The sequence below is a fragment of the Solidesulfovibrio fructosivorans JJ] genome, assembly GCF_000179555.1.
Lineage (GTDB): Bacteria > Desulfobacterota > Desulfovibrionia > Desulfovibrionales > Desulfovibrionaceae > Solidesulfovibrio > Solidesulfovibrio fructosivorans.
In genome coordinates this window covers 107180-161154 of record NZ_AECZ01000006.1, presented here as the reverse complement: position 1 = coordinate 161154, position 53975 = coordinate 107180, and the positions used below count along the sequence as shown (strand labels likewise).

At 64.8% G+C, this 53975-nt stretch carries 57 protein-coding genes (1 of these 57 cut by a window edge); 19 read left to right on the top strand and 38 right to left on the bottom strand.

The window, feature by feature from the left end; translation table 11 throughout:
• The 5 genes from DESFRDRAFT_RS06230 to DESFRDRAFT_RS06215 form a co-directional block, all read right to left on the bottom strand.
• Positions 1-968, bottom strand: the 5' portion of a protein-coding gene (locus DESFRDRAFT_RS06230) for a beta/alpha barrel domain-containing protein (protein WP_005992214.1). Its footprint begins 130 nt before the window's first position; 968 of the gene's 1098 nt are visible here — the first part of the coding sequence; the start codon lies at positions 966-968; its stop codon lies beyond the left edge, outside the window.
• 33 nt (positions 969-1001) lie between these two features.
• Positions 1002-1169 carry a hypothetical protein gene (locus DESFRDRAFT_RS22510; protein ID WP_005992213.1) on the bottom strand — a complete coding sequence of 56 codons (168 nt, stop codon included), beginning with the start codon at positions 1167-1169 and terminating at the stop codon, positions 1002-1004.
• A gap of 17 nt (positions 1170-1186) precedes the next feature.
• Entirely contained in the window at positions 1187-2473 is a 1287-nt protein-coding gene (locus tag DESFRDRAFT_RS06225) for a Y-family DNA polymerase (protein WP_005992212.1), read from the bottom strand.
• Positions 2474-2481: 8 nt separating this feature from the next.
• Positions 2482-2904 carry a LexA family protein gene (locus DESFRDRAFT_RS06220; RefSeq protein WP_005992211.1) on the bottom strand — a complete coding sequence of 141 codons (423 nt, stop codon included), beginning with the start codon at positions 2902-2904 and terminating at the stop codon, positions 2482-2484.
• Positions 2905-3289: 385 nt separating this feature from the next.
• Complete coding sequence (locus tag DESFRDRAFT_RS06215; RefSeq protein WP_005992209.1) at positions 3290-3907, bottom strand: SOS response-associated peptidase; 618 nt, start codon at positions 3905-3907, stop codon at positions 3290-3292.
• Between the two features lie 227 nt (positions 3908-4134).
• Between DESFRDRAFT_RS06215 and DESFRDRAFT_RS06210 the strand changes: the two genes are divergently transcribed.
• Together DESFRDRAFT_RS06210 and DESFRDRAFT_RS06205 are read left to right on the top strand one after the other, a co-directional pair.
• Positions 4135-5124: an HD-GYP domain-containing protein gene (locus DESFRDRAFT_RS06210; protein ID WP_005992207.1), complete on the top strand. Its 990-nt coding sequence runs from the start codon at positions 4135-4137 to the stop codon at positions 5122-5124.
• A 61-nt stretch (positions 5125-5185) separates the two neighbouring features.
• Positions 5186-5878, top strand: coding sequence for a potassium channel family protein (locus DESFRDRAFT_RS06205; RefSeq protein WP_005992205.1), 693 nt, complete (start codon positions 5186-5188; stop codon positions 5876-5878).
• Here DESFRDRAFT_RS06205 and DESFRDRAFT_RS06200 read toward each other — a convergent pair.
• Positions 5809-6435 (bottom strand): nucleotidyl transferase family protein, encoded by a 627-nt coding sequence (locus DESFRDRAFT_RS06200; RefSeq protein WP_005992202.1) that lies wholly within the window; start codon positions 6433-6435, stop codon positions 5809-5811. The genes DESFRDRAFT_RS06205 and DESFRDRAFT_RS06200 overlap by 70 nt on opposite strands.
• Positions 6432-7745 carry an alkaline phosphatase family protein gene (locus tag DESFRDRAFT_RS06195; RefSeq protein WP_005992200.1) on the bottom strand — a complete coding sequence of 438 codons (1314 nt, stop codon included), beginning with the start codon at positions 7743-7745 and terminating at the stop codon, positions 6432-6434. Before DESFRDRAFT_RS06195 ends, DESFRDRAFT_RS06200 begins: the two co-directional genes overlap by 4 nt.
• A 103-nt stretch (positions 7746-7848) precedes the next feature.
• On the opposite strand from DESFRDRAFT_RS06195, the gene DESFRDRAFT_RS06190 reads away from it, so the two are divergent.
• Both DESFRDRAFT_RS06190 and DESFRDRAFT_RS06185 read left to right on the top strand, forming a co-directional pair.
• Positions 7849-8508 carry a PHP domain-containing protein gene (locus tag DESFRDRAFT_RS06190; RefSeq protein ID WP_005992199.1) on the top strand — a complete coding sequence of 220 codons (660 nt, stop codon included), beginning with the start codon at positions 7849-7851 and terminating at the stop codon, positions 8506-8508.
• Between the two features lie 433 nt (positions 8509-8941).
• Positions 8942-9655: a hypothetical protein gene (locus DESFRDRAFT_RS06185; protein WP_005992198.1), complete on the top strand. Its 714-nt coding sequence runs from the start codon at positions 8942-8944 to the stop codon at positions 9653-9655.
• 90 nt (positions 9656-9745) lie between these two features.
• Here the strand turns inward: DESFRDRAFT_RS06185 and DESFRDRAFT_RS06180 are convergent, their stop codons facing one another.
• The 9 genes from DESFRDRAFT_RS06180 to cutA form a co-directional block, all read right to left on the bottom strand.
• Entirely contained in the window at positions 9746-10990 is a 1245-nt protein-coding gene (locus DESFRDRAFT_RS06180) for a NupC/NupG family nucleoside CNT transporter (protein WP_005992197.1), read from the bottom strand.
• Between the two features lie 210 nt (positions 10991-11200).
• Complete coding sequence (locus DESFRDRAFT_RS06175; protein WP_005992196.1) at positions 11201-12004, bottom strand: sulfite exporter TauE/SafE family protein; 804 nt, start codon at positions 12002-12004, stop codon at positions 11201-11203.
• 76 nt (positions 12005-12080) lie between these two features.
• Positions 12081-13427, bottom strand: a complete 1347-nt coding sequence (locus DESFRDRAFT_RS06170) for a YihY/virulence factor BrkB family protein (RefSeq protein ID WP_005992195.1) — start codon at positions 13425-13427, stop codon at positions 12081-12083.
• Positions 13428-13493: 66 nt separating this feature from the next.
• On the bottom strand, positions 13494-13757 hold the full coding sequence (locus DESFRDRAFT_RS06165; RefSeq protein ID WP_005992194.1) for a hypothetical protein: 264 nt from the start codon (positions 13755-13757) through the stop codon (positions 13494-13496).
• A 115-nt stretch (positions 13758-13872) separates the two neighbouring features.
• Complete coding sequence (tsaA, locus tag DESFRDRAFT_RS06160; protein WP_005992193.1) at positions 13873-14280, bottom strand: tRNA (N6-threonylcarbamoyladenosine(37)-N6)-methyltransferase TrmO; 408 nt, start codon at positions 14278-14280, stop codon at positions 13873-13875.
• A 13-nt stretch (positions 14281-14293) separates the two neighbouring features.
• A complete protein-coding gene (locus DESFRDRAFT_RS06155) occupies positions 14294-15154 on the bottom strand; it encodes a DMT family transporter (RefSeq protein WP_005992192.1) in 861 nt (286 codons plus the stop codon).
• A 3-nt stretch (positions 15155-15157) separates the two neighbouring features.
• Positions 15158-16120: a thiamine-phosphate kinase gene (gene thiL / locus DESFRDRAFT_RS06150; RefSeq protein WP_005992191.1), complete on the bottom strand. Its 963-nt coding sequence runs from the start codon at positions 16118-16120 to the stop codon at positions 15158-15160.
• A gap of 458 nt (positions 16121-16578) precedes the next feature.
• On the bottom strand, positions 16579-17514 hold the full coding sequence (locus DESFRDRAFT_RS06145; RefSeq protein WP_005992190.1) for a carbohydrate kinase family protein: 936 nt from the start codon (positions 17512-17514) through the stop codon (positions 16579-16581).
• A gap of 15 nt (positions 17515-17529) precedes the next feature.
• Positions 17530-17853 carry a divalent-cation tolerance protein CutA gene (cutA, locus tag DESFRDRAFT_RS06140; protein ID WP_005992189.1) on the bottom strand — a complete coding sequence of 108 codons (324 nt, stop codon included), beginning with the start codon at positions 17851-17853 and terminating at the stop codon, positions 17530-17532.
• Between the two features lie 158 nt (positions 17854-18011).
• Between cutA and DESFRDRAFT_RS06135 the strand changes: the two genes are divergently transcribed.
• From DESFRDRAFT_RS06135 to DESFRDRAFT_RS06120, 4 genes are all read left to right on the top strand, one after another.
• The gene (locus DESFRDRAFT_RS06135) at positions 18012-18662 is read left to right on the top strand and encodes an endonuclease III domain-containing protein (protein ID WP_005992187.1); all 651 of its coding nucleotides are present in this window, start codon (positions 18012-18014) and stop codon (positions 18660-18662) included.
• Complete coding sequence (locus DESFRDRAFT_RS06130) at positions 18659-19453, top strand: murein hydrolase activator EnvC family protein (RefSeq protein WP_043793995.1); 795 nt, start codon at positions 18659-18661, stop codon at positions 19451-19453. The genes DESFRDRAFT_RS06135 and DESFRDRAFT_RS06130 overlap by 4 nt, the downstream gene beginning before the upstream one ends.
• A 79-nt stretch (positions 19454-19532) precedes the next feature.
• A complete protein-coding gene (locus DESFRDRAFT_RS06125; RefSeq protein WP_005992183.1) occupies positions 19533-20816 on the top strand; it encodes a S41 family peptidase in 1284 nt (427 codons plus the stop codon).
• Positions 20817-20841: 25 nt separating this feature from the next.
• Entirely contained in the window at positions 20842-21966 is a 1125-nt protein-coding gene (locus tag DESFRDRAFT_RS06120; protein WP_005992181.1) for a divergent polysaccharide deacetylase family protein, read from the top strand.
• A 516-nt stretch (positions 21967-22482) separates the two neighbouring features.
• On the opposite strand, the gene DESFRDRAFT_RS06115 is transcribed toward DESFRDRAFT_RS06120, so the two are convergent.
• Genes DESFRDRAFT_RS06115 through DESFRDRAFT_RS06105 form a run of 3 tightly spaced genes read right to left on the bottom strand, consistent with a single transcriptional unit; the run spans position 22483 to position 24637 of the window.
• Complete coding sequence (locus DESFRDRAFT_RS06115) at positions 22483-23571, bottom strand: tetratricopeptide repeat protein (protein WP_005992177.1); 1089 nt, start codon at positions 23569-23571, stop codon at positions 22483-22485.
• 14 nt (positions 23572-23585) lie between these two features.
• Positions 23586-24377, bottom strand: coding sequence for an HD domain-containing protein (locus DESFRDRAFT_RS06110; protein WP_005992174.1), 792 nt, complete (start codon positions 24375-24377; stop codon positions 23586-23588).
• Positions 24374-24637 (bottom strand): hypothetical protein, encoded by a 264-nt coding sequence (locus tag DESFRDRAFT_RS06105; RefSeq protein ID WP_005992172.1) that lies wholly within the window; start codon positions 24635-24637, stop codon positions 24374-24376. Before DESFRDRAFT_RS06105 ends, DESFRDRAFT_RS06110 begins: the two co-directional genes overlap by 4 nt.
• A 247-nt stretch (positions 24638-24884) precedes the next feature.
• Here DESFRDRAFT_RS06105 and DESFRDRAFT_RS06100 point away from each other — a divergent pair, with 247 nt between their 5' ends.
• Entirely contained in the window at positions 24885-25283 is a 399-nt protein-coding gene (locus DESFRDRAFT_RS06100; protein WP_005992170.1) for a response regulator, read from the top strand.
• 210 nt (positions 25284-25493) lie between these two features.
• Here DESFRDRAFT_RS06100 and DESFRDRAFT_RS06095 read toward each other — a convergent pair whose 3' ends face one another.
• From DESFRDRAFT_RS06095 to DESFRDRAFT_RS23090, 6 genes are all read right to left on the bottom strand, one after another.
• Positions 25494-26204, bottom strand: coding sequence for a hypothetical protein (locus DESFRDRAFT_RS06095; RefSeq protein WP_005992169.1), 711 nt, complete (start codon positions 26202-26204; stop codon positions 25494-25496).
• Between the two features lie 2 nt (positions 26205-26206).
• Complete coding sequence (locus tag DESFRDRAFT_RS06090) at positions 26207-27469, bottom strand: sulfite exporter TauE/SafE family protein (protein WP_005992167.1); 1263 nt, start codon at positions 27467-27469, stop codon at positions 26207-26209.
• A gap of 87 nt (positions 27470-27556) precedes the next feature.
• A complete protein-coding gene (locus DESFRDRAFT_RS06085; RefSeq protein WP_005992165.1) occupies positions 27557-27946 on the bottom strand; it encodes a response regulator in 390 nt (129 codons plus the stop codon).
• A gap of 180 nt (positions 27947-28126) precedes the next feature.
• The gene (locus tag DESFRDRAFT_RS06080; RefSeq protein ID WP_005992163.1) at positions 28127-29563 is read right to left on the bottom strand and encodes a sigma-54-dependent transcriptional regulator; all 1437 of its coding nucleotides are present in this window, start codon (positions 29561-29563) and stop codon (positions 28127-28129) included.
• Entirely contained in the window at positions 29548-31065 is a 1518-nt protein-coding gene (locus DESFRDRAFT_RS06075; protein WP_005992160.1) for an ATP-binding protein, read from the bottom strand. The genes DESFRDRAFT_RS06080 and DESFRDRAFT_RS06075 overlap by 16 nt, the downstream gene beginning before the upstream one ends.
• Before the next feature lie 285 nt (positions 31066-31350).
• Positions 31351-33354, bottom strand: coding sequence for a methyl-accepting chemotaxis protein (locus DESFRDRAFT_RS23090; RefSeq protein ID WP_005992158.1), 2004 nt, complete (start codon positions 33352-33354; stop codon positions 31351-31353).
• Positions 33355-33680: 326 nt separating this feature from the next.
• On the opposite strand from DESFRDRAFT_RS23090, the gene DESFRDRAFT_RS06065 reads away from it, so the two are divergent.
• Positions 33681-34445 carry a Tim44 domain-containing protein gene (locus DESFRDRAFT_RS06065; RefSeq protein WP_144004946.1) on the top strand — a complete coding sequence of 255 codons (765 nt, stop codon included), beginning with the start codon at positions 33681-33683 and terminating at the stop codon, positions 34443-34445.
• 451 nt (positions 34446-34896) lie between these two features.
• On the opposite strand, the gene DESFRDRAFT_RS06060 is transcribed toward DESFRDRAFT_RS06065, so the two are convergent.
• The 10 genes from DESFRDRAFT_RS06060 to miaB all read right to left on the bottom strand — a co-directional run bounded on the left by DESFRDRAFT_RS06060 (position 34897) and on the right by miaB (position 42137).
• Positions 34897-35106 (bottom strand): TOBE domain-containing protein, encoded by a 210-nt coding sequence (locus tag DESFRDRAFT_RS06060; RefSeq protein WP_005992154.1) that lies wholly within the window; start codon positions 35104-35106, stop codon positions 34897-34899.
• Positions 35107-35148: 42 nt separating this feature from the next.
• A complete protein-coding gene (locus tag DESFRDRAFT_RS06055) occupies positions 35149-35358 on the bottom strand; it encodes a TOBE domain-containing protein (protein ID WP_005992153.1) in 210 nt (69 codons plus the stop codon).
• 461 nt (positions 35359-35819) lie between these two features.
• The gene (locus tag DESFRDRAFT_RS06050; protein ID WP_005992151.1) at positions 35820-36623 is read right to left on the bottom strand and encodes a family 1 encapsulin nanocompartment shell protein; all 804 of its coding nucleotides are present in this window, start codon (positions 36621-36623) and stop codon (positions 35820-35822) included.
• Between the two features lie 21 nt (positions 36624-36644).
• Positions 36645-37025, bottom strand: coding sequence for an encapsulin-associated ferritin-like protein (locus tag DESFRDRAFT_RS06045; protein WP_005992149.1), 381 nt, complete (start codon positions 37023-37025; stop codon positions 36645-36647).
• 122 nt (positions 37026-37147) lie between these two features.
• Complete coding sequence (locus tag DESFRDRAFT_RS06040; protein WP_005992147.1) at positions 37148-37780, bottom strand: hypothetical protein; 633 nt, start codon at positions 37778-37780, stop codon at positions 37148-37150.
• Positions 37781-37789: 9 nt separating this feature from the next.
• Positions 37790-38848 carry a TPM domain-containing protein gene (locus DESFRDRAFT_RS06035; protein ID WP_005992145.1) on the bottom strand — a complete coding sequence of 353 codons (1059 nt, stop codon included), beginning with the start codon at positions 38846-38848 and terminating at the stop codon, positions 37790-37792.
• 116 nt (positions 38849-38964) lie between these two features.
• Complete coding sequence (locus DESFRDRAFT_RS06030; protein WP_005992143.1) at positions 38965-39549, bottom strand: LemA family protein; 585 nt, start codon at positions 39547-39549, stop codon at positions 38965-38967.
• Between the two features lie 90 nt (positions 39550-39639).
• Complete coding sequence (locus tag DESFRDRAFT_RS06025) at positions 39640-40305, bottom strand: histidinol phosphate phosphatase domain-containing protein (RefSeq protein ID WP_005992141.1); 666 nt, start codon at positions 40303-40305, stop codon at positions 39640-39642.
• Positions 40306-40309: 4 nt separating this feature from the next.
• Positions 40310-40804, bottom strand: a complete 495-nt coding sequence (locus DESFRDRAFT_RS06020) for a bifunctional nuclease family protein (RefSeq protein ID WP_005992139.1) — start codon at positions 40802-40804, stop codon at positions 40310-40312.
• Positions 40797-42137: a tRNA (N6-isopentenyl adenosine(37)-C2)-methylthiotransferase MiaB gene (gene miaB, locus DESFRDRAFT_RS06015; protein WP_005992137.1), complete on the bottom strand. Its 1341-nt coding sequence runs from the start codon at positions 42135-42137 to the stop codon at positions 40797-40799. Before miaB ends, DESFRDRAFT_RS06020 begins: the two co-directional genes overlap by 8 nt.
• Before the next feature lie 199 nt (positions 42138-42336).
• Between miaB and DESFRDRAFT_RS20690 the strand changes: the two genes are divergently transcribed.
• From DESFRDRAFT_RS20690 to DESFRDRAFT_RS05980, 7 genes are all read left to right on the top strand, one after another.
• Positions 42337-42912, top strand: a complete 576-nt coding sequence (locus DESFRDRAFT_RS20690) for a cytochrome b (protein ID WP_005992135.1) — start codon at positions 42337-42339, stop codon at positions 42910-42912.
• 27 nt (positions 42913-42939) lie between these two features.
• The gene (locus DESFRDRAFT_RS06005) at positions 42940-43764 is read left to right on the top strand and encodes a sulfite exporter TauE/SafE family protein (protein ID WP_005992133.1); all 825 of its coding nucleotides are present in this window, start codon (positions 42940-42942) and stop codon (positions 43762-43764) included.
• 188 nt (positions 43765-43952) lie between these two features.
• Positions 43953-45353, top strand: coding sequence for a class II fumarate hydratase (locus tag DESFRDRAFT_RS06000; RefSeq protein ID WP_005992130.1), 1401 nt, complete (start codon positions 43953-43955; stop codon positions 45351-45353).
• On the top strand, positions 45350-47035 hold the full coding sequence (locus tag DESFRDRAFT_RS05995; protein WP_272913120.1) for an NAD-dependent malic enzyme: 1686 nt from the start codon (positions 45350-45352) through the stop codon (positions 47033-47035). Before DESFRDRAFT_RS06000 ends, DESFRDRAFT_RS05995 begins: the two co-directional genes overlap by 4 nt.
• 26 nt (positions 47036-47061) lie before the next feature.
• A complete protein-coding gene (locus DESFRDRAFT_RS05990) occupies positions 47062-47379 on the top strand; it encodes a hypothetical protein (protein ID WP_005992126.1) in 318 nt (105 codons plus the stop codon).
• Positions 47380-47457: 78 nt separating this feature from the next.
• The gene (locus tag DESFRDRAFT_RS05985; protein WP_005992124.1) at positions 47458-48717 is read left to right on the top strand and encodes a D-serine ammonia-lyase; all 1260 of its coding nucleotides are present in this window, start codon (positions 47458-47460) and stop codon (positions 48715-48717) included.
• Entirely contained in the window at positions 48714-49586 is an 873-nt protein-coding gene (locus DESFRDRAFT_RS05980; protein WP_005992121.1) for a DUF1848 domain-containing protein, read from the top strand. The genes DESFRDRAFT_RS05985 and DESFRDRAFT_RS05980 overlap by 4 nt, the downstream gene beginning before the upstream one ends.
• A gap of 426 nt (positions 49587-50012) precedes the next feature.
• On the opposite strand, the gene DESFRDRAFT_RS05975 is transcribed toward DESFRDRAFT_RS05980, so the two are convergent.
• On the bottom strand, positions 50013-50330 hold the full coding sequence (locus DESFRDRAFT_RS05975; RefSeq protein WP_005992119.1) for a hypothetical protein: 318 nt from the start codon (positions 50328-50330) through the stop codon (positions 50013-50015).
• Between the two features lie 88 nt (positions 50331-50418).
• Here DESFRDRAFT_RS05975 and DESFRDRAFT_RS05970 point away from each other — a divergent pair, with 88 nt between their 5' ends.
• The gene (locus DESFRDRAFT_RS05970) at positions 50419-50751 is read left to right on the top strand and encodes a tRNA-binding protein (RefSeq protein ID WP_005992117.1); all 333 of its coding nucleotides are present in this window, start codon (positions 50419-50421) and stop codon (positions 50749-50751) included.
• A gap of 26 nt (positions 50752-50777) precedes the next feature.
• The gene (locus DESFRDRAFT_RS20685) at positions 50778-51818 is read left to right on the top strand and encodes a class I SAM-dependent methyltransferase (protein WP_005992115.1); all 1041 of its coding nucleotides are present in this window, start codon (positions 50778-50780) and stop codon (positions 51816-51818) included.
• 67 nt (positions 51819-51885) lie between these two features.
• On the opposite strand, the gene DESFRDRAFT_RS05960 is transcribed toward DESFRDRAFT_RS20685, so the two are convergent.
• Both DESFRDRAFT_RS05960 and DESFRDRAFT_RS05955 read right to left on the bottom strand, forming a co-directional pair.
• A complete protein-coding gene (locus DESFRDRAFT_RS05960; protein ID WP_005992113.1) occupies positions 51886-52506 on the bottom strand; it encodes an adenylyl-sulfate kinase in 621 nt (206 codons plus the stop codon).
• Between the two features lie 2 nt (positions 52507-52508).
• On the bottom strand, positions 52509-53621 hold the full coding sequence (locus tag DESFRDRAFT_RS05955) for a phosphotransferase family protein (protein WP_005992111.1): 1113 nt from the start codon (positions 53619-53621) through the stop codon (positions 52509-52511).
• Between the last annotated feature and the right edge of the window lie 354 nt (positions 53622-53975).

The following is a 53975-nucleotide window of genomic DNA, read 5'->3' as shown; positions in this document are numbered from 1 at the left end:
GCGAAGAGCCTTGGGTGCTCGCGCCGGGCCGCCGCGAAGGCCGCCACCTTCTCCAGGTTTCCGAACCCGCTCGAAAGCACGATATCCACCTTGTCGTGGCCGGCCGCGTCGAGCGCCCGCCGCACGGCCAGGGCGCTGGCCACGGTCACGCCGGTGCCGGTCTGATATGTGCGCCCGTCGAAGGCCATGCCCCCCTGGCCGATGGATTCCCCGGCCGTGTCCAGGCGCACGGCGTCGAGGTGTCCGTCAAGGGCTTCGGCCGTGTCCAGCGAGTCGTCGATCTCGTGGTTGAAGGTGTCGACCAGGGCGATGCGCGGACAGGAGCGTTCGATGTGCCGGTCGAAGGCGATGGTGGCCTCGCGCGTGGCGTGCTCGCGGCCGACCCGGGAGGCAAAGGCCAGGACCAGCGCGTGGGGAATGGTGCCGACGCCCTGGGACAGGCCGGCGGCCCGGGCTCCGGCGTCCGTGGCGCAGGAATCGAACCCCGCCCCCACGGCGGCCTGGCAAAACGCTTCCTCCCGCGACCAGTGCCAGTGCCGCGCGCCGAAATACATCAGCGGCGTGTCCGGCAGCAGCTCGCGGATGGCGGCGGCCTTGGCCGCGACCTCCCGCGTCGTGGGCTCGGGCAGGCCGCAGGCAAGCGTTGTGGCGGCGCTGACGATGCCGAGATAGAGCGTTTCCAGCTCGATGAAATCCAAAAGCGGCCCGGTAATGTGCATGACCGGCTCGAGGGGCGAAAAATCCGCGCCCTCGGGCAGGGCGAGGATTTCCCCGCCATGGTCGGCCAGGGGCGAAAAGGCCCGAAACACGGCCACGGCTTCGTCTATGCCGGCGAACTTCCCCGGTCCGTCCCGGAAAAACACCTGCATGGTCGCGATGGGGTTGAGGCCTTCGGCCTCCAGGATCTGCCGGGAGCGGAGGAAGTATTTGTCCGCATAGGGCCGCGGATTTTCGGGCAGTTTGTACATAATTATTTATTTTATCCTTAAATCGCGGGAGGTTCAAGAGCGTAGCGACCGCTTTGGTCGCTTTTCTTTCTTTTCGTGACCAATGGAGCGTGGACGACGCCGGTCGCGGCCGCTTCTGAACCGGGGCAGCCAGCGCATGGCCACGAGCGCCGCCAAAAGCAGCAGCAGATAGAGGAGATGCGGCAGGTCAAAACGGTCCATGACGCCTCCGGGAACGGTCAGCCGGCGGTCACCACGGGCAGTTCGGCCCAGTCGGTGGTGTAGCGCGGGGAGCGCATGTTCTGGCGCATGGCCCAGGACTGCCCCGTGACCGAGGCTCCCTGGGCGGCGCAGCGCAGCGTGTCGCGGCCCCATTTGGCGTTTATGGCGTCCAGGGTGGCCATGAGCCGGGCATCGCGGGCCGCGTTTGCCGGCTCGGGATCGAGCAGGGAAAGCTGGCGGCCGGATTCGGGCTCGAGGCCGGTGAGGATCACCCCGGCCTTCTTGTAGCGCTGGCCGGGGCGGAAGATGCCGGCCAGGGCGGCTTGGGCCAGGGCGATGAGCGTTGCGGTGTGGGCCGTGGGCGATTGGGGCGCGGCGGCGGCGATGTCGGAAGAGGGCGGGCGTCCCGAGGCGTCGGCATAGGTTCGGACGTAGACTTCGAGCCCCCCGGCCACGAGCCGTTTCGCCCGCAGTCTGGCCGCCGCCCGGGCGATGTAGTCGGCCACGGCCTCAGAGAGCGGCTCCAGGGTCGTCACCGCCTTGCCGAAGGAGCGCGAGGACATGAGCGTGCGCGGCGGCGGCGGGGCCTTTTCCAGGTCGATGCAGGAAAAGCCGCGCAGTTCGAGCAGCGTGTGCACGCCCTGCACGGTCATGTGCCGGCGCACGAACACCTGGGGCAGGTCGCGGAACTGGAGGGCGTTGGCCACGCCGTATTTGGCCAGCTTTTCGCCGTGACGGCGGCCGATCCCCCAGACATCGGCAACCGGCACGCTTTCGAGCAGGGCCTCGGGATCGGGCAGGGCCGAAAAGTCGAGCACCCCGCCGCATGCCGGTCGTTTCTTGGCCGCCCGGTTGGCCAGCTTGGCCAGCGTCTTGGTGGGGCCGATGCCGACGGAAACCGGGATGCCCGTCCAACGGCCGACCGTCTCCTTGATGTGGCGGGCATGGGCGTCCGCGCCGCCGGGAAGCCCGGTCAGGTCCAGGAAGGCCTCGTCGATGGAATAGACCTCCAGGCGCGGGGCCATGCGGGTCAGCACGCTCATGACCCGGGCCGACATGTCGCCGTAAAGGGCGTAGTTCGAGGAAAAAACCGTCACTCCCCGGCGGGCGAAAAGGTCCCGGCACTTGAAGGCCGGCGCGCCCATGGGCACCCCCGCCGCCTTGGCCTCGGCCGAGCGGGCGATGACGCAGCCGTCGTTGTTGGAAAGCACCACGATGGGTTTGCCCTGGAGCGACGGTGCGAAGACCCGCTCGCAGGAGGCGTAGAAGTTGTTGCAGTCGACCAGGGCGAAAACCGTGGACATGGCGGGCGTTACGCCTTGTGGATGATGTAGGTGACCACGCCCCAGACCTCGAAGGACGCCTCGGGACCGACGGCCACCGGCGCATAGTCGGGGTTTTCGGGCACAAGCAGTACCTGGCCGTTTTTGCGCCGCAGCCGCTTGACCGTCAGCTCGCCGTCGAGGGCGGCGATGACGATATGCCCGTCGCGGGGTTCCACGGCCCGGTCCACCACCAGGATGTCGCCGGACGCCACCCCGGCGTCGCGCATGGAGTCGCCGTCCACGCGCACGAAAAAGGTGGCCGCCGGATGGCGCACCAGTTGCTCGTTGAGATCGAGCTTTTTGTCGATGTAGTCCTCGGCCGGCGACGGAAACCCCGCTTGGACCGTGGACAGGTAGAGCGGCAGCCCCAGTTCCGCGCGCCGCTCGAATCCGAATATTGCAAGTTTCACTTGTGTGCCTCCGGCGGCCAGGGGAGGCTCCGCCTCCCCTGGACCCCACCGCCGGGGTGCAACCATCCCCCCCGGATCCCCCATAAAGTTTTGAGAGGGGGGCTTGCCGTTTGCCACCCTAAAAGAGTGCTCATTTCCTGTCCATTCCCATCGCGGCGCTTCGCCGCTGGCGCGGTTGTCGCCGCAATCGTGTCCGGCGTCGAGGCGCGAAGCGTCTCGTGTCGCCGGGCCGATTGCGGCAACAAACATCCCTCGTCCCGTCATCTCCCGACTTCACCCCCGCCCACCATCCCAACCCGGTAAAAGGGGGTCCGGGGGACATCAAGTCCCCCGGCGGAGAGGTGCGGGAGAGGCAGAGCCTCTCCTGCCGGATCTTTCTCCCTCACTACCCCTCCACCAACCGCAACTCCGGGGGCGGCGTGGCCAGAAGCGGGGCCACGTCCTGGCGTTCGGTCAGGAGCGGATCGAGCCAGTCCCGGAAAATCTCCGGCGGCAGGATGAGCGGCATGCGGTCGTGGATGGCGGCCATGGCTGAGGCGGCGGGCCGGGTGAGGATGGCCACGGTGTCGCGGGCCTCTCCTTCCGGGGTGAGGGTGCGTTCGTAGATGCCGGCCAGGGCCATGACGGGCCTTTCGGGCAGGGTGACGAAAAAGCGGGTTTTGCCGCCGCCCGGGTCCTTGCGCCATTCGTAGAAGCCCTGGGCCGGCAGCAGGCAGCGACGGTAGCGGATGGCGCCCCGGAAGGAGGGCTTGTCCAGGGCGGTTTCGGCCCGGGCGTTGATCATGGGACGCAGGGGCCGCTCGGATGTGGCGAAGGAGGGGAGAAATCCCCAACGAAAGAGGCCAGCCATGTGCCGTCCGGTTTGCCGGGCGGCGAAGACGGCCTCGACGAGTTCGCCGGGGGAGATTTCCGGCCGGTCCGGGATGTTTTGGGGCATGTCCGGCACGCCCATGGCTTCGGCCACCAGGCGGCGCGGCACGGCCAGGGCGAATCTGCCGCACATGGCGTGTCCTCCTTATGCGTGGGGCGCGATCATGGCAGGCCGGCTCAGGGCTGGCAAGGCGGGGGAGGAAGCGATGAACCGGCCCGGCTTTTGCTAGGATTGGGCGGTAAAAACCGACCAATGAGCAGTGCAATGCGTCAACTCGCCGCAAATACGTATGATTTTCGGCTACCTGAACAGGTCGTCGGAATAGCGGAACGCCATTTTGTAACAAAGTCAAACGCCGCATGACCGCATTGCCCCCGCCGCCGCCGCTCGATCCGGGAAGCGAATTCCAGCCTATTCCGCTGACGCATCTTTTCGGCCACGCCGCCGGGGACTTCGAAATCTATCTGCGCCATGGCGACACCCACACCCTTTTCGCCCGCAGCGGCGAGACGATCACCCGGGAGCGGCGCGGGCTTCTGGCGGAATACGGCGTGTCGGTGGTCTATATCCACCAGGAGGAGCGGGCGCGTTACCGGGGCTATATGCGGCGGCACCTGGGCGAGGCGCTGTTGTCCCCGGAGATGGCCACCCGGCACAAGGCGGGGGTTTTCTATCACAACTGCTGCGACATTGTCCGGGATCTGCTGCACACGCGGCTGCCCCAGGGCCTTTCCGAACGGCACGGCCGGCTGTTCGGGGCCTATGTGCGCGATTGCGTGAATTTCCTGGCCACCGAGGCGGGGCTTGCCCGCATCGGGGCGCTCATGTCCCACGACTATGACGTCTACAGCCATGGGGTGCATGTCTTTGCCTACACCGTGTTCCTGCTCGGCTCCCTGGGCCTGCCCAAGCCGGCGCTGATCCAGGCCGGGGTGGGGGCGCTTTTGCACGACAGCGGCAAGGAAGGGGTGGATGTCTCCATCCTGCGCAAGCCCGGCCGCCTGACGCCCGAGGAATTCCTGGCCGTCCGGGAGCACCCCGCCCTCGGCGTGCGCTATTGCCGGCCGCTTTCCCTGTCGCGCCTGGCCCGGGAGTGCATCCTCATGCACCACGAGAAGATGGACGGCCGGGGCTATCCCGGCGGCCGTTCGGGCGAGGCCGTGCCGCTGCACGCCAGGGCCGTGTCCCTGGCCGACGTCTACGACGCGCTGACTTCCAGGCGCGTCTACGCCGATGCGGTGCGTCCGTTCGAGGCGCTTTCCATCATGCGCCACGAGATGACCGGCTCTTTCGACCTCGATCTCTACAAACGCTTCGTCATGTTGTTAAGCGGCGCGTCCTTGTTGTGACGGGGCGGGTGCTTGCGGCCGGGTCGGGGATCGCGTAGCCGGTGAGACAGGGAGGATTCGCATGGTCAATCCGCCGCTCAACGCCACCATCGCCTCGTCGCATTCGGACAATCGCTTCCATATCCTGCTGGCCGCCCTGTTGGCCCAGATTCTGGCTTCGCCGTTTCTGACGGGCGCGGGCACGGACGTGTTCCAGGATGTGTTCTTTCTGCTTCTGCTGATCGCCTCCGTTCATGGCGTACGCCATAGCCGGCTCTATCCCGTCATTTTCGCGCTAACGATCGCCAGCGTCTTGAGCGTGCTGGCAAAGCACCTCATCGGGGGCGTTTTTTGGGATGTGGCCTGCGACGCGTTGGGCGCGGCGGTGGTCCTTTTGGCGGGCGTGGCGCTGTCGCTGTATCTGGCCCGGCAGCGGCGGGTCAATCTGGACACCGTGCTGGGCGGGCTTTGCGTCTATCTTTTCATGGGAGCCATGTGGTTTCTGCTCTACGGCCTTGTGAACAGGCTCATTCCCGACGCGTTCGCCTTTACGGTGCACCACGGTCCGCTGACGCCGGAGATGACCGACCGCCTGCTTTTTTTCTTCAGCTACGTGACGCTGATGACCATCGGCTACGGCGACATCGTGCCGCTTTCCCCGGTGGCCCAGGTCATCGCGGTCCTGGAGGGGCTGCTCGGGCAGTTCTACCTGGTCTTTTTCATGGCCCGGCTGGTGGGCCTGCACGTGGCGGCCAAGCAGGGCGATCCCGAGTAGTTTTCGCGCGCCAGACGTTCGCACAGGCCGAAAGCGCGCACGAGCCCGGCCACGGCCGGCGGCACCAGGGCTTCCCATGGGTCTCCTTGGGCTATGAGCCGCCGCACGTCCGTGCCGGAAATGCCCTTGTCATTTTGGGCCACTTCCCACAGCACCTCGATGCGCAGTCCCCTTTCCTGAAAATAGGCGCGCTTGCGCCGTCCCCAATCGTCGTAGATGGTCAGGAAGAAGACCGCGTCGATGGGCACGTAGAAACGGTAGAGTTCCGGAAAGCTGACGGGGAAGGGCACCACCGTGAAATCGGCCGGGTTTGTGCCCGCCTCGGTCAGGGCGGCCCGGACCATGGCCTGGCGCTCGAAATAGGTCAGGGGGTTGGCGGCCGGGGACGAGCGTTTGGCGTCGGCGGCTTCGCTTCGGGTGTGGGACGGGTCGGGGTTGGTGATGCCGACCACCAGATGGCGGCAGCGCTCGCGTCCGGCGAGCAGGTAGCGCAGGTGGTCGTTGTGGAGCACCTGGAAACGGCCGTGAATGACGCCGACGGGATGGGGGGTGCTCATGGCTTCTCCAGGCGCATGGGGGTGACCGGCCCGGGATAGCAGGCCGGCGGCCGGGGCGTGTCGCGGATGCCGGCCAGTCGCGCCCGTTCCAGGCCGTTTAAAATCAGATAGGGCAGTTCGCGCCCGCGCACGCAGCCGAGGCAGCCGCCGGCGGCCGCGATCTCGTCGAAACGCGTCACCGCGTCCACCCGCTGCCCCTGGCCGTGAAATGTCAGCGGCACGGGCTCGCCGCCGTGGATGAGCGGGCCGCAGGAGGGCGTGGAATGGTCGGCCGTGACCACGAACAGGATGTCGGGGTCGCCAAGCAGCGGTCCGGCCGCCCGGCCGATGGCCGCGTCCAGGGCCTCGATGACCGCCCGCTTGGCCCGCGGGTCCTTGGTGTGCGCGGCCACGTCCGGGGCCTTGGTGTGGACGTGGATAAATCCGTAGTCCGCCGCCGCCCTGGCCGCCAGGGTGAGGCGCTTTTCCAGGTCGGCCCCGGGATCGGCGGTGTCGGGCGTGGCCAGGAAATCGAAGCCGATGGCCCGGGCCAGTCCGGCGAAAAGCGTGCCCGAGGTGATGGAAAGGGGGCGCAGGCCGAAACGTTCGGCAAAGGGTGGCAGGTCGCGCCTGCGTCCGGCCCGCTGGGTGACCAGGGCGTTTACGGGCGTCAGCCCGGCCGCCCGGCGCGCGCGGTTGACGGGATGGTCGCCGAGCACGCGCCAGGCATGGAGCAGATAGGCCTTCAGCGCCCGGGCGGTATGCGCCGCCGCCGCGTCCGCGCCGGCCATGGGCTCGGGCTCGGGCACGAACAGCCCGTCCACCATGGGGTTGGTGTCCGTCACCTCGGGGCTGACGTCGCCGTCCATGGTCAACACGCCGAAAAGCCCTCTGTCCCGGTGCAGGCGCACGGTAATCCCCTCGAAGGAAAATGCGGCCACGGCGGCGAACAGCGCGTCCGCCTCGTCCGGGGAAGGCTTTTCGGGCTTGTCGCGGAAAAGACGCAGGCAACCGTTTTCCGCCCGCGCGTTGCAGAAATGGGTCAGCAGGTAGACCGTGTCCGGCTCCGGAGAAAGCCCCAGGCCCAAAGCCTCCAGGTAGCCCCGGCCGGGGAATTCCTCGGGCGCATAGCCGAACATGGCGAAATGGGCGTTCTCGCTGGGCAGGGCCTGGCCGAGAAAGCCGGCGTGGTAGAGGCCGTTGGCCCCGGACGCGGCGATGCGGTCGAGATGCGGCGTGGCCGCCGCCTCGAGCGGGGTGCGGCCGCCAAGGACGGCATGGGAACGGTCGCCCAGGCCGTCGAGGACCACGAGCACGCAACAGCGGGGCATCAGCGGCCGCGCCTTCGGTCGTATCGGCGCATATGATGAAAAAGCGGTTTGTGCATCGGGATTACCACTTTGCCTTTTTCCGACCGGGGCCGCAAGGTAGGGTATGCTTTTCGACCTGCATGTGCACACCGACCTTTCGCCGTGCAGCCGGCTGCCGGTTGCGGCGATCCTGGCCAACGCCCGGCGGCGCGGCCTCGACGGGGTGTGTCTGACCGACCACGACACCATGGACGCCGGCCGCCTTGTGCGCGAAGGCGTGCAGGATGACGGGCTGTGCGTGATCATCGGCATGGAGTATGCCACGCCCGAAGGGGACATCCTGCTTTTCGGGCCGTTCGAGGGGCTGCGTCCCGGGCTTTCGGCCCGCGAGGTCCTGTCCATGGCCCCGGCGGTTGGCGGCGTGGCCGTGGCCGCCCATCCCTTCCGTTCCTGGCGTCCGGCCGGGCCGGGGATTTTGCGCCATGAGCGTCTGCTCGCCGTGGAGGTGGAAAACGGTCGCAACCGGCCCGAGGAAAATCTGGCCGCCCGCCGTTTCGTCGCCAACAGGGGCTTGCTCGCGGTTTGCGGTTCCGACGCCCACAGCCTGGAGGAACTCGGCCGCGTGCCGCTCAGGATCGAGGCCGCGATACGCTCTCGGGCCGATTTCGTGGCCGCGCTTTTGGCCGGAAACTGCCGTTTGGCCGGGGATTTGCCCCATTGCGGGGCTGGCGCTTCCCCCAGGGGGCGGCGGGATCGGCCCGGGGGGGCGGCGTGCATGGTCTGAATGCGTTATTTTGACGCTGTTATAGTAGAAAAGCCCATCTCCGGGGAGACCGGAACGCATCGCTCTTGAGAGAAGCGGATATGCCCCTGACATTGGTGGGGAGTCTCGTTTTTTTTAAAATAATGCGCTTGGTCCAATACCGCCTTACGTCACCGCAACCTGTTCCTATTATTCCCCAAATCTCCCTTTGTTGCAGTCTCCGGCTCCGCGTTTCTCGCGCTTCGAAAACGCATCATAGTTTTTTTTGCCTAGGCCTTAAGGGATTGGCTCTCGTGACCGCTTGTCAGGCCTCGATTTTACGTGATGCAATCCCAGCGGCTTTCGTTAGAGCAAAAATTATGGATGGTGTGATGGTTATTTGCGGGACTGCACATTTTTTGCTATAATCGTTTTAATTTTGATTTTTATGTTCAATGCGACAAAGGGAAAAATGATGGGAAAAGTCAAGAATATTATTATAGCGGACGACGAAGCGGAATGCAGGGAGGAATTCACTTCAAGACCTGAGCATTTTAAGGTTCTTGAAGTTGATAATGCGAATAATCTTGTAGATGAACTCAAGAAGCTGTTTGCACTAAATCAAAGTCCAGACCTTGTGCTGCTTGATATTTGGCGGCCTGCTGACCGCATACCACCTGATCAGGCGGAGCGTGAGGCCCGTGCCAAGGAAAGTTTACAGGATTTGACCGACCAATTGGAACGGACACGCAGTATTGTTCAGAAGGCATGGATTCCACGAGGCTTTCATATCCTCAGTGAAATCCGTAAAGAGTGGCCTGATCCAACGGAATTGCCAGTCGCTCTGTATTCCAAACGCGGCTACTTTTTAGCTACTCCTGAGCAATTGGAGCAGGTTGAGACCCAAAATGCCCATTGGATTCTTAAGAATGACGAGAATGAGTTTTTCGAGTATGTGCAAGATCGTATCGATCGTCTTGTCGGTATTTATGAAGAAAACCGGAAGACGAAAGGACAGATCTTCAAGATGCGCATTGTTTCAGTTTTAGCTATTTTTATATCAATTACTGTCCTGGCAATTTTTATTGGCCAGCATCTTATTGGAGCGAATTCTTTTCCAGAAACAGTTGCATCCTGTATTCTGAGCGTCATTTTGACATATGGCCTTGACCGTCTCCTCTTGCGCTGAACCGTAAGGGAGAAAGACGGAGCGGATGGACTGGAGGGCAAATCCGTTCGACAACGCGGAGGCTTCTTCTCCGGACGTCTGCCGCCTTTTTTAAAACGACGACAAAATTCCCACCACCGTCCCGGTCATGAGCGAGGCCAGGACGCCGGCTACCAGCGCCTTGCCGCCAAGAGCCGTGATCTCGTGCTTGCGCGAAGGGCAAAGCGAGGTGAGCCCGGCGAGCAGGATGCCCACGCTGCCGAAGTTGGCGAAGCTGCACATGGCGTAGGTCAGAATCAGCCGGCTGTGCCCGGAAAGCGCTCCGGCCGGTAGCTTGGCCATGTCGATGAAGGCGATGAATTCGTTGAGCACGATCTTGGTGCCGAGCAGCGTACCGGCCGTCGAGGCTTCGGCCCAGGGCACGCCGAGCAGCCAGGCCACCGGGGACAGCGCGAAGCCGAGCATGCGCTCGAGGGTCAGCGGCGCGCCGGCCACCTCCGGAAAGACGGCCAACACGATGTTGGCCAGTTTGACCAGGGCCACGAACACAAGCAGCGTGGCCACGATGCTCCAGAAAAGCTTCAGTCCGTCGGCCGTGCCCGAAACGACGGCGTCCATGCTCCCCGATGCCGACGAGGCGGGCAGTTTGTTGCCGAGCGTCGGCGACTCGCTTTCCGGCAGCATGAGCGCCGCCACCACCAACGCCGCCGGGGCGTGGATGACCGAGGCGGTGAGGATGTGCCCCACGGCGTCGGGAATGACGGACTTGAGCACCGTGGCGTACAGCATGAGCATGGTGCCGGCGATGCAGGACATGCCCGTCGCCATCATGGCGAAAAGCTCGCTTCGGGTCATGCGCTCCATGTAGGGGCGGATGAGAAGCGGCGCTTCGATCATGCCGAGAAAGACGCAGCCAGCCGAGCCCACCCCGAGCACACCGCCGATGCCCATGCTTTTCTCCAACACCAGCGAAAAGGCCCGCACCACTTTGGGCAGGATTTTCCAGTAATAGAGCAGCGCGGTCAGGGCCGCGACGACGATGACCAGGGGCAACGCCTGAAAGCCGAGAATAAACGCCGAAGACTGGTCGGTGACGGCAAAAGGGGCCGGACCGCCGCCCACGTAGCCGAACACGAAGGCCGTGCCGGCGCGCGTGGCCTCGTCCATGGCCGTGACCAGGGCGTTTAGGGCCATGAAAAGGCCGCGCAGGAACGGCGCTTTGAGCATGAAGGCGGCGATGGCCGCCTGCAAACCCAATCCCCCCAGAACCAACCGCCAGGGAATCACCCCCCGACGTTCACTGAGCGCCATGGCGACCAGAACAAGCGCCGCCAGCCCGAGCAGGCTTTGTCCCATGGCAGTATCCTTTTAAGAGGTGAAGAAATGGGGGAAACCTTTCTGGAGAAAGGTTTCCCCCATGCCCCCTTCCAAAGACTTTTAACGGTTACAGCGTATTGTCGCCATTACACCTTAGTCATGGAAAAACTTTAGGAAGGGGAGAGCGCGAGAGGGGAGAACCCTTTTCAAAGGGTTTCCCCTCTCGCATCCTCTTCCCTCTTCTCCACCTTAAAACATACTCCACAGCATGCGGGTGGCCATGGCCAGGAGGAACAGGGCGAAGACGCGTTTGAGCGTTCCCACGGGCAGGGCGTGGGCGAGTTTGGCCCCGTATTTGGCCGTCAGCATGCTGGTGGCCACGATGCCGATTAGGGCCGGCAGGTAGATGTAGCCGATGCTCATGCCCGGCAGGTCGGCCTTGCCCAGGCCGTTGGCGATATAGCCGATGACGCCGGCGGCGGCAATGGGGAAACCGATGGCCGAGGCCGTGCCCACGGCCACGTGGATGGGGATGTTGCACCAGGTCATAAACGGCACGGTGATGGTGCCGCCGCCGATGCCGACCATGTTGGAGATGAGTCCTACGCCGCCGCCTGTCGTGAACATGCCGGCCGTGCCCGGAATGTGGCGCGAGGGTTTGGGCTTGATGTTGAGGATCATCTGGATCGAGACGTAGTACAGGAAGACGACGAAAAAGCCTTTGAGGAACTTGGTGGACAGCTGGGCGGCCACCCAGGCGCCCAGAAACGAGCCGATGAGGATGCCGGGGGTGATGCTCTTGAAAATGTCCCAACGCACCGCGCCGCGCTTGTCGTGGGCGCGGAAGCTGGCCACGGAGGTGAAGACGATGGTGGCCAGCGACGTGCCGAGCGCCATCTGCATGATGTGCTCGGAAGGCAGTCCTTGGGCGGTGAACAGAAAATACAGGGCCGGAACGACGACGATGCCTCCGCCCACCCCGAGCAGGCCGGCGATGATGCCGGCGGCGCAACCGAACGCGAGATAGGCGAGCCAGAACGAAAGGGACGGCATGGCGAAACTCCTTGCGGGTACTGATAGGGCTGGAGTTGCCTGTAACGAGAAAAGTCGGGAAAGAAAAGAAGTTGCGTTATATTTTGGCGGGAAGCGCCGCGTCCAGGTCCGCCGCGAAGCGGGCTTCCAGGGAGGCGAGGCTTTCCGTGCGGTCGGACTGGCCGGCCAGGGTGCAAAGCCGTGCGAGAAGGGGGTAGTCCCGGACCAGACCGGCCGGAGGCGGGGCGTCGTTCCCGTCCAGGGCCCGGGCCACGTCGGCCAGGGTCACGTCTTGCGGCCGGGCCAGGGGCACGAAGGTGCGGCCGTTGGTCCCGTCGGCCGCGACCGCGAGCCCGGATGCGGCCATGGCCTGCCACAGTCCGGCCACGCTCGGCTCGGGCAGGCCCAGCAGTGTCGCCTGGCGGGTGATGTCCGGGAGCAGCCGGCGTCTGGCGGCGGCGCGCGCGGCCAGCAGAAGCAGGAAAAGGGCCAGGGCGTGGCGGTGGGACTGGACCAGGCCGTCGGCCCGGGACTGGCGCAAAAAAACGCCGTAGCGTTGGGCGGTGTGGCTGATCTGGGCTCCGAGCAGCACGATGGCCCAGCTGATGTAGAGCCACAGCAGGAGCAGGGGGATCTGGGCGAAGCTGCCGTAGATGGCGTTGTAGCCGGCGGCTCCGAACTGGAATTTGATGTAGGCCCACTGCACGAGTTGCCACAGCGTGCCGGCGCAAAACGCTCCGATCAGGGCGCATCGCGGTTTGACCCTGGTGTTGGGCAAAAACTGGTAGAGCACGAAAAAAACCGTCCAGACGATGAGCACCGGGGCCACGGACAACACAATGCGCTCGACGTCCTGGACCAGGGAAAATTCCAGCAGCCGGCGGGTGAGGCTTGCGTCCTGGACCGCGGCCATGGCGCTTACGGCGGCGAAAAGCAGCGGCGGGCAGATGATGATCAACAGCAGATAGCTGGTGAAGCGGGTGACGAAGCCGCGCTTGACGCCGATGTCCCAGGCGGCGTTTATCGCGCCCTCGATGGTGGACACCAGGGACACGGCCGTGACCAGCAACAGCACCGTACCGATGGCTCCGAGGGTCTTGACGTTGGTGTTCTGGATGTAGAGCTGGATCTGCTCCACCACTTCCGCGCGGCCGGCGGTGATGCGCATAAGCAGGTCGTGGACCTGGGGCGAGTCGTAGAAGCCGAGCCCCTTGGCCACGGAAAAGGCCACGGCCAGAAACGGCACGATGGACAGCACCGTGGTGTAGGACAGCGCGGCGGCGAGGCTTAGGCCATGGTTTTTGAGAAACAAATGCAGAACATGAAAAAACGGTCCCAGCCAGGGAGGCAGGGGACTCTGCTCCGGCAGGCGGCCCGATGTGAAAGCCTTGCCGATGGCGGCCGCCAGGGAGGCGGCGCGATGGGAAGCGTCGGAACCGGCCACGGCGACGTTGTGCCGGCCGCCGCGACCCGGAGCGCCTCCGGGTCGCGGGCGCGGCGGAAGCGGCGCTTAGGCGATGCCGTAGCCGCTGATGTGCTTCATGTAGTCGTCGACTTCCTTGGCCAGGTGGTCGAACAGCTTGCTGACGCCCTTGTCCGGCTCGGCGCCGATCTTGCTGAAAATGTTGCCGGCCTTGGCATAGGCTTCCTCGAAATGGCTCTCGTCGAGGCCGCACAAATCCTTGGCTTCCTCCCGGGTCAGGTAGCCCGTATGGGCGAAGTAGGCGCAGACGACGGCGTTGACTTTCTTGACGTGCTCGGTCTTGGTGGACATGCGGGACTCCTTTGATGGGATCGTGGTCGACAGCGGTTTTGCTAAAGCATTTTCCCGGTGCTCGGCAAGCCTTGAGCGGAAAAAACATGGCCGCGCGGATTGTTGTCTGTCGCGCTCAGGTAGTGCCGTGACGGTCGGCCAGCGGTTTGATGTCGATGACCGGGGTGCCGTCGACGGCTTCCAGGGCTTCGACGGTGATCTTTGCGTCGTCGATGGCGGCGATGCGTACCTTGTGCAGTCCGATGGGATTGGGCCGGTCCGGCGAGCGGGTGGAAAAAACGCCGGTCAGGGGACGGGTCTTGTCCCGGCGGGGATGGACCTGCTGGCAGGACCGGTTGGCCAGATGGAACCAGGTGAAAACCAGAATTTCCTGCCCGACCTCGAGGGATTCGGCCGCGGCGCGATAGGCGGGGTCCAGGACCAGTTCGGCCGGGGGGGCGTTTTCGGTTTCGAAGCGCGGGGCCGTGGCCGGGTCGGTGAGCACCGAGCGCACCGTGCCGAGCACGCGAAGGGTCAGGTCCATGGGGAACGCTCCTTTAAGGTTTGTCGGCGAAGCGGACGGAACCGAGATAGATGCCGCCAAGGGCTAGTACCACCCCGCATAGTTCCACCGGACCGGTGGCTTTGTCAAAAAAGAGCACGTCCCAGAGATAGGACAGCGTGGGCTGGAGCAGCAGGATGAGTCCGGCCAGGGCGGGGCGCACGCCGGCCAAGCCGCTGGAAATGGCCAGCCAGCCCAGGCATTGGGCCAGGATGCCAAGCGCGACCAGGGACAGGATTGCTTGCGGCCCTGGCAGGGCGAAACTCTCGCCCGTTGCGCCAACGACCGCGACGAGCAGCCCCGCCCCGAGAAAGGACAGCACCGCCATGGTCGCCATGGGGCCGGCCCGGCCCTGGTCGGTGACGGCTTTTTTGAGGGTCAGGATAAAGAGCGCGTAAAAAACCGCCGCCGCCAGACCGTAGCCCACGCCCAGGCGGAAATCGTGCGTTTGGGCGGCGAAATTCCTGCCGACCACAAGGTAGAGTCCGAAAAGGGCTAGCCCCATGGACGCCAGAAACCCTGGCCGGGGCAGACGCCGGCCGGTCACGGCGGCCACGGCCGTCAGGGCGAACACCTGGAAGTTGGCCACCAGCGTGGCCAGCCCCGGTCCCACCCGGGCGATGCTGGCATGCCAGCACAACAGGTCGCACACGAAAAAAACGGCGCAGCCGGCCGCCGGCCAGGACATCGCCCGGCGAAAGGCCGGAAGGTTTTTCGTCGCGGCCAGAAGCGACACGAGCGCCAACCCGCCGATGAGCAGCCGGTAAAACGCGGACACCGAGGTGGCCACCCCGGCCAGCTTGACGAACACGGCGGCGAAACTGATGCACGTCGCTCCGAATAACAAAAGTCCCATGATCTATCCGAAATGATCGAAGCCGTTCATGGCGAACGGCGCGCCGTTGAGCGTATACCCCGGTTTGCCGCCGACCATGCCGATGGGGTGCGCCCCGGGCAGGGCGGCGCGCACCGCCTTCCAGCCCTCGGGCGTGGCGCTGGCCACAAGCGCGTAATCCTCGCCGCCGAAAATCGCCTCTTTCTCCGGTTGCCGGCCATGCCCGGCGGCGTAGGCCGTGACTTCGGGATGGAGCAGGCCCGGCGGCAGGAAAAGATCCGCCCCCATTCCTTGGGGCAGCAAGCGCGGCAGGTCCCGGGCCAGGCCGTCGGAGACGTCCATGCAGGCCGTGATCCCGGGGATATCGGCCAGGATTACCCCTTCGTCCACCCGGGGAATCGGGCGCAGATGGGCGGCCACGGCGGCCGGAAAGCGTTCCCTGGCGCCGATGCCTTCTTTTTCCAACAGCGCCAGCCCCACCCGGGCCAGGCCGATCGCGCCGACGATGAACAAAATATCCCCCGGCTTGGCCGTGCTCCGGGTCAGAAAACGGCCCGACGGCCCGGCCTCCCCCCAGATGGTCACAGTCAGCCCGGTCTTGTCGCCCCGGCTCAAATCGCCGCCCACCAGCGGCAACCCGTATGCCTCCGCCAGCTCCGCCATGCCCGCCAGGACCCCGTTCCAAAAATCCCGGTCGGCGTCGCCGGGGCTCACAAGACCCAGGACGAAGCCCAACGGCCGCGCGCCCATGGCGGCCACGTCGCTTATATTGACGGCCAGCGCCTTGTACCCGATATCACCAGGCGAAAAGTACGAGCGCCGGAAATGCACATCCTCCAAAAAAAGATCCGTGGTGACGCACATCCGGTCGGGACAAGCAATTACGGCCGCGTCATCGCCGCGCGAAAGCGCCACCGACTCCCCGCCACGCGGGAAATGCCGGTCGACCAAAGCCAGGAAATCATCCTCGGAGCGTATATGCGGCATGGTGTGGTGGGTGGGGAAGGGGAAGGAGGAACCGGGGGAGGGGACCCCTTTTTGAAAAAAAGGGGTCCCCTCCCCCGGACCCCCACCCTCCCGAAAAACTTTAAAAGGGTGAAGTGGCAAGGGCCGCGACAGCCGGAGCCAAGAAATATCGACCGATTTCGTTTAAATTGGAAGCTCTTTTAGAAGGGGGCAGGAAGAGGCCTTCTTATTTCGCCCCGAAGGGGCGACGGCGTGGTGGGGACGGCATTTGCCCGGGACGCGCTTGTTGCGAAGCGACATGCACCGTCCCGGCAAATGCCGTCCCCATCTTCCAGCATCGCCTGACCGCGGCAAGCCAAGCTTTCCGCCCGACCAGAGCCGAGAAGGGGGGACCGGGGGGCGCCCCCGCCCCTCGGCGGGGTGCAGGGGCAGCGCCCCTGCCGGGTCCAGGGCAGAGCCCTGGTCTATGGGCGGCTCGACTACGCCAGTTCGCCGAACGTCGCGGCGTAGCGGGCGCGGAAGGCGTCCCAGGTGAAATGGTGTTCCTGGGTGCCGTGTTTTTCCACGGCGTAGGCGGCGGAGACTGATCCGATCTTGGCGGCGTCCACTGGGGATTTGCCCAGGCACAGGCCTTTGATGAATCCGGCCCGGAAGGCGTCGCCCGCGCCGGTCGGGTCCTGGACATCGGCGACGGGGCAGGGGGCGATGTTGTCTTCCCGCGCGCCCTGGCGGATGGTGGAGCCGTTTTCGCCGAGGGTGGTGATGACGGTCTTGGCCCGGCCGACGATTTCGGCCAGGGTGAGTTTGGTGGTGTTTTCGATCAGTTGCAGCTCGTAGTCGTTGCTGACGAGGTAGTCGGCGCCGGTGAGCATTTCGGTGAGCTGTTCGCCGGACAGGGCGGTGATGTTCTGGCCGGGGTCGACGATGACGGGGATGCCCTTGGCTTTGCAGATGCGGGGGTATTCCTGCATGTCGTCCAGGTTGCCGGGGGCGGCGATGGCGATGGTGTCGGCCGGGTCGCAGTCGGCAACGGGGTACTGGGCGCCGTATTTCATGGCCCCGGGGTTGAAGCCGGTGATCTGATTGTCGGAGCGGTCGGTGGTGATGTAGGCCCCGGCGGTGAACTCGCTGCCGATGCGGCGGATGCCTTGCAGGGAGAGGCCGCAGTGGCGCAGCCAGGCTTCGTAGGCGGCGAAGTCCTTGCCGGCGGCGGCCACGATGGTCGGCTCCTCGCCGAGGAGTTTCAGGCAATAGGCGATGTTGCCGGCCGTGCCGCCGAATTTTTCCTCCAGCCCGTCGACCAGGAAGCAGACGTTGAGGATATGGATCTTGTCGGGCAGGATATGTTCGGCGAAGCTGCCGGGAAAGCTCATGATGCGGTCATAGGCCAGGGAGCCCGAAACGAGGATGCGCATGGGCGGGGTTCTCCTTTATGCGATTGGGGCGGTTTCGTCGTCGATCCAGTGCAGAAAATCCGGCAGCCCGGAGACGATGGGCACGACCACCGCGCAGGGGACTTCGTAGTCGTGCAACTCCTTGACCCGGGCGGTGAGGGCGTCGGCCAGATCGGACCGGGTCTTGGCGATGAGCACGGTTTCCTCGGCGGTTTCGATGGCGCCCTTCCAATGGTAGATCGAGCGCATGCCGGGCAGGATGTTGGCGCAGGCGGCGAGGCGCTCGGTGACCAGGGCGCGGCCGATGGATTCGGCGGCCTCGGGCGACGGGGCGGTGATGTAGACCATTACGGCGGACATGGCGTTCTCCAGGCCGGCTGGCGGTGTTACGACATTCGGATTGATGCCTTACACGAGGGGCCAGGCGTTTGCAAAGGCGGGGGCTTGGCCGGCGGAATCGGGGATGCGGCATTGGCGGGAGGACGAAGCGTGCGCACGGGAACGGGGCGGGGGACGGCATGAAGCGGCGGGAACTTTTTTTGGCCATGCATCAGGCCATGTTGGAGGCGCTCGGCCCCAGCGGCTGGTGGCCGGCGGATTCGGCCTTCGAGATGGCGGTTGGCGCGATTTTGACCCAGAACACCAATTGGGCCAACGTGGCGCGCGCCATCGACAATCTGAAGGCCGCGGGCCGGTTTTCGGCCGAGGCGCTTTACGCCCTGCCGGTGGAAGAGCTGGCGGAGCTGATACGGCCGGCGGGGTATTTCCGGGTCAAGGCGGCCCGGCTGCGAAACCTTCTGGCACTTATCGTGCATGAACTTGGCGGCGACATCACGGCCCTGGCCGACGGCGGTCTCGACGCGGCCCGGGAGCGGCTGCTCGCGGTCAAGGGCGTGGGGCCGGAGACGGCGGACAGCATCCTGCTTTACGGTCTTTCGCTGCCGAGCTTCGTGGTGGACGCCTACACGGCGCGGATCTGCAACCGGCACGCCCTGGCCCCGGAAGACGCGGGGTACGAGGAATTGCGGGAGCTTTTCATGGACGCCCTGCCCGAGGATACGGCTTTGTACAATGAATTCCACGCCCTGCTCGTGCGCGTGGGCAACGGCTGGTGCCGGCCGCGCGCGCCGCGTTGCGACAGTTGTCCATTGGGGCCGTTTCTGCCATGAAGTGGCCCATCCTAGTGGTTGCTGTCGTCACTTTTTTGACGACGGCGGGAGGGGCCGTGGCCCGGGAGCCGGCCCGGTCCCATGCCGGCCGGCAGGATGCGGCCCGGGAGACCGTCTCCCGACGTCAGGCCGCGCTTCTGGCCGCGCTGTGGCCCGGCCGGGTGGCCGTTTTGTCCGGGGAGCCCGGAGCCGTCGGGGATTGGGCCGAGGCCGACCGCCTTTATGTATGGATGCGGGCGCTGGTGCGGGGTGCCGGGCTGCCCGGCGTGGACGGTGTCCCGGTCGCCTTGCCGCCGGAACTCCTCGCGCCGCCGAGGACGTCCGCAACGTTGCCCCCGGCGCGCGCCGCGAATGCGACTTTGGCCGATGCGCCGGTGAAAGCGGAGGACGTCCCGGATGTCTTCGCGCCGCCGGCGGAAGGTTTTTCCTGGCCGGCGACAGGCCCCGTGGCCGCCGCCTTCGCTCCGGCGGACAATCCGCCGCGCCAGGGGCTCGTGCTGGCCGTGCCCGAAGGCACGCCGGTGACCGCCGCCGCCGCCGGGCGGGTGGTCTTCACCGGAGCGCTTATGGGCCTTGGTCGGGTGTTGATTCTCTCCCACGGCGGGCGCCGCCACACCGTGTACGCCTGTTTGGGGCGTCTCGACGCGGCCGAGGGGGATTTGCTCGAGGGCGGAGCCGTTCTCGGGCAGGCGGGATATTGCGGTCCCATCCGCAAGCCCGGCGTCTATTTCGAATTGCGTTTTCGTGAAAAAGCTCTTAATCCGGCGGAGTGGTTCGCCGTGAGGCGATAAGGGCTTTTCGGACGAGAGAGAGGGAAACGGCCGCGCGGGAAGTAAGTGTCGCGGCCTGTCATGTTTCGTGGAGGAAGGTATGCGTCTTTTGACCAAGGTGTCCTGTTCCCTGATCGTCTGCTTGGTTATCGGCTCCGTTGCCCTGGCCGCCAAGAACGACGAAGACCGCTTCGCCCCGCTCAAGCGCTTCAGCCAGGTCATGGACCTGGTGGAGAACCATTATGTCAAGCCCGTCACCCGCAACGAACTCATCGACGGGGCCATCGTTGGCATGCTCCAACAGCTCGATCCGCACTCCAGCTTTCTGTCCAAGGAAGAGTTCAAGGAGATGCAGGTCAGCACCTCGGGCGAATTCGGCGGCATCGGCATCGAGATCAGCATGGAGAACGGCCGGCTGACCGTCATCTCGCCCATCGACGATACCCCGGCCGAAAAAGCCGGCCTCAAGGCCGGCGACGTGATCCTGGAAATCGAGGGCCAGCCCACCCAGGACATGACGCTGATCGACGCGGTGCAGAAGATTCGCGGCCCCAAAGGCAAGCCCGTGTCCCTGACCGTCATCCACAAGGACCAGCAAAAGCCTTTCAAAGTGAAGGTGGTGCGCGACACCATCCCGATCATCAGCGTGAAAAGCAATGAAGTGGAGCCCGGTTACCTCTATATCCGCCTGACCCGCTTCAACGAAAACACCACGGCCGAACTCAACCAGGCCCTGGCCGACTACAGGAAGGGCGGCAAGCAGCTCAAGGGCGTCATCCTCGACCTGCGCAACAACCCCGGCGGGCTGCTCGAACAGGCCGTCAACGTCGCGGACGTCTTCCTGCCCTCGGGCCAGATCGTGTCCATCAAGGGCAAGAACCCGGATCAGGAAAAGGTGTTCAGCGCCAAGGGCGACGGCGCCGACCTCGCCTCGCCGCTCGTCGTGCTCATCAACTCCGGCTCGGCCTCGGCCTCGGAAATCGTGGCCGGCGCGCTCAAGGATCACAAAAGGGCCCTGCTCGTGGGCGAAAAGAGCTTCGGCAAGGGCTCGGTGCAGACCGTCATTCCGCTCTCCGACGGCTCGGGCATCAAGCTGACCACGGCCCTGTACTACACGCCCAACGGCCGTTCCATACAGGCCGAGGGCATCGAACCCGACTTCATGGTGCCGCTCCAGGACAACGGCGCGGACGGCGACAAACTGGCCGCCAACCACCAGTTTCGGGAACGCGATTTGTCCCGCCACCTGGTGAACAAGCGTAAGAAAAAGTCCGAATCCGACGATCCCAAGCAGAAGCTGCTCGATCAGCTCGCCCGGGACAATCAGCTCAAGCTCGCTTTGGAATTGGTGAAGTATTTCCCGATCAAGACCTACAAGCCCTAGTACGCGCAAGCGGAAATCGGCTTCCATGAAACCCGCCAAGGGGCCGGGGAAGTCTCCGGCGCGCGCCAAGGCCGGGGGGAAACGCAAGGTCGTTCTCCCCGGCCGGCCTTATATTGCGGTCATCGCCGGACTGGTGCTGGCCATCTCCCTTGGTGTGCTGGCCATGCTCCTTTTCGGACCGTTCCCGCCGCTGCCGCTCGACCATGTCGTCCGAAACGCCAAGGCCGGACATGTCCGCCAGCCGGTCGCCGCCACCGTAAAGCCGCGCCATCCGTCCAAACCGCCCCATGAGGCCCGGGCCGTGGCCCATGACGCCCAGCCCGCCGCGCTGCCCTTCGAGGAACATTTGCCCAGCACGGAAACGCCTCCCAACGGTTCGCAAGTACGGATCAAGGTCGAGCCGGCCGCACCCGCCGCGCCCCCGTCGCCGCCGGCAGCCGAACCCGCGACGCAATCCCCGCAGCCGGCCGAGGATACCGCCAAAGGGCCGCGTATGGTGGTGGTCATCGACGACATCGGCGACAATCCGGTCATGGCCAGAAGACTCATGGAACTGCCGTTCCCTGTGACCCTGGCCATCCTGCCCAACCGGCCCCATACCCGTTCCCTGGCCGCCGAGATCGCCGCCCACGGCAATGAAACCATCCTGCACCAGCCCATGCAGCCGATCTCCTACCCCCGGGTCAATCCCGGCCCGGGAGCGCTTTTCACCGACATGGACACCCGGCGCATCCAGACCACCCTGTCCGAAAACATCGCCCAACTGCCGCATATCGTCGGCATCAACAACCATATGGGCTCGGCCTTCACCAGCGATCAGGCCGGCATGGACGCCGTCATGCCGGTGCTCAAGGCGCACGGCCTCTTTTTCATGGACTCCGTCACCTCGCCCGCCAGCGCCGCCGCCGAAGCCGCCCGCAAGGCCGGCGTGCACTACTACCGCCGGGCCGTTTTTCTCGACAACGTCCGCAACGTCCGCACCATCCTCGGCCAACTCAAAACCGCTGAACGCCACGCCCTCAAACACGGCCGCGCCATCGCCATCGGCCACCCCTACAACGAAACCTACGAAGCCTTGCTCCTCTGGGCCAAGGAACGCGATCCCCACGTCAGCCTCGTCACCCTGACCGAACTCGGCCCCGAGTTCTAGGCTCGGCATGGTGTGGGATGAGCCTCCGGCGGCCAGGGAGGCTCCGCCTCCCCTGGACCCCACCGCCGGGGGACTTGATGTCCCCCGGACCCCCTTTTACCGGGTTGGGATGGTGGGTGGTGGATGCGTTGGGGAGAGGCGGGGTGCCGTATGTTTGTTGCCGCAATCGGCCCGGCGGCACGAGGCGCTTTGCGCCTCGACGCCGGACGCGATTGCGGCAACAACCGCGCCAGCGGCGAAGCGCCGCATTTCAAGAAAAATATGGGAAGGTTATTCTAAAGTTGTCGCCCCGAAGGGGCGACCGGCGTGGTGGAGGCGGCATTTGCTTGGGACGAGCCTGCCGCGAAGCGGCGGCAGCGTCCCGACAAATGCCGCCTTCATCTTCATCCAGCCCGGCTTCCCGCCAGCCAATGCCATCCCCGCCCAGCCAAAGCCGAGAAGGGGGGCCCAGGGGGCCCGTGGCCCCTCGGCGGGGTGCAGGGGCAGAGCCCCTGCCTGACCTACCTGCCTGCCTGCCTAGTCGTCGCGCAACGATTCCGCCGCCTGTTGGCGGTCGTCGGGCGGCGCGGGCGGGGGCGCGGTGCGGGGGTATTCGCGGCCGAAGAGTTTTCGGTAGAGTTTGCGGCCTTCTTCGAAGCCGGGGCTGCTCTCCAGGGCTTTTTCGACGCACTCCTTGGCGTCCTCGGTATTGCCCATGAAGTAGTAGGCCTTGGACATGTTGAAGTGGATATTCTCGTCGTCCGGGGTGAGGGAGAGGGCTTGCTTGTAGGCGTGCAGGGCGCCGGCGAGGTCGCCGCTTTTGCGCAGCTTGACGCCGAGGGAGTTGAAGGGGTTGGGGGTATTGGGGTCGTATTTGAGGATCTCGATGAAGAGTTCCTTGGTTTGTTCCATGTGGTTGAACTGGGCGTGGATTTCAGCCGCCTTTTGCAGGTAGCGCTTGAATTCGTCCAGCTCTCCCTTCCCCTTGTAGGCGTCGGCCAGGCCCTTGTAGGCTTCGGCGAACAGGTCGTTGATCTTGATGGCTTTCTTGAAGGCGATGATGGCCTGGCCGTATTTTTGGCGCACCAGGCAGCGGCAGCCCATGTCGTAGTATTTCTGGGCCATGTTCTGTTCGGTGATGATTTCCTCGAAGGCTTCGATGGCGTCGTCGAAGTTGCCCATGGCCACCATTTCGCGGGCGTCTTCGATCTGCTGGCGTTCGATTTCGGTGACGCGTTCGACCTGGCAGCCGCGCAGCACGTGTTTGCGGAAGGTTTCCTCGGAGTAGGGGCGCAGGATGTAGCCGGCGCAGCCCACGGCGATGGCGTCGAGGACCTTGTCGCGCTGGCTCTCGGAGGTGACCATGACGATGGGCACGTCCTTGAGGCGCAGGTCGCGGCGGCTGGCGCGGAGAAACTGGGTGCCGTCCATGTCTTCGAGCTGGCTGTCGAGGAGCACGACGTCGGCGCGGTTGGCGGCGAGGAAGGCCAGGGCTTTTTCGCCGGAGGCGAATTGTTCCACGCGCCGGGGGCGAAAGGGGGCCAGGGAGCGCCGGTCGCGTCGGACGTTTTCCTCGTTGCCGCTGACGATGACGACGGTATCGAAGAGGATCGGGGAGAAGTCCATGGCGCCTCCGGTCGTCAGTGGCTGATCGTTTCGCTCGGGGCGAACCGGTCGTGGTAGCGTGTCTTGAAGGCGGTAAGCTCGGGCTGGTCTGGCAGCGCGTCGAAAAGGCCGGCAACGAGGCCGCGGGTGAAGAATTCGCGCCGGGTCCGGGCGAAATTCATGTCGTTGATCCAGCTTAGAAGCAGCAGGGCGAAGTCGTTGGTGGAGCCCATGGCGTAATAGTTTCCTATGCGGCCGGCTGCGATGTCTTCGAGGAAGACGGGATTGTAGACGTCGGGGATGTCGGGCAGCCCCAGAAACACCACGGCGTCTTTTTCCTTCGGGTCCTGAAAATGTTCGAGCATGACCCGGACGATATCGAGCTTGTCGGCATCGCGCACGATGCGGGCCAGGGTCAGGGCGTCGGGATCTCGGCCCGAGGCGACGCGCGCCGGAAGAGCCCGTTTATTGTGGCAGATGATGGCCGTGCGCACAAGGGCTCGGGCTGTTTTATCCAGCGCGGCCAGGGCGTTTTCGCGGGCCAGGGCGACGGTGCCGAGGATGGCGTGGTTGGCGCTGTCGGCGTCGCGGAAGGTATGGTAGCGCCGGTATTGGGGAAAACGGCCGGTGTCGTGCAAAAGACCTGTGATGACGGCCAGTTCGCGCAGCCGTCCGGGCAATTCCAGTTCTTCGGCCTGGGCCTTGGCCTCGTCCATGACGAGGAGGCTATGGACGCGTTTGAGATCCAGGTGGGCGTCGTGGACGGGCGTTCCCAGGCGATGGGCGTCGACAAAGGCTTCGAACCAAGCGCGAATGGCCGCGATCATTGTTCGCGCCGATCCTTGTCCTGGTTGGCGGGGTCTTCCGGATCCGGTTCATCGAATTCCTTGTCGCGCAGGGGGCCGCCGGGGCCGAACAGGTAACGCAGCAGCCAGGCCATGCCGCCGAGGATGACCAGGATGAAGAGCCCCTTGAGGACGACGGAAAAAAAGCCTTCCTCGATGCCGGGACCGAAGGGCCAGGTCTTGTGCCAGCTCGGTTCCACCTTGCTGGCGGCCTGGATTGCCAAGGCGTTCAAAAAAAACATGCGGTTGCTCCGTGGCGCCGATTGCGCATCGCCAGCGGCTTACGCGGGATCGGGCCATGTTGCAAGACGCCCCGGCAAAGGGACGGGTGCGACGTCGTCCGGCGGCGGGAAGCGCGGGATTTCACGGCCGCCGCATTGCCTTTCTCGTATTTTGCGCTTACAAAAGATCACTAGGCGAATTCGCGGCATTATGGCCGTGTAATCCTCCCGGCATGTTTTCGCGGGCGGTATGGTCGAGGAGGCGGCGATGCGAGTGTTGGTAGTCGAGGACGACTTTACGAGTCGTAAAATCCTCCAGAAGATTCTCGGCCCCTATGGCGAGGTCGACATCGCGGTCAACGGGCTCGAAGCCGTCGAGGCCTTCAGCCAGTCTCTCGATGACGACAATCGTTACGACCTGATCTGCATGGACATCATGATGCCGGAGATGGACGGGCAGGCGGCGCTCAAGACCATTCGCGCCATCGAGCGGGAGCGGGGCATCACCCCGGCCCAGGAAGCCAAGGTCATCATGACCACGGCTCTGGACGATCCCAAGAACGTGGTGGAAGCCTACTACAAGGGCGGGGCCACCTCCTACGTTCCCAAGCCCATCGACAAACACATGCTCCTGCATCTGCTCAAGAACCTCGGCGTGATCGAATAGCGGCGGGCCGCCCTTTCCGGCTGGCGGACGCTTCCCTTTCCTTTCCATTTTTGCCTTCGGGGCGATGGGGATCGTGCACCCGGCGCGGCGATCTATCGATTCGTTGCCTGCGTCGTTGCCGGTGGTTGCGGCTAGGCTCTGTCCGCTAAAGGCAAAACCCCGGCCCGCCAGAAGACGGACCGGGGTTTCGCCTTTGAGGGGCGGGGGGTGCTACACTTCCTTCTTGATCTTGGACCGGGTCATGGAAAGCCCGATGCCGTTGAAGATGTCGAAGATGGCGAAGCCGTACCAGACGGTGTAGAGGAGATAGAAGGCCAGCATCCCCGTGACGAGCGGCATCTTTTCGCCGACGTGCTCGGCCGGGATGCCGTAGAAGTTGTAGGCCGGCTCGATGGCCTTCTGGTTGACGGTGTTGATGACGCTGGCTTCATGGATCAGCTTTTGCTTTTGCAAGGGCTGGATCATGGCGCTAAGAATCGTATACCAGGCCTCCATGACCTTCTTTTCGTCCATGCCGTAGAAGTCCGCCACGGGCTTGCCTTCGTCCTTGTACATATAGTCCGAGTCGGTCAACACCTGCGACAGGATCTTGTGCAGGTTGCCCTTGATCTCATAGAGGTCGCCCTTGGCCTCGCCGGTCGCGCCGACCTTGGCCAGCAGGATATCGGCCGTCTTGGCAATATTGGGGTCCTTGAACTTGACGGTGACGTCAAGCTGCTTGTCCATGACCGTGGCGACTTCCGCCTTGACCTTGGGGATGAAGTACGAGGACCCCTTGGCCAGCTTGTTGAAGAGATCGTCGGAGAATTCCAGCCCGTTTCGACCCTGGCCGAATATGGGCAGGAAAATCACTATGAGAACGCCGATGAAGGAGGCCATCAGGAGAATACCTGTGGTCAGCTTTTTCTTGCTGGCGATCATATCTAGTTCACCTCCTGATGATGCAGATTGGCGAGGTTGGTGACGAACTTGCTGATGACCCAGACCATGAACACGGCCACCACGATCCAGAAGAGGATGTTGCCGACGAACTCGATATTGCCCACCACAGCCTTGGGCCAGTTGATGTAGCCCATTTCCGTGAACTTCTTCGGCAGCGCGGCGATACGGTTGATGAAGCCGGCCAGGATGGTGATGGCGTAAAAACCCCGGATCTGGATGCCCTTGACCACCTTGGTGGTCAGCGCGCCGACCTGGATGCCGAGAAGCGATCCGAGCAGCATGCCGACGGCCAGGGAATAGAACACGTAGCCGTAGATGGCGTACTGGGCGATGGAGCCGACGCCGGCGGTGAAGATGATCTGGAAAATGTCCGTGCCCACGGTGGTCATGGAGGAGACGCCGAAGACGTAGACGAACATGGGGAAGGTGACGAAGCCGCCGCCCATGCCCATCAGGGCGGACAGGATGCCGACGAGCAGGCCGCCCGAGGCCACGATCCAGCCGGAGATGCGCTTGCCGCCGGGCACGAAGTCCTCGTCGAAGGGGATCATGGGGGCGATGTTGAGGTTTTGCAGTTTCGCGCCGATGCTGGTGACGCCAGTGGCCCCGCCGTGGCTGTCGGTGCTGGTGGCCGCCGACGTCTTGCGGCTGGCCCGGATGAAGTCCGTCATGGCGTAGATGCCCAGGAAGCCGAGTATCAGGACGTAAATGATGCTGATGAAGGTATCGGAAAGGAGCGGGTCCTTGTTGTAGAACCATTTGTTGATGGCGCCGCCGACGAAGGTGCCGGAGATCGAGCCGACCAGAAAGGCGATGGCCAGTTTGACCGAGACGTTGCCAAGCTTTTTATGGACCGTGGTGCCCATGATGGCCTTGGCGAAGATGTGGAAGAGGTCGGTGCCGACGGCCAGGATGCCCTTGACGCCGACGGACATGAGCGCCGGGGTGATGATGAAGCCGCCGCCCGCGCCGATGCAGCCGGTGATGAGCCCGGCGGCCAAGCCCACGGCGATGGAGGCCAGAAAGATCGTCGAGGTGTAAAAAGCCGGGGCGTAGGCGTGCTTGCCGCCGAGATAGCCGCCGGCCTCGGCAAAGGAAACCGCGATGATGGGCAGTAACAGGATGGCGAGAATGAGCAGTTTTTTACGATTCTTGATGATGGATGTGGAGACTTCCATATCCCATTGGGCATGAGCGACCGATGCTGCCTTGAGGAACTCAAAGACCTGCCTGCCGAATCCCATTCCTACTTCCTCCGTTTTGAAAGTCCGTGTTCGCGCGCCTTCCGTCGCGCGATACCCCAACCCCGCGACGTGTGCTTCGCTTGTTCCCTAGCCTGCCTTGCCGGGATCGTCCGATCCGGCCCGGGTGGCGAGCACCTCGCGTACGGCGTGCTTGAGGCGCTCGAAATCCCCTTCCTTGCGCACCCGCACCACGCCGTCCTCGTCGCCTTCCTGGCCGGCGAAGACGTGCAGCACCACGGGGAGTTTCGGAAAGAGGCGGGTCAGGCGCGGCACGAGGCTTTCACCGTCGGTGTCGCCGATCTCGGCGTCGAGCACGAGCAGGTCCGCCCGCTCCGGCTCCCGCAGTCGCGCCAGGACTTCGGCGCCGGAGCCCGCCGTAGTGACGGCGTAGCCCTCGCGGCCGAATTCCCGGCGCAGCAGTTCCCGGATGTTGGCGTTTCTCTCGGCTATGACGAGCGAGGCCTGGCAACGTTTCACCGCGTGCTCCCTGACAAGGTTTCGTCGAGGAATCGCAACTCCCGTGCCAAGGCCGGAGATATTGTGTTGAGAAATAATTACTTGAAATAAATGTATCTTTTGAGAAATGCCGACAGGGCCCGCAAGCGTTTCGACGCCCGGGCTGTCAGCAATTTTTACGGCCTGTAAAAGGGAACGGAATCAGGAGCGGCTGTCGCGCACGCGGGATTCGATGCGCAGGCCGTACTTCTCGATCTTGGCGATGAGCGTCGGCCGGGACAGGCCAAGCAGCTTCGACGCCTGGGTGCGGTTGCCGCCCGTGGCCTCGAGGGCCTCGCGGATGACGAGCTGGCCGAAGTGGTCCATGAGCTCCTCGAACAGGCTCTCCCGGCCGGAACCGAGCTGGCGGCGGACGAAATCCGCCAGGGCGTCGCCGGTGGTCAGGGCGGCGAGGTCGCCGTTTCGCAGCGGCTCGCCCGTGGCCTTTTGGACTTCGTCCGGGCCAAGCGGCGCGCCCCGGTTGAAGATGAACGCCTTTTTGACCGTGTTGCCGAGTTCGCGCACGTTGCCCGGCCAGGGATTGGCCGTGAAAAGGGCCATGGCCGCCTCGGACACGCCGGGGTCGGGCTGGCTCATTTCCCGGCCGTAGCGGGCCATGAAATAGCGCACGAGCAGCGGGATGTCGCTCGGGCGTTCGCGAAGCGGCGGCAGGGTGAGGCTGACGACCTTGAGCCTGTAGTAGAGGTCCTCGCGGAATTGCCCCCGGCGCACGGCCTCTTCCAGGTCGCGGTTGGTGGCGGCGATGATGCGCACGTCCACCGGGATGACCTGCCGTCCGCCGAGGCGCTCCACGTTTTGCTCCTGGAGCAGGCGCAGGATCTTGGCCTGGATGGGCAGCGGCATGTCGCCGATCTCGTCCAGGAAGACCGTGCCGTGGTTGGCCTGTTCGATCTTGCCGACCTTGCGGCCGGTGGCTCCGGTGAAGGCGCCTTTTTCGTAGCCGAAGAGTTCGGATTCCAGAAGGGTTTCGGGGATGGCCACACAGTTGATGACCAGGAAGGGTTTGTCGGCCCGCAGCGAGTGCTGGTAGACGGCCCGGGCCACGAGCTCCTTGCCGGTGCCGGATTCGCCGCGGATCAGCACCGTGGCGTCGGTGGGCGCGGCGCGGCCGATGGCCTTGTAGAGTTCCTGCATGGCCGGGCTGCGGCCGATGATGGCGTCGGCGGCCAGGGCCTGCTCGCCTTCCTCGCCAACGGCCACGCGGCTGCGCATGGACCGGCCGGCGGCGATGGCCTTGTCGATGAGCTTTAGAATGTCCGGGATGTCGAAGGGCTTGAGGATGTAGTCGAAGGCCCCCATTTTGGTGGCTTCGATGGCGATGTCCGTGGTGCCGTAGGCGGTCATGATGATGACCGGGAGCCGGGGCTCGATTTCGCGCATGGCGGCGTAGGCCTCGAGCCCGGAGATGCCGGGCATGCGCACGTCCATGATCACGACGTCGGGCGCCTCCTCGCGCACGGCCGCGATGCCGGCCTCTCCCGACGAGGCGGTGCGCACCTCGAAGCCTTCGGCGGCCAGCAGCCGCTCGAAGCTCATCCGCAACTGGTGGTCGTCGTCGACGATCAGGATCTGTGCCACTCGCGCTCCCCTTCGTACGGAAAAACCATGGTGAAGGTCGTTCCCTTTCCTTCCGGGGACTGGACCGTGATCCAGCCGCCGTGTTCCTCGACGATGCGTTTGACGATGGGCAGCCCCAGTCCCGACCCTTCGCCCTTGGTGGTGAAAAACGGCTGGAAGATGTTCTCGACGAGCGCCTGCGGGACGCCCGGCCCGCTGTCCGACACGCGCACGGCCAGGATGCGGCCGTGGGGATCGAGCACGCCCACTTCCTCGCGGATGAGGATCTCGCCGCCCTCGATCATGGCCTCGCAGGCGTTGAGCACGAGGTTGACGAGGGCTTCCTTGAGCTGGTCGGGATCGGCGTTGATCGGGGGCAGGGGGCGTACCCGGTCCACGGTGACGGTGACGTTGTAGGATTCCAGGCGGTGCTTGAGCAGGGTCAGCGTCGTATCGACCACGTCGGAGAGGCTCACGGGCTGGGCGGTGAGCTTGGGCGGCCGGGCGAATTCCAGAAAATTGCGCACGATGGTGTCGATATGCCCGATCTCCTCGGCGATGACCTCGAAATCCTCCTTCTGGGTCGGGTCGAGCTTGAGGCCGCGCTCCAGGGAGAAAAGCCGCATTTTGACCGAGGTGAGCGGATTGCGGATGGTGTGGGCCACGCCGGCGGCGAGGCGTCCGGCCATGGCCAGCTTTTCGGACTGCATGAGGTGGCCCCGGCTTTGCTCCAAATCCAGGTGGGCCTGGTCCACGTCCCTTTCCATGTCGCGGAATTTCTGGCCGATGGCCTTGACCTCGTCGGACAGGCCGGCGGTCGCTTCCTGGCCCCGTTCGCCCCGGGCCAGCCGGCGGATGGGGTCGAGGATCTGGCCGATCAGGACGTAGGCCAGGAAGAGGCCCAGGCCGACGTTTATGACCACGCCGATGACGGCCACGCCCATGACCATGTCGGTGCGCTCCAGGTAGAGGCGGCCGGTGCGGCGCATGCGGTTGCGGAAAAAGTCCTTGAACCGGTCGCACAGGTCGCGCAGGCCGTCGAACTCGTCGCGCACCTCCCAGTGCTGGTCCTTGGCCGCCTCGATGCGCCCTTGCTGATAGAGGTCGATGACGTTGTCCTTGGCGTCGGTGTATTTTTTGTAGGCCCGCGTGATGGCGTCGAGGAGCTCCGTCGCTTCGGGCGCGTCCACCTGCTGGCGGATGCGCTCGAGCCACAGGCTGAAGGTGCGCCGGCTCTCGTCGAGCTTGCCGAGCCAGGAGGCGTCGTGGCTCAAATAATAATAGGTGGCGTAGCCCTTCTGGTTGAGCAGGGCGTTTTCCAGCTCGTGGGCGGCGGTCAGGGCGGTGAGGTCCTTGTCGGCCGTGGCCGTGTAGAGGTCCCGGGCCATGGCCGCGTACCAGATCATGATGACCGGGCCGGTCATGTTGACCGCAAGCAGGCTGCCGAGCAGCAGATAGACCCGGGCGCGCAGGCCCAGGCGGGCGAGCGCGGCGAGCCCGAAGGCGGTTTTGGCGGCGGTCATGGCAAGCCTTCACTCCTGCGGCGGGCGGCCTGGCCCGATGCGAAACGTGCGCCCCGGCGGGATGCCGGGGCGCAGGGGCGCGCCGTGCGCGTCGCGTCGTCGACGGTTCGGTTGTAACCGGGGCGGGGCGGGGGGGCAACGCTTTCCGCCGGGGGGGCGGCGGCAAAGGACAATAACGGCCGGGGGATGCCGCGAGGTTTCCCGCCCCGGGCGCGCCAGGGGCGGGCATACGGCCGCACGCGGGAAAGCGTGCATGCGCCCTATGCCCGCCGCAACGGCGATGTTTTACGCGGCCAGGGCGCGTGGACCGGTCGTTTCGGCCCGGTCGCCGCGCAGCCTGGTGATGAGCCCCTTGAGCTCGTCGGCCATGGCGGCCAGGGAACGGGCGGCTTTGGCCGTGGCCTCGACGCCGGCCACGTTGTCGTCGGCCACCTGGTTGATCTCGGTGATGGCCCGGCTGATCTGCTCCGAGGCTGCGGACTGCTCCTCGGCCGCGGTGGCGATGGCCTGGACCTGGCCGCTGGTGGCGTCGGCATGACCCACGATGGCGAGGATGGCCTCGCCCGAGCGCCCGGCCAGGGCATTGGCGTCGGCCACGGCGGAAACGGCCTGGTCCATGCTTTTGATGTTGCGCCCGGCGGCGTCCTGGATGGCCCGGATGCGCGATTCGACTTCCTTGGTCGCCACCATGGTCTTCTCGGCGAGCTTGCGGACCTCGTCGGCCACGACCGCGAAGCCGCGACCGGCTTCGCCGGCCCTTGCCGCTTCGATGGCGGCGTTTAAGGCCAGCAGGTTGGTCTGGTCGGCGATGTCGTTGATCACGCCGACGACCTCGCCGATGGACTGGGCTTCCTGGCCGAGGCTCCCCATGTCGGCCTTCAGTTCAATGGCGATGTCGTTGACCGTGGCCATGGATTTCCCGGCCTGCTTGACCACGTCCGCGCCCGTGGTGGCGTTGTCGCGGGCCTGCTCGGCGGTCTGGGCGGCCGAACCGGCGTTTCCGGCGATTTCCAGGATGGTGGCGTTCATCTGGGCGATGGCCGTGGCGGTCTCGTCCACGCGGCGACGTTGCAATTCCACGCCGGAAGCGGACTGCTCGGTCTGGGCCGAGAGGTCCTGGGCGGCATTCGAGAGGCGGCGCGAGATGTTGGCCGCTTCGTCGGCCACGCCCTGCATCCGGTCGAGCGTTGACGCCAGCTCCTCTTCCTTGCGCTTGGTTTCGAGCATGGCCTCCTCGGCGGCCCGGGCCTGCCGGCTGGCTTCGGCCTGCTCTTCGGCCACCTGGCGCATCTTCTCCTTGAGGTTGGCCACCATGGCGGTGATGTCGTCGCGTAGCGCCGCGCATTCCCGCTCGAAGCGGCCCCTGGGCCGGGCCTCCAGATCGCCGGATGCCACCTGCCTGGAATAGGCCCCGAGCGACGAAAGCGAACCGGTGATGCCCCGGATGATCCACAGGATCACGAACAGGACGACAACCCCGAGCATGCTCTGGACGGCCAGCATGGCCCAATCCACGGTGGTCTGGACTTCGCTTCTGCGCGTGGCGTAGAAGTGCTCGATCTTTTCGAAATGGGGCATGAGGTCCCGGCCGTTTTGCACCATGGCGGCGGCGATCTTCTTGGCCTTGGCGCTGGCCGCGACATATTCCTTGAAACTGCGCTGGTAGGTGTCGATGACGGTGGCGAAGTTCTTTTTCTGCTCCGGGGTCAGGTCCGGGTTGGCGGCGACCAGGCCCCCGAGCTCCTTGACCGAAGCGTCCACCTTGTCCACATAGGTTTCCTCGTCGCGCAGCTGCCAGTTCTTTTCATGGCGGCGGATGGTGAGCAGCACGATCTGGAAATCCTTGTCCGTCACCGGCTTGAACTTCGTGTCCAGGTCCCTGGCGGCGTAGACGAAATTGCGCATCAAACCCTGGTGTTCGTTAAAGCCCTTGACGCGCTCGATGGCGACGAGGTCCTCAAAGCCCTTGCGGTAAGCGGCCAGTTCCGTCAACGCTCCCCGGACCTCCTGCGCCAGGGCCGCGTCCTGGCCGGAAAGGAGCGTGATGTCCTCCTTGACCTTGTCGGCATGGGCCAGGGCCGGCGCGACGCGCTGCGGGTCCAGGTGCAGCAGGAAGTTTTTTTCTTCCCGCCGGGCCTGCAGCAGTTCGGTATAGGCATTCGCCGCCAGTCCCATGAGATGGCGGTATTTGGCCGTGTAATGCTTGCCAATCCGATCCGCGGCGACCGAGCAGATAAAACCCAGCGCGCACACGCCGATCAACAGGTACAGCTTCCGCCGGATACCCATAGTTCCCCCCTCCAGCCCCCACTCTTTCCGGGGCCGTAGCGCACATCCTTTTACACATACGCATTATGCCATATTGTTGCAAAAGTCATGAAAGCCCCTGTGACGCCATGAGCTCGTGATTTCTATCACGCAAAGGACATGCCAATCCACACGGCCTGAATGGTCATGCATTTCATATCGTCCCATTTTGTCCCGTCGGGACCGGAAGGGGGGGGCTGTCAGGTTTTTTTACGGAACGTCAAGTCTTGCGCATTGACTTGCCCGGGGGGCTTTGACAAAAAAACAGTATGGAGAAGCATTCCCCTCTTTTATTACCCGTCCGAAGTTTGCGGCGTTTGTGCCGCCATGCCGCCCTGGCCGGGGCCGCTTGCCTCGGCGTCGTCGCCGCCCCCGGCGCGGCCCTGGCCGATCCGTTGACCGGAGGCGTGCTTGGCAGCGTCCTGCGCGGCGACGAGTTCACCGGGCCTCGCGTCCTCGACCTGGTCGTGGTCGGTTTGGTCATCTTTCTGGTCTTGCGCCTGTTGCTCGGGCGCTCGCGACGTTCCGGCCAGGATCAATCGCGCCCCTACGACCGGTCCGGCCCCACCGAACCCTACGACGGCACGCCGCCCCCGGCCCCGCCGCGCCCCAAACGCGACATGTACACCAATGCCCAGGCCACCTGGGATGCCCTGCGCTCGACGCCGTCCTCGAAAACAGCCTCGCAGTCCGCCGGGCAGCCGTCGGCCGGCGCGACGCCGGACGAGGAATTCCTGGCCGGGGCCAAAATGGCCTACGGACGCATCCTCGCCGATATCGCCAAGCGCGATTTCGACGATCTGGCCGGCTTCACCACGCCCGACTTTTTGGCCAATCTCAAAAACAGCCTGCCCCTCTCGCCGCCGCCCGCGCCGGATGTCCTGCTCGTCGAGGCGACCCTGGCCGAGCACCGCGAACAGGGTTCCCAAACCGTCATGGTCGTGGACTACAAGGTGCTCATCCACGAAAAAGACGCGCCCCACAACACCGACCGCTTCGACCGCTGGCGTTTCGTCCGCGACAACGCCACCCCGGGCGCCAACTGGCTGCTCGACGCCATGGAGCAACGCTAGCGAGGCGCTTACGCCGTTGCGCCGCTGGGGCTCTGCCCCAGACCCCGCCGGGAGGCCATGGGCCCCCCGGACCCCCCGTCCGGTGTGCGTCGGTCGGGTGGAGGCGGGGCCGGTTGCCGGAAAGGCGGTTGGGTGAAGATGGCGGCGGAATTTGTCGGGACGGTGCATGTCGCTTCGCGACAAGCTCGTCCCAGGCAAATTCCGCCGCCACCACGCCGTCGCCCCTGCGGGGCGAATGGATAAGGAAGAAGACTCTCGGAAGCCTTGCAAGAGGCAATTTTTCGTTTTCGCCCCCTTTGAAAGTTTTTGGGGAGGGTGGGGGTCCGGGGGAGGGAACCCTTTTTTGCAAAAAAGGGTTCCCTCCCCCGGTTCCTTCTCCTCCTCTCCCCATAAAAAAAACCCGGTCGCCTCGTGAGAGGCGGCCGGGCTTTTGGCTGGCGCGATAACGCTGCTAGTCGGTCACGATCATGACGCTGGTGGCCTTGACCATGGCGTTGACCTTGGCGCCGGCCTTGAGGCCCATGGCCTCGGCGGATTCCTTGGTGATCACGGAGACGATTTCGACGCCGGGGGCGGCTTCGATGACGACTTCGGCGGCGACCATGCCGATGGAAACGCTTTTGACGGTGCCGGGGATCAGATTGCGGGCGCTAACCTTCATGGTATTGCTCCTTGAATTATATGGTGGTTGTGAATGGCGAAATTAGTCGGTCACGATCATGACGCTGGTGGCCTTGACCATGGCGCTGACCTTGGAACCGGCCTTGAGGCCCATGGCTTCGGCGGACTCCTTGGTGATCACGGAGACGATCTCGACGCCGGGAGCGGCTTCGATGACGACCTCGGCGGCGACCTTGCCGATGGAAACGCTCTTGACGGTGCCGGGGATCAGATTGCGGGCGCTGACTTTCATGGGTGCTCTCCTTGCGGTTTATGGTGTTGCGGGGAGGGGAGGATGCCGTACGCCTTCCTGCCGAAAAACCGTGTCCTCGTGGGAAAAGAGATAAGGCATTTTTAACTCACACGCAAATTATTTTTTTCGTGTAAGTACTGTTATTTTTAACACTAAATAAATCGATAAGTTAAACTTATTGAAACACGAAAACAATAAAAGCGTGACAGTGTGGAGAAAAAAGACACTTGCCGATTTTATGGCGAAATCTCAGGTTGTTGGCAAGATCTTTTGGGGATAGCCATCATGGCGGATTGTTACGAGAAAGTATCACTAAAGCCTGCGCTATGGCCCGGACGGGCTTGGCGGCGACGGTGCGGAGAGGGCGAACGGGGAAGGGTGGCGACCGTTTCCGGCCGCATCCGTGAAGATGCGGCCGGAAACGGGAGTGGGCTTCTTGCCGTCAGGCAAAAGCGGGCGTGTTATTTATTCCAGTCCAGCCGCACCACCACGGTCGGGTCGAGCACCTGGAAGGTGAAGGATTCGAGGAAGAAGAGCGCAACCTTTTCCGTGTCGTGGGACGAATAGCCGATGGCGATGTCGCCGCCGAGGGTCATCTCCAGGTCGCCGCCCCGGGTCGAGAGCAGGTAGGCTTCCTCGATGAAGGGGCTCACGATGACTTCGCCGCCGAGCATGGTCTCGAGGTACTGGGACAGCGGATAGCCGCGCACGTGGCCGGACAGGGCCACCCACACCTCGGGGCCGACCACCAGGGAGTAGGGGCCTTCCACCGAGGTCTTGCGCAGGGCGGTAAGCCCCTTGGAGACGGCCTCGGCGACGTCCTCGGGATTGCCGCCCACGCTCATGCGCGACTGGCTGGAGACTTCGGACAGGCCCTTGATGCCGGCCGGGGCGAAACCGTGGTAGAGGGCTTCTTCCTCAAACCGGGCCAGTTTTTCCGCCGCCTCGTCGAGGCCGGCCAGGTCGATGTCCTTGCCGCCCCGAGCCGCGTTGTCGATTTCGGCGATGTCCAGGGTAAACGGCACCTTGACTTCCACCAGCGGTTTGACCTGGTGCAGGCCGTAGGTGATGCCGGAGACGGACTGCGGATGGCTGTAGTCGATGCGGCCGAGCGGCACGGCGGCGTATTCCCAGCCGAGCGGACCGGCCACGTCCACCACCCGGCGGGCGGAAAGCATGCTGGTCAGCGTCTGGCGGGCGCGGGTGTCCACGGCGGTCCAGGCGGCTGCTGTGATGGGGGCGAGATCGCGTTTCAAGATATCCATGACGTACTCCCGTAATGGCGCTTAACGGTTTCCTTTCAAGCTGCCGATGCCGAGGGACCCGCCGGAGGCCGGCTTGCCGGCGGGCGCGCCTTCGCCGCCCTCGCCGCCGGTGGCGGCGTCTTCCAGGGCGGTGACGTCGCCGGTGGTGAAGAAGTAGGTGCGCATGTTCTCGTCCCAGACCGGCATGTTGCGGCGCAGCCATTCCAGGCCCATGACGGCGTGTTCGATCTCCTCGTCGCGATTATGGGCCATGATGGCCTTGATCTGGGGATCGGTGGCGACGACCACGCGCTGATGGTACCAGTTGATGGCTTCGATCTCTTCCTTGACGCTGTTGAGCGCCCGGACGAAGTCCCGGTCCTGGGGCGAGAGTTCGGCAACGGGCTCGTGATACTGATCCATATGTTTCCTCCGTATGACCCGTTCGAAACGGTCGAACGTGGTAATTGTCAACAGTATGCCACAGGCGCGATGGATTGCAACGCCTTGGCCTGAAAAAAGGAAATGTCCGGGAATGGAGCGGATCAGAGCAGGATCAGATCTTTGAGCGTATTGGCGTCGCCTGGACGCGGCGGATAGAGCGCGGCCAGGGCTTTGGCCAGATCGCCGATGACGGCGGTCAGCGCCTCGCGGGGGCGTCCCTGCCGGATGCCCGCGGAAAGCGCGGCCGCCCCCGCCTCGAGGGTTTGGGAATCTATCCGGCCGGCGAGGCCCGAGTCGGGCAGCACGAAGACCAGCCGTTCGAAAACGGAAATGTAGATGAGCAGGGCATTGCGTTCCTGCGTCGCGCAAAGCCCCTGGGCGTAAAAGGCGGCCTGGGCCGCGACGAGCGTTTCGTGGCGGGCGCGCGGCTTGGAGACGAAAAGCCGCTTGAGCGAGGGCAGGCGTTTGGCGAGATGGAATCCGGCCAGGGCGAACAGGCCGAAATAGAGCAGGAAAAGCCACATGCCGCGCGTGCCGAAAACGAGCGCGCACAGCACGCCGCCCACAAGGCCCACGGCCAGCCCGCAGGCCAGTTCGGCCTTGGGGTAGGAATCGCTGGCCCCGACCACCATGGGCACGATCTCGGCCGAGGTCGTTGTCTCGGCCGCGCGCACTGCGGCCACCACTTTTTTCCGGTCGTCAGCGGACAAAAAAGCATTTACCAGATGGCGCATCAAAGCCTCCTACCAGCTTCCCGAGGAGCCGCCGCCGCCAAAACCGCCGCCGCCCCCGGAGAATCCGCCGCCGCCTCCACTTCCAAAGCCGCCGCCCCCGCCGCCGATAAAAAATCCGCCGCCGCCGCCCCGGCCGGAGCTGAACAGAAACGGCCCGATCAGCCCGAGCGCGATGCCGCCCACGCACAGCAAGGCCAGCATGCCGATTCCCAGGCCGAAAAGCGCGCCCGCGCCCGGCAGGGCCAGGCCGAATATTCCGGCCCGGACCGGGGCCGGAAGCCCCGAGAGCACGGCCGTCAGGATGATGGCCAAAATGAAGAGCCCGAAGACCGCGTTGTCGTCGCTCCCCTTGCCCTTATGGGAGGGCCCCCCCTTGTACTCGCCGCGCACGGCCTGCATGATGGCCGAAACGCCGTCCATTATGCCGGCGTCGAAGTTGCCGGCCTTGAATCGCGGCACAATGGCGTAGTCGATGATGCGACCGGACAGCGCGTCCGTGAGCCTGCCCTCCAGGCCGTAGCCCACCTCGATGCGCACCTTGCGGTCGCCCTTGGACACGAGCAGCAGCACGCCGTTGTCCTTGCCCTTTTGCCCGATGCCCCAGGCCTCGGCCACCTTGATGGAATACTCCTCCAAGGACTCGCCCTCGAGCGACGGAATGGTCAGCACCACCACCTGGGTCGAATCCGTGCGCTCGAAATCGGCCAGCTCGGCATCAAGCTTCGCCTTGGCCTGGGGCGAAAGCAACTTGGCGTAATCGTTCACCCGCCCGCTGAGCTTCGGCACCTCCAGCGCCATCGCCGTTGCGGCGAAGCAAAGGATGAGGAAGGCGCAGAGGAGCGGGATGATGCTGGCGGCGGCGGTGTGGCCTCCGGCGGCCAGGGGAGGCGCCGCCTCCCCTGGACCCCTCCGCGGGGGGGCCGAGGGCCCCCCGGCCCCCCCTGACGGGGGGCACGGGCGCGGGGCGCGGGCCGATGCGCCGGCGCATGCCGCTTCGCGGCAAGCCCGCCGCATGCGCTCCGCGCCTTCCCAGGGCAACACATTGGTTGGGCTACTTATGTCGGGCATGCGCCTCCCCATTTATAACACGCTGCGATTGTACAAATTACTATTGAAAGTTTTTGAAGGGGGTCCAGGGGGAAACTTTTTTCAAAAAGTTTCCCCCTGGCCGCCGGAGGCATTCGTTAAAACTTCACCTTGGGCGCTTGTTTGGCGGCTTCGTCGGCCTTGAAGTATTCCTTGGGCTTCAGGTGCAGCAGCAGGGAGTTGGTGATGAAGTTGGGGAAGGTGCGGATGGAGGCGTTATAGGTTTCGACGGCCTGGTTGTAGCGCTGGCGGGCGACGTTGATGCGGTTTTCGGTGCCTTCGAGCTGGTTTTGCAGGTCGCGGAAGTTCTGGTCGGCTTTGAGTTGCGGGTAGTTTTCGGCGATGGCCAGAAGGCGCGACAGGGAGGACTGCATTTGTCCCTGGGCCTGTTGGAAGGCGGCCATGGCCTTGGGGTCGTTGAGGGTCTCGGGCGTGATTTTCACTTGCGTGGCCTTGGCCCGGGCGTCGACCACGGCGGTCAGGGTGTCTTTTTCGTGGCTGGCGTAGCCTTTGACGGTTTCCACGAGGTTGGGGATGAGGTCCAGGCGGCGTTGCAGGGCCGATTCCACGTTGCCCCAGGCGCCGTTGACCGCCTCCTCGTTGGTCTGCATCTGGTTGTAGCCGCAGCCCGAGAGGCTTGAAAGCATGAGGAGGGCAATGAGGAGTCCAAGAAGTCTGGGCATGGTCGCTCCTTGAGGGCGGGGTGATATGCCACGCCTATACGCAACGGCGGGGCGTGGCAAGGTTGCACGGTTTTTTCGCGGGAGGGGCTGTCAGCCCATGCGGCCCGCGCCGAGAACCCGGGAGACGATGTCCCGGGAGTTGGCCTCGGCTTGCAGGTATTCTTCGTGGGTGAGTCCCGCGCCGAGGGCGATTTTCTTGCGGCGTTCCTGGGAGACGAGGTCGTCCGGGGCGTGGGCGTCGTTGTCGATGACGAGTTTCGCCCCGAAGCGCCGGGCCAGGGCGGCCACGTGGCCGTTGGTGAGGCTGTGTCCCTTGCGGGTGGTGATTTCGAGCGCCACGCCGCGTTCGGCGGCCAGTTCCGCCTCTTCCGGGGTGATGAGTCCCGGGTGGGCCAGGATGTCCACCCCGGCCTCGATGGCGGCCAGGTTGGTGCCGGCTTCCACGGGCTCGACGATGGTTTCGCCGTGCACCACCACGATGTGAGCCCCGCGTTCCCGGGCCAGCTCGGCCAGGTGGGGGATCAAGGGCGGCGGCACGTGGGTGATCTCCACCCCGCACAGCACGGTGACGCCGAGGAAGGCTCCTGTTTCGGCCACGAACCGGCCGATGTTGGTGAGAATCAGGTCCAGGTTGGAGAAGTCGGCGTGGTCGGTCATGGCCATGGCGCGGTAGCCGGCTTTGGCGGCGCGCCGGGCCAGTTCCGAGGGAATGAGCTCGCCGTCGGAGAAGGTGGTGTGGGTGTGCAGGTCGATCATGGCGTCACATTTTGTACTTGGTGTCGTCGAGTTCGAATTTTTCGAGCAGCTCCGTCCACTTGTCGCTGTCGTCGCTGGAGAATTCCACGACGGACTCGTTTTTCGCTTCGTTGGCCACCTGTTCGAGCACGGGTTCGGCCACGAGGATGGGGGCCTTGGCGCGCAGGGCCAGGGCGATGGCGTCCGAGGGCCGGCTGTCCACCCGGCGGATGCCGCCTTCCACTTCCAGTTCGATGTCCGCGTAGTAGGTGCCTTCGGCAAGCTCGGTCACGTGGATGGCCACCACATGTCCGTTGAGCTTGGCGATGGTGTTGAGCAGCAGATCGTGGGTCATGGGGCGCGGCAGCACCACGTCGTTTAGGGCCAGGGAGATGGCCATGGCTTCCATGGCGCCGATCCAGATGGGCAGGACGGCTTTTTCCTCCATGTCCTTGAGGATGAGCACGGGCACCTGGGATTCTTCGTCAAGGGCCAGTCCGAACACTTTCATTTCAATCATGGTCGGCCTCCGCCTCCCCGATCAGGGAGTGCTTTTTGGCTTGGCGGATGCGGGCGCGCACGATCGTTCCGGCGGCCTCCGCAACGCCCGGCAGGGCCATGTTGACGATGCGTCCCCCGGGGTCGCGTCCCCGCCATGAGGGGCCGGTCGGAGAGTCCCGACGGCTTGCGCCTTCGATGAGAATCTCGGTCGTCCGTCCGACCTGCGCGGCCAGGGCCGCGGCGAGCCGTTCGTCGAGCAGGGCCTGCAATTCGGCCAGGCGGGCCGATTTGACCTCCTGGGCGACCTTGGGCTCCATGCGCTCGGATACGGTTCCTGGCCTATCACAGTACATGAAGGAGAAGCCGCTATCAAATCCAACCTCGCGCACCAAATCGAGGGTGCGCCGGAAGTCGTCGTCGGTTTCGCCGGGAAAGCCCACGATCAGGTCCGTGGTCAGGGCGATGCCCGGCCGGGCCCGGCGCAGCTTGTCCACGAGGCGCAGGTAGGCGGCCCGGTCGTAGCGCCGGCCCATGCGCGTAAGCACCGCGTCGGAGCCGGACTGCACCGGCAGGTGCAGGGCCGGGCACAGTTCGGGCAGGTCGGCGAAGCGGGCGACGACATCGTCGCTTAGGTCCTTGGGGTGGGAGGTGGTGAAGCGGATGCGCGCGATGCCCGGTATGGTGGCCACGGCGTCGAGCAGCCGGGCAAACGACGTGCCGTCGCCGGAGGCGTCGAGGCCGTAGCTGTTGACGTTTTGGCCAAGGAGCGTGATTTCCCGCGCCCCGCGCCCGGCCAGGGCCTCGCATTCGGCCACCACCGCCGGGAGTCCCCGGGATTTCTGCCGGCCGCGCACGAAGGGCACGATGCAGTAGGCGCAGAAGTTGTCGCAGCCCTGCATGATGGACACGAAGGCCCTGGGCGGCACCGTATCCTCGGGCCAGGACTGGTCGCGCTCGGGATAGGTCTCGGTGAAATCCAAAAGCGACAGGCGAAGCCCGGGCTCGGCGGCAAGGCGGCTGAGCGCTTGGGGCGCGCCGGCGATGCCGTCGGAGCCGAACACCAGGCGCACCATGGGGAAGCGCCGCCACAGGGCCGTGCCGAACTGTTGGGCCACGCAGCCGCCCACGGCCACAAAGGCGTTCGGGTTGTCCCGGTGGCGGTCGGCGATGCGGCCCAGCTCGCTGGCCACTTTCTGTTCCGGCTTTTCGCGCACCGAGCAGGTGAAAAGAATGAAGAGTTCGGCTTCTTCCTCAGGAGCGGGTGTGAAACCCAGGCCTATAAGCGAACGGGTCAGCCAGTCGCCGTCGCCGACGTTCATCTGGCAGCCCATGGTGGTTATGTGAAATTTCATGGCTACGGTGAGGATAATGCACGTCCGGGCGGCGGTAAAGGGTGGTGGAAAGCGCTTTTCCCGGCAGGGCGGGGCAACGGGCTTTGCGCGGGCGGCATTGCCACGTCCGGACCAAGGTGGCATACCCTGGAGGGGGAATGTCGGGCGCGCCGTTGCATCGGTCCGCTTTGCGCGCCCGCAAAAGGGAGAGATGACGGATATGGCAACGACAATTGTTCCTTCGGCCTATGACCCGGTCTGGAAAAGCATCCATTGGTGCACCGTGGCCCTGGTCCTGGCGCTTCTGGCCATCGGTTGGACCATGTCCGGGGGCGTGCTTTTCATGTGGCACGCCTCCCTTGGCGTGACGGTCTTCGTCGTGACGCTTTTGCGGCTTGTCTGGCATGCCGGCCATGTTCCGCCGCCCGTGCCCCCGACGCTGCGACCCTGGGAACGCAAGGTCCTCAAGATCGTCCAGGTCCTCTTTTACGTTTTCCTGATTGTCCAGCCGCTGACCGGCTGGTCCATCTACAGCCTTTCGCCGCGCTACACGCAATTTTTCGGTTGGGTCTCCCTGCCGAAGCTGCCCGGCCTTTTGGGGCTTGGGGACGCGGCGACCCTGCGCACCATCCTGGAAGGCGCGCACGGCGCGGGAGCCTCTATTCTGGCCGCGCTTTTCGTGCTCCATGCCGGGGCGGCCATGAAGCACCACTTCATCATCCGCGACGACGTGCTCTTGCGCATGGCCCCGTCCGCGTTGGGACCGCTTCTCGAGACGCTACGGGGCCGACGCTGATCGTACGGGCCGGACGGAGGGGTTCGCATGTCTCCCGCGTTGCTGCATGATTTCGGTTTCATCCTGCTTGGCTTGGGGGTCGGCGCGTACGGCACGCTGATCGGCGCGGGCGGCGGCTTCGTGCTCATGCCGGTGCTGCTGCTGCTCTATCCGCACGACTCCCCGTCGCTTCTGACCAGCATTTCCCTGGCCGTGGTCTTTTTCAACGCCGCCTCGGGAGCCCAGGCCTATGGCCGGCAGGGGCGCATCGACTACAAGTCCGGGCTGGTTTTCGCCCTGGCGGCCGTGCCCGGGGCGGTGATCGGCGCGCTTTCGAGCAACTGGGTGCCGCGCCGCGTTTTCGACGTGATCTTCGGGGTGATCTTGGTCGCCGGGGCGCTTTTTCTCATGGTGCGGCGAAACGGCGCGGCAAGTCCCGCCCGGGGCAAGCCCGGGCTGACCCATCGGCGCATCGTGGAGCATGACGGCGTTGTCCACGAATACGACTTTCGGCTGCGCACGGGCATCATCATCAGCCTCTTCGTCGGCTACCTGTCGAGCTTTCTCGGCATCGGCGGCGGGATCATCCACGTGCCCGCCCTGGTCTACATCCTGTCCTTTCCCGTGCATGTGGCCACGGCCACGTCGCATTTCATCCTGGCCATCATGGCCCTGGCCGGCACGCTAACCCACGTCGCCACCGGGGTGTTCGTCCAGGGCGTCCACCGCACGATCTATCTGGCCCTGGGGGCGATGGTCGGGGCCCAGGTCGGGGCCCAGCTGTCCAACCACTTGAAAGGCCGCTGGATCATCCAGAGCCTGGCCGTGGCCCTGGTCTTTGTCGGGGCGCGCATCCTGTACCAGGCGTTCTGATTTTCCGGGCGCCGCGCGGCGACCTGGGCCGTAAATCGGCCTTTGGTCTTGCCGCGCCCTGTCCCTTGTTGTAACCCGGAAAAGTAGGATTCCAACGTCCCCCGCGCCGTCGGCGTGGTGCGGACGAGCCTGTTCCCGAGCCGCCGTCGGTCGGCCGGCAAGCGGGACCGGTAAAGGAGGAGAGCCGGATGAACGAGCGCATCGAAACGGACAGCCTGGGCGAGGTGAACGTCCCGGCGGACAAGCTCTGGGGCGCCCAGACCCAGAGGTCGCTTGAGCATTTCAGCATCGGCGACGACCTCATTCCGCGCGAGATGATCGGTTCCTACGCCATCCTCAAAAAGGCCGCCGCCCTGGCCAACGCCGAGCAGGGCCGGCTGCCCCGCGACGCCATGACCATGATTTGCGCCGTGTGCGACGAGATCCTCGACCACAAGCACGACGACATGTTTCCGCTACGCGTCTGGATGACCGGCAGCGGCACCCAGTTCAACATGAACGTCAACGAGGTCGTCTCCAACCGCTGCTGCCAGCTCGCCGGCACGCCCCTTGGCGGGAAAAAGCCGGTGCACCCCAACGACCACGTCAATATGTCCCAGTCGTCCAACGACAATTTTCCGACCGCCATGTACATGGCCGCGGCCATGGGCGTGGTGCGCGACCTGCGTCCTTCGCTGGCCAAGTTGCGCGACGCCCTGGCCGCCAAGGCCGAGGCCTGGAAGGACATCGTCAAGATCGGCCGCACCCATCTCCAGGACGCGGTGCCGCTGACGCTCGGCCAGGAGTTTTCCGGCTACGCCGGCATGCTGGCCGATGACGTGGTCCGGCTGGAGGCGGCCCTTGGCGGCGTCTACGAACTGCCGCTCGGCGGCACGGCCGTGGGCACGGGCATCAACGCCGCGCCCGGCTTCGCCGAGGCGGCCATCGCCCATATCGCGGGGCTCACGGACCTGCCGTTCGTTCCCGCGCCCAACAAGTTTACGGTCCAGGGCGCCCACGACGCCCTGGTCCAGCTTTCGGGGACGCTTCGCACCTTGGCCGTGTCGCTTTACAAGATCGCCTGCGACATACGCTTGCTCGCCTGCGGTCCCCGGGCCGGCTTTTACGAGCTCATCATTCCGTCCAACGAGCCGGGCTCCTCGATCATGCCAGGCAAGGTCAACCCGACCCAGTGCGAGGCGCTGACCATGATCGCCGGGCAGGTCATGGCCGCCGACGTGGCCGTGGGCTTCGGCGGCGCGGGCGGCATCCTGGAGATGAACGTCTACAAGCCGCTGATCATCTACAACATCATGAAATCCATCCGCATCCTTACGGACGGCATGCACAATTTCCGCCGCTTCCTGGTGGAGGGCATGGAGCCCAACACGCGGCGCATCGCCGAGTTCGTCGGCCGTTCGCTCATGCTGGTCACGGCCCTGTCCCCGGTCATCGGCTACGACAAGGCCTCGAAAATCGCCCATCATGCCATGGAGCACGACCTGACGCTTCGCGAGGCGGCCATGGACCTGGGCTATGTGGACGGGGCGGAGTTTGACCGGATCGTGGTGCCGGCCAACATGACGCATCCTTTCGTGGCCAAGGATTGAGCGCTTTTGACCGAACCGTCGCGCGAGCGGCAAAGCAGACGAGGTGGCGCATGACGCAGGCAGGCAAACGCGGCAGGGACCTGCTCCTTGACCCCGTGCATACGCATTCCACGGCCTACACCGAGGAGCAGAAGCAGGCCCTGGGGCTTGTTGGGCTCGTTCCGGACGTGACGGAAACCATCGACAACCAGCTCAAGCGCGTGTTCATGCAGCTTGGCCACAAGAACACGGACATCGACCGCTATATCTATCTGGTCAACCTGCTCGACCACAACGAGACGCTTTTTTATAAGACCATCATGTCCGATCCCGCGCGGTTTTTGCCCATCATATACGACCCGACCATCGGCGAGGCCTGCCTCAAGTTCGGCCACATCTTTCGCCATCCGCGCGGGGTCTACCTGTCCATCGAGCGGCGGGGCAGGGTGCGCGAGGTGCTCCGGAACTGGCCGGAAAAGGACGTGCGCTTCATCTGCGTGACCAACGGCGGCCGCATCCTGGGCCTTGGCGACCTGGGGGCCAACGGCATGGGCATCCCCATCGGCAAGTTGCAGCTCTATACCGCCGCCGCCGGCGTGCCGCCCCACGGGTTGTTGCCCATGTTTCTCGACGCCGGCACCAATAACGCCGAACTGTTGGCCGATCCGCTCTATCTGGGCCTGCGCCGCCGTCGTCTGCCCACGGAGGAGCTTTATTCCTTTGTCGACGAGTTCGTCGCCGCCGTGCAGGAGGTCTTTCCCGGCTGCTGCATCCATTTCGAGGACTGGACGGGCGTGGACGCCGTGCATCTTCTCGAGCGCTACCGGGACAAGGTCTGCTGCTACAACGACGACGTGCAGGGCACGGCCGGCATCACCCTGGCCGGGGTCATAAACGCCTGCCGGGCCAAGGGCACGAAGCTCGCCGACGAGTCGTTCCTGTTCCTCGGCGCGGGTTCGGCCGGCATCGGTCTGGCCAATCTGCTCTGTGCGGCTCTGGTGGACGAGGGGCTCACCTTGGAAGAGGCGCGGGGCAGGGTGCGTATGTTCGACGTGGTCGGGCTGCTGGAATCCTCGCGTTCCGATCTGGTGGATTTCCAGAAACCCTACGCCCATGCCCACGCGCCCATGCCGCGAAGCGATTTCGCCAAGGCGGTGGAGGAATTCCGCCCCACGGTGCTGATCGGGGTCAGCACCATGGGCGGGGCCTTCGACAAAGACGTGGTCGAGGCCATGAGCCGGGTAAACGACCAACCGGTCATCCTGGCCTTGTCCAACCCCACCGAAAAGGCCGAGTGCACGGCCGAGCAGGCCTATGCCTGGAGCGGGGGTAAGGCGCTCTACGCGGCCGGCGTCCAGTTCTCGCCCGTATCGTATGGGGGCCGGACCTTCCTGCCGGGCCAGGCCAACAACTTCTACATCTTTCCCGCCGTCGGCATGGCCATCTATGCCACGAAAGCCAAGCGCGTGACGGACCGGATGTTCATCCGCGCCGCCAGGGCCGTGGCCGGACAGGTGACCGACGCCCAGCTGGCCCAGGGCCTTTTGTATCCGCTCCAGTCCGACATCCTGGAAACCGAGATCAAGACCGCCGCCACGGTGGCCGGGCTGGTCTTCGACGACGGCCTGGCCACCGTCGACCGGCCGGCCGACATGGAGGCGTACATCCGTTCCCTGGTCTACGCGCCGCAATACGCGTCCTGAGTCCCTGGCAACGGGCGGGGGCGCGCTTGCCGTCCCCGTCCCTCGCCGGCGGCGTGCCGAACCTTCCCTTTGCGGACGGGGCCTTCGACATCTGCCTGTCTTCCCATTTTCTGTTTCTCTACACCGACAACCTGACCCTCGAGTTTCATTTTCAGGCCATTGACGCCATGCTGCGGGTGGCCGGTGAAGTGCGCATTTTTCCGATCCTCGACATCAATGCCCGGCGTTCCCCCTACGTTGACGCGGCGATCCGGCGCTACCGGGACGGCGGCCGCGTCGTGGCGGAAGTCCCGGTGGACTATGAGTTCCAGATCGGCGGCAACGCCATGCTGCGCATCCGCTGATTGTCGCGCGGCGCCTTTCCCGGGCCCGGTTGGCCTCACGTCCCGATTGGGCTACCATATTTTCCCATGGAAACCGTGATGGAAGCCGCCCTGCGGGCCGGCAAACCCGTGTTCTGGCAAAATCCGCATCGCCGTCCCGTGGCGGAGCTGCGGGCGGATATGTCCGGGCTGCTGGCCGACATCCGGGAAGCCGCCGCGCGTTTTTCCCGGTTCGCGCCGCTTTTGGCGGACCTGTTTCCGGAACTGCGGCCCACGGGTGGTGTGATCGAATCGCAGTTGCTCCCCTTGCCCGAGTCTGTCGGCGCGGGCGGGGGACGCGAGCCCGTGTTCCTCAAGGCCGACCACCTGCTGCCCGTGGCTGGATCGGTCAAGGCGCGCGGCGGATTCCACGCCGTCCTGGCCGTGACCGAACGGCTGGCCATGGACGCCGGGCTGCTCGCCGGCCCGGATGCCGATCACCGGCTGCTCGGGGAAGCGCGCTCCCGGGCCTTTTTCGCCGGGCACACGCTTTCCGTGGGTTCGACCGGCAATCTCGGGCTTTCCATCGGCATTCTCGGCCGGGCCCTGGGCTTTGCCGTCACGGTCCATATGTCCCACGACGCCAGGGCTTGGAAAAAGGAAAAGCTGCGCGAGGCCGGGGCCACAGTGGTGGAGCACGCCGAGGACTATGCCGCCGCCTGCGCCACGGCCCGAGCCTTGGCCGCCGCCGATCCGGCCAACCATTTCATCGACGACGAGAATTCCCGAGACCTGTTTCTGGGCTATGCCGTGGCTGGACTGCGGCTCCCGGCCCAACTGCGGCCCCTGGGCATCGTCGTCTCGCCCGAGCGCCCGCTTTGCCTGCATTTGCCCTGCGGCGTGGGCGGCGCGCCTGGCGGCATCGCCCTCGGCGCGAGGCTGGCCCTTGGCGACGGGGCTCTGGCCGTTTTCGTCGAACCGACCGAGGCTCCCTGCCTGCTGCTCGGGCTGGCCACGGGCCGCCACGAGGCCGTGTCCATCAAGGACATGGGCCTTTCCGGCCGCACCATCGCCGACGGCCTGGCCGTGCCGCGACCTTCGGGGCTCGTGTGCCGGCTGGTTGCACCCATGGTCGATGGCGTGTGCACCGTGACCGACGCGGCCATGGCCGACCACGTGGCCGCCGCCTGGAAGCGGGCGGCCCTGCGTCTGGAACCCTCCGCCGCCGCCGGGCTCGCCGGTCCGGCCATGGTCCGGGCCGCCGGCCTGCCGCGACTGGCCGGCAGGACTCCCAGCCACATCGTTTGGGGCACGGGCGGGGGCATGCTGCCGGATGAGGCCTTCGAGGAAATCCTGGCCATGGGGGAAGGGCGGGGGTGATCATAAGCGCCAGCCGCCGCACGGACATCCCGGCCTTTTATGCCCGCTGGCTGGTCAACCGGCTGCGGGCCGGGTTTTGCGAGGTGGTGAGTCCGTTCAACGCCGCCCAGGTCAGTCGCGTCTCCCTGGCCCCGGAAGATGTCGACGCCATCGTCTTCTGGACCCGCGACCCGCGTCCGCTGCTGCCGCATCTGCCCGAACTGCGGGCCATGGGCCACGAACCCTTTTTCCTCTTTACGGTGCTGGCTAATCCCCGGGAACTGGACCCGAAATGCCCGGCCCCGGACGTTTCCGTGCCGGCGTTCGCCGCCCTGGCCGCCGCCTTGCCGGCTCGGATCACTTGGCGCTACGACCCCATCGTGCTGACGGAAAAAACACCGCCCGACTGGCACCGGGCCGCCTTTGCCCGACTGGCCCACCGCCTTGCCGGTCTGACCGACCGGGTGGTGGTCAGCTTCCTGGAGCCCTATCGCAAGATCGCCGGCCGCATGAAGCCCTTGGCCGCCCAAGGGTTCGCGCCGTTTCCCCCGGACGAGGAGGAACGCCTGCGCCTGCTTTTCGATCTGCGCGACATGGCTGCCGCGCACGGCATGCGGCTTATGACCTGCTGTCAGCCGGAACTCTATCAGGAAGCGGGCATCACCCCGGCCCGGTGCGTCGACCCGGACTGGATTGCCGCGCGTCTCGGCAGGCCCCTCGCCCTGGGCAAGGACCCGCACCAGCGGCCGCGTTGCGGCTGCGCCCCGAGCAAGGATATCGGCGCCTACGACCGCTGCCTCTTCGGCTGTCGCTACTGCTACGCCACGTCGAGCTTCGAACGCGCCCGGACGGCCTTCGCCCGCCACGACCCCGGGGTGACGATGTTGTGATGAAGGTATGCCTCCGGCGGCCAGGGGGAAACTTTTTGAAAAAAGTTTCCCCCTGGACCCCCTTCAAAAACTTTCAACGGGACGAAATGGTATTGGGGCTGATGTCTTTCTCATTGCGGTGTTTTTGCATGAGAAGCGGAATGGGAGGGGAAAGAGAAGCGAAGGTGCGGAGTTCGGGAATTGCTGCCGCACAGGCGCATGCGATCGGGGTGATTGACTGCCAGGGCCATGGCGTAGGCATCTTGTTTTCGCGTATGAGGCGCCTGGTCTGGGGCGGCGGGCGGTTGGCGGAACGCGAAGGCGTATTCTTCGAATATGCGCCGCGCGTCCCGCCAACCGCCCGCCGGCCAGCCAAAGGAAGCAATCGAACCGACACCGTTCGGTTCGAGGGAAAGAAATTTTTCCCCTCCCTTGAAAAGGGTGGGGTCAGCGGTTGTTGGCCGCGTAGAGGGCCGCCACCCGGGCGGCGAGGCTATTTTCTTTTATTTGGCGCATGGGGGGCGGGGATTGCTGCGCCTCCTCACGCGGACTTCCGGCGGCTTCGGGAAAGGAGCCGTTGGAAGCGATGGACGTGGACGCCCCGATCATGGGGGCTTTGGTCGTGGCCGCCGGGGCGGCCAGTTTGAAGGGCGAGGCGAAGCGGTAGCCGCACTCCGGACAGGCCATGAGCATGCCGCCGATGCCGGCGGGAAAACGAAGCGCTTGGCCGCAGCCTGGACAATGACGCACGGGTCCCTCGGACATCCGATCCTCCGATGCAGGATGTATTGCAAAACTAGTACCCGCAAACCCGTGTTTGGTTACAGGGGAGCGTGCAACAAGGGGCCAAATGATGGAACCACTTGCATTTGATGATTTTCTCAAGGTGGATATGCGCGTTGGCCGCATCCTGGCCGCCGAGCCGCTGCCCAAGGCCCGCATCCCGGCCTACAAGCTGACCATCGATTTCGGCGAGCTTGGCGTCAGAAAGTCGAGCGCCCGCGTCACCAATCTCTACGCCGCCGGCGATTTGCCCGGCCGGCAGGTCATCGCGGTCGTCAATTTTCCGCCCAAGCGCATCGCCGGTTTTTTGTCGGAGGTGCTGGTGCTCGGCCTCGACGGCGAGGGCGGTGTGGTGTTGCTCGCGCCCGAGCGCGAAGTGGCCTTGGGACAGCGCGTTTTTTAAAGGACATGGGGAGTGAAGGAGGGGGTATGCGGCTTTTGGTATGGGGAACGGGATCGCGGGCAAAGCAGTCGGTTCCGGCCTTGCGAACAGAGGCGATGGAAATCGTGGCCTTTATCGACAGTTTCGATTCGGGCGGCTTCTTTTCAGGAAAGCCTGTGCTTTCGCCTGGGCAGGCGGCGGCCTTGAAGCCTGGAATCGACTACGACGGGGTTTACATCGCCAGTTATTTTGCGGAGGAAATATCGGCGACGGCCGAATCCCTCGGTTTCCCCAAGTCCCTGTTTCTGCCGGAATGTTTTCCTCATTTTTTACGGTACAAGGAACGGCTTGGCGAGGAGCAGTTCCTCCGGCTTCTGGCCGTGCCCTGGTGGTACCATGCCTTTGAGATACTGCCCGGGATCATGACGCCAGGAGTTTGTCGCTACAAGCCGCATCTGCTTGAACATCCTCTGGCGCGACATGTCGCCGGCAAGAGGGTTTTGGATATCGGGGCCTGGGATGGGCCCTATACTTTGGAGATGGCCCGGCGCGGGGCGCGGGTCACGGCCTTCGACATCCAGCCCCCGCAACAGAGCGGCTTCGACGCCATGCGCGCCCTAAACGGCATCGATGCGGCGCATATTTGCGAGAGCGTCTATAACCTCGCTCCGGATGCGCACGGGCGGTTCGATGTGGTGCTTTTTTTCGGCGTCTACTACCACTTGCGCAGTCCCTTGCTGGCCATCGCCAACATCAATGCCGTGCTGGAGGACGGCGGGTTGGTCTTTGTGGAGGGCGCGGTGCTCGAAGGCGCGGGCCATGTCGATGCGTATTGCGCGGACAATGCGGACAGTATCGCGAACGTCGCCGCCATGCCCATGGCCTACTACGTCAAGGACATCTTCCAGGACCACTGGAGCAATTGGTGGGTGCCGAACATGGCCTGCCTGCGCCACTGGTTCACCTCCAGCGGCTTTACCGTGGAGCACGAGGCCCTGTTCGAGAACGATTCGCGCGGCTACCTCATTGCCCGCAAAGTGGGCCCCGTGCCACCGGAACACACTGTGTTGGACGGACCGCGTTCATGATCGGCATGGCGGTGGGAGTGAACCTTCGCCCATCTCGTGCTCCCTTTTGAAGGGGGCCCGGGGGGAATTATTCCCCCCGGCGGTGGGGGCCAGGGGAGGCAGCGCCTCCCCCGGAGTCTTCGCTCCCCCAACTTCGCAGGAAGGCCAACACGGCGTCGCGACAGGCTTCGATGGGGAGGTGTTCGGCCTCCACGATGCATTCCGCCTTCGGGTCCTCCTCGAAGGGCACGTCCACGCCGATGACCTGCCCCAGGCCGGGGAACTGCCGGCCGGTGGTTTTCCGCAGCATGGCCTTGGCGTAGAGCCCGGCCATGACCAGCCCTTCGGGTCGGGCCGCCTCCCGGGCCATGGCCGTGGCCAGGGCGCAACGGATGTGCGCCTCGGCGAAGCGGGCCATGAGCGAGCGGGCGTAATCGCGCATGGCGCGTTTCGGGGCGGAGGCGTCCATGAGGATGTAGTCATGGCCGCCGGCGCGGTACAGTCCGGCCGCTTCCTCGGCAAAGAGCCGGTAGGCCGATTCGCGTTCGGCCTCGCTGTAGGTGGGCTTGGGGAAGTAGGCCTTGCGCCGGGCATCCATCTCTAAATACGCCACGCGGGAGCCGCCGAGGGTCAGCGTTTTTTCCACGGCCCGGGCCACCGCGCTTTTGCCCGATCCGGGCAGTCCCGTGAACCACAGCGTGGCGGGCATGGTCACCTCATGTACCGGTTGAAGTCCTGGCAATCGAACCGGTCGTCCTCGAGTACGTTGACGAGAAAGCGCAAGAGCCCCTTGCGCACCTCGGGCGGATGGCCGGGGTACCATTGGGGCGAGGCCACGACCAGTCCCCGGAAGACGAAAAACGGCGCGATGACGGCAAGGATGTCGTCGTCGCCCGATTCGCGCAGGTACGTCTCCCAAAAGGTCATGTACAGCCGCTCGAAATCCCCGGCGAGCTTCGGTTCCTTGTACAGCCCGAACAACACATAATTGAGGCTCATGGTGGCCACGTCGTCGGCCGGCTCGCCCCACTGCCCCCGGCTGCGGTCGAGCACGGCGAAGTCGCGTTTCGCGCCGTCTTCCTGGATCAGCACGTTCCAGGGGTGGAAGTCGCCGTGCACCTCGCTTAAGCGGTGGGTGAAGCCCCGCAGCTTCCAGCGCCAGTCGATCACGCGTTTTTCCAAGGCGCAAAATTTTTCCGGCGGGAACAACTCGTAGGGATGCGGGTAGGCGTCCACCAGTCCGAAAATGCATTCCGACGCGCCGATCAGGTTGCGCACCCGGCGCAGGTACAAATCCGCGTCGTCCTTTTTGACGGCGTGCACCCGGGCCAGCCATTTGGCGAATTCCCGGGCCATGCGCACATCCCTGTCTTCCAGGCCCGTCTTCTGGATGCGCTGCAAATCCAGGTAATAGTCGTAGCCTTGGGCCTTCTCGCTGATGATGAAAAATTCCTTGGGCGCGCTGACCGGCACCAGCCGGTCGTCCCGGTCGAAATAGCCGAGCCCGATGGGACGCACATGCTTTTCCATGCGCCCCCCGGCCTCGTACTGGAACATCAATATGGCCGCCCGGTCCCAGTAGAACTGATGCCCGTACTTGTCCCCGCGCATGATGGACAGCACGCCGTGGCGCGCTTCGCCGTCGACCTCGAAATCCAGGCATACCGGCTTGCCGTAGCCGAATTCCTTCATGCCCTGGCCGTCCGCGCCCATGGCGCATACGCCGATAAGCCGCGCGCCGTCGCCGAAAGATTCGCGCAAATAGCGCTCCACAGCCTCGGGCCGCACCACGATGGGCGTCTTTTCCTCGGTCCCTTTGCGCATGGCTGGCTCCTTTGGGGGAGTGGTGTGGTTGGTGGAATGCGATGCGGGGGGAGGGAACCCCTTTTTTTCAAAAAGGGGTTCCCTCCCCCCGCATCCCCCCTCCCTCCCCAAAAACTTTCAAAGGGTTTGGAGTGACGGTAAGCCGGAACGCGGCGTGGGGGCAAGACGTTTCGGGGGAAACAAGGGGGAGGAGGAAGGTCGCGCCTGGGATGGGACGAAGGAAGACAGGAGTTTTGTTTGGGAGAGAAAAGAATGTCGATGCCTACACTGATAAAAAGTTTAGCAAGGGGAGAGCGCGAGAGGGGAGAACCCTTTTTAAAGGGTTTCCCCTCTCGCACTTTTCCTCTCCCTTCC

Bases quoted from the DNA above. Each gene is read 5' to 3' on its own strand.
- DESFRDRAFT_RS05960 (WP_005992113.1), bottom strand. From the start codon at position 52,506: ATGCCCGCCACGCTGTGGTTCACGGGACTGCCCGGATCGGGCAAAAGC.
- DESFRDRAFT_RS06225 (WP_005992212.1), bottom strand. From the start codon at position 2,473: ATGTCCACGGTTTTCGCCCTGGTCGACTGCAACAACTTCTACGCCTCC.
- DESFRDRAFT_RS06110 (WP_005992174.1), bottom strand. From the start codon at position 24,377: ATGATCGCGGCCATTCGCGCTTGGTTCGAAGCCTTTGTCGACGCCCAT.
- DESFRDRAFT_RS06180 (WP_005992197.1), bottom strand. From the start codon at position 10,990: ATGGGACAAAGCCTGCTCGGGCTGGCGGCGCTTGTTCTGGTCGCCATG.
- DESFRDRAFT_RS06060 (WP_005992154.1), bottom strand. From the start codon at position 35,106: ATGAAGGTTAGCGCCCGCAATCTGATCCCCGGCACCGTCAAAAGCGTT.
- DESFRDRAFT_RS06100 (WP_005992170.1), top strand. From the start codon at position 24,885: ATGCGAGTGTTGGTAGTCGAGGACGACTTTACGAGTCGTAAAATCCTC.
- DESFRDRAFT_RS06205 (WP_005992205.1), top strand. From the start codon at position 5,186: ATGGTCAATCCGCCGCTCAACGCCACCATCGCCTCGTCGCATTCGGAC.
- DESFRDRAFT_RS06145 (WP_005992190.1), bottom strand. From the start codon at position 17,514: ATGCGCATCCTCGTTTCGGGCTCCCTGGCCTATGACCGCATCATGAGC.
- DESFRDRAFT_RS06075 (WP_005992160.1), bottom strand. From the start codon at position 31,065: ATGACCGCCGCCAAAACCGCCTTCGGGCTCGCCGCGCTCGCCCGCCTG.
- cutA (WP_005992189.1), bottom strand. From the start codon at position 17,853: ATGTCCGCCGTAATGGTCTACATCACCGCCCCGTCGCCCGAGGCCGCC.
- DESFRDRAFT_RS05970 (WP_005992117.1), top strand. From the start codon at position 50,419: ATGGAACCACTTGCATTTGATGATTTTCTCAAGGTGGATATGCGCGTT.
- miaB (WP_005992137.1), bottom strand. From the start codon at position 42,137: ATGAAATTTCACATAACCACCATGGGCTGCCAGATGAACGTCGGCGAC.
- DESFRDRAFT_RS06185 (WP_005992198.1), top strand. From the start codon at position 8,942: ATGGGAAAAGTCAAGAATATTATTATAGCGGACGACGAAGCGGAATGC.
- DESFRDRAFT_RS06040 (WP_005992147.1), bottom strand. From the start codon at position 37,780: ATGCGCCATCTGGTAAATGCTTTTTTGTCCGCTGACGACCGGAAAAAA.
- DESFRDRAFT_RS06200 (WP_005992202.1), bottom strand. From the start codon at position 6,435: ATGAGCACCCCCCATCCCGTCGGCGTCATTCACGGCCGTTTCCAGGTG.
- DESFRDRAFT_RS06190 (WP_005992199.1), top strand. From the start codon at position 7,849: ATGCTTTTCGACCTGCATGTGCACACCGACCTTTCGCCGTGCAGCCGG.
- DESFRDRAFT_RS05955 (WP_005992111.1), bottom strand. From the start codon at position 53,621: ATGCGCAAAGGGACCGAGGAAAAGACGCCCATCGTGGTGCGGCCCGAG.
- DESFRDRAFT_RS06025 (WP_005992141.1), bottom strand. From the start codon at position 40,305: ATGATCGACCTGCACACCCACACCACCTTCTCCGACGGCGAGCTCATT.
- thiL (WP_005992191.1), bottom strand. From the start codon at position 16,120: ATGCCGCATATACGCTCCGAGGATGATTTCCTGGCTTTGGTCGACCGG.
- DESFRDRAFT_RS06155 (WP_005992192.1), bottom strand. From the start codon at position 15,154: ATGGGACTTTTGTTATTCGGAGCGACGTGCATCAGTTTCGCCGCCGTG.
- DESFRDRAFT_RS06030 (WP_005992143.1), bottom strand. From the start codon at position 39,549: ATGCCCAGACTTCTTGGACTCCTCATTGCCCTCCTCATGCTTTCAAGC.
- DESFRDRAFT_RS22510 (WP_005992213.1), bottom strand. From the start codon at position 1,169: ATGGACCGTTTTGACCTGCCGCATCTCCTCTATCTGCTGCTGCTTTTG.
- DESFRDRAFT_RS05985 (WP_005992124.1), top strand. From the start codon at position 47,458: ATGGAAGCCGCCCTGCGGGCCGGCAAACCCGTGTTCTGGCAAAATCCG.
- DESFRDRAFT_RS06135 (WP_005992187.1), top strand. From the start codon at position 18,012: ATGAAGCGGCGGGAACTTTTTTTGGCCATGCATCAGGCCATGTTGGAG.
- DESFRDRAFT_RS06000 (WP_005992130.1), top strand. From the start codon at position 43,953: ATGAACGAGCGCATCGAAACGGACAGCCTGGGCGAGGTGAACGTCCCG.
- DESFRDRAFT_RS20685 (WP_005992115.1), top strand. From the start codon at position 50,778: ATGCGGCTTTTGGTATGGGGAACGGGATCGCGGGCAAAGCAGTCGGTT.
- DESFRDRAFT_RS06125 (WP_005992183.1), top strand. From the start codon at position 19,533: ATGCGTCTTTTGACCAAGGTGTCCTGTTCCCTGATCGTCTGCTTGGTT.
- DESFRDRAFT_RS06195 (WP_005992200.1), bottom strand. From the start codon at position 7,745: ATGCCCCGCTGTTGCGTGCTCGTGGTCCTCGACGGCCTGGGCGACCGT.
- DESFRDRAFT_RS06045 (WP_005992149.1), bottom strand. From the start codon at position 37,025: ATGGATCAGTATCACGAGCCCGTTGCCGAACTCTCGCCCCAGGACCGG.
- DESFRDRAFT_RS06120 (WP_005992181.1), top strand. From the start codon at position 20,842: ATGAAACCCGCCAAGGGGCCGGGGAAGTCTCCGGCGCGCGCCAAGGCC.
- DESFRDRAFT_RS06050 (WP_005992151.1), bottom strand. From the start codon at position 36,623: ATGGATATCTTGAAACGCGATCTCGCCCCCATCACAGCAGCCGCCTGG.
- DESFRDRAFT_RS06035 (WP_005992145.1), bottom strand. From the start codon at position 38,848: ATGCCCGACATAAGTAGCCCAACCAATGTGTTGCCCTGGGAAGGCGCG.
- DESFRDRAFT_RS06130 (WP_043793995.1), top strand. From the start codon at position 18,659: ATGAAGTGGCCCATCCTAGTGGTTGCTGTCGTCACTTTTTTGACGACG.
- DESFRDRAFT_RS06095 (WP_005992169.1), bottom strand. From the start codon at position 26,204: ATGATCGCCAGCAAGAAAAAGCTGACCACAGGTATTCTCCTGATGGCC.
- DESFRDRAFT_RS06055 (WP_005992153.1), bottom strand. From the start codon at position 35,358: ATGAAAGTCAGCGCCCGCAATCTGATCCCCGGCACCGTCAAGAGCGTT.
- DESFRDRAFT_RS06020 (WP_005992139.1), bottom strand. From the start codon at position 40,804: ATGATTGAAATGAAAGTGTTCGGACTGGCCCTTGACGAAGAATCCCAG.
- DESFRDRAFT_RS20690 (WP_005992135.1), top strand. From the start codon at position 42,337: ATGGCAACGACAATTGTTCCTTCGGCCTATGACCCGGTCTGGAAAAGC.
- DESFRDRAFT_RS06175 (WP_005992196.1), bottom strand. From the start codon at position 12,004: ATGCCGTCCCTTTCGTTCTGGCTCGCCTATCTCGCGTTCGGTTGCGCC.
- DESFRDRAFT_RS06090 (WP_005992167.1), bottom strand. From the start codon at position 27,469: ATGGGATTCGGCAGGCAGGTCTTTGAGTTCCTCAAGGCAGCATCGGTC.
- DESFRDRAFT_RS23090 (WP_005992158.1), bottom strand. From the start codon at position 33,354: ATGGGTATCCGGCGGAAGCTGTACCTGTTGATCGGCGTGTGCGCGCTG.
- DESFRDRAFT_RS06210 (WP_005992207.1), top strand. From the start codon at position 4,135: ATGACCGCATTGCCCCCGCCGCCGCCGCTCGATCCGGGAAGCGAATTC.
- DESFRDRAFT_RS06165 (WP_005992194.1), bottom strand. From the start codon at position 13,757: ATGTCCACCAAGACCGAGCACGTCAAGAAAGTCAACGCCGTCGTCTGC.
- DESFRDRAFT_RS06005 (WP_005992133.1), top strand. From the start codon at position 42,940: ATGTCTCCCGCGTTGCTGCATGATTTCGGTTTCATCCTGCTTGGCTTG.
- tsaA (WP_005992193.1), bottom strand. From the start codon at position 14,280: ATGGACCTGACCCTTCGCGTGCTCGGCACGGTGCGCTCGGTGCTCACC.
- DESFRDRAFT_RS05975 (WP_005992119.1), bottom strand. From the start codon at position 50,330: ATGTCCGAGGGACCCGTGCGTCATTGTCCAGGCTGCGGCCAAGCGCTT.
- DESFRDRAFT_RS06115 (WP_005992177.1), bottom strand. From the start codon at position 23,571: ATGGACTTCTCCCCGATCCTCTTCGATACCGTCGTCATCGTCAGCGGC.
- DESFRDRAFT_RS06215 (WP_005992209.1), bottom strand. From the start codon at position 3,907: ATGTGCGGCAGATTCGCCCTGGCCGTGCCGCGCCGCCTGGTGGCCGAA.
- DESFRDRAFT_RS06105 (WP_005992172.1), bottom strand. From the start codon at position 24,637: ATGTTTTTTTTGAACGCCTTGGCAATCCAGGCCGCCAGCAAGGTGGAA.